The 56,862-nt window shown below is 64.6% G+C and carries 47 protein-coding genes, 4 tRNA genes, 1 pseudogene and 1 riboswitch (2 of these 53 only partly in view); of the genes and pseudogenes, 28 read left to right on the top strand and 24 right to left on the bottom strand.

Annotated elements, in window-relative coordinates; genetic code table 11:
- The 5 genes from QFZ70_RS14650 to QFZ70_RS14630 all read left to right on the top strand — a co-directional run.
- On the top strand, positions 1–1,187 hold the final stretch of the coding sequence (locus tag QFZ70_RS14650) for a DUF6531 domain-containing protein (RefSeq protein ID WP_307096644.1). It extends 4,435 nt beyond the left edge of the window; only the last 1,187 of its 5,622 coding nucleotides appear in the window; its start codon lies off the left edge, out of view; the stop codon is at positions 1,185–1,187.
- A gap of 24 nt (positions 1,188–1,211) precedes the next feature.
- Positions 1,212–1,961 carry a hypothetical protein gene (locus tag QFZ70_RS14645; RefSeq protein ID WP_307096642.1) on the top strand — a complete coding sequence of 250 codons (750 nt, stop codon included), beginning with the start codon at positions 1,212–1,214 and terminating at the stop codon, positions 1,959–1,961.
- Positions 1,962–2,577: 616 nt separating this feature from the next.
- On the top strand, positions 2,578–3,036 hold the full coding sequence (locus QFZ70_RS14640) for a hypothetical protein (protein WP_307096641.1): 459 nt from the start codon (positions 2,578–2,580) through the stop codon (positions 3,034–3,036).
- A 428-nt stretch (positions 3,037–3,464) separates the two neighbouring features.
- On the top strand, positions 3,465–4,256 hold the full coding sequence (locus tag QFZ70_RS14635) for a hypothetical protein (RefSeq protein WP_307096640.1): 792 nt from the start codon (positions 3,465–3,467) through the stop codon (positions 4,254–4,256).
- A 753-nt stretch (positions 4,257–5,009) separates the two neighbouring features.
- Positions 5,010–5,570, top strand: coding sequence for a DUF805 domain-containing protein (locus QFZ70_RS14630; RefSeq protein WP_307096638.1), 561 nt, complete (start codon positions 5,010–5,012; stop codon positions 5,568–5,570).
- A 1,877-nt stretch (positions 5,571–7,447) separates the two neighbouring features.
- Here the strand turns inward: QFZ70_RS14630 and QFZ70_RS14625 are convergent.
- Positions 7,448–7,537 (bottom strand) — tRNA-Ser (locus QFZ70_RS14625).
- A 208-nt stretch (positions 7,538–7,745) separates the two neighbouring features.
- On the opposite strand from QFZ70_RS14625, the gene QFZ70_RS14620 reads away from it, so the two are divergent.
- Genes QFZ70_RS14620 through QFZ70_RS14610 form a run of 3 tightly spaced genes read left to right on the top strand, consistent with a single transcriptional unit; the run spans position 7,746 to position 10,245 of the window.
- On the top strand, positions 7,746–8,777 hold the full coding sequence (locus tag QFZ70_RS14620) for a zinc-binding alcohol dehydrogenase (protein WP_307096637.1): 1,032 nt from the start codon (positions 7,746–7,748) through the stop codon (positions 8,775–8,777).
- A gap of 2 nt (positions 8,778–8,779) precedes the next feature.
- Positions 8,780–9,175, top strand: a complete 396-nt coding sequence (locus QFZ70_RS14615) for a 6-carboxytetrahydropterin synthase (protein WP_307096635.1) — start codon at positions 8,780–8,782, stop codon at positions 9,173–9,175.
- A gap of 5 nt (positions 9,176–9,180) precedes the next feature.
- Complete coding sequence (locus QFZ70_RS14610; protein WP_307096632.1) at positions 9,181–10,245, top strand: glycosyltransferase family 4 protein; 1,065 nt, start codon at positions 9,181–9,183, stop codon at positions 10,243–10,245.
- Between the two features lie 33 nt (positions 10,246–10,278).
- Here the strand turns inward: QFZ70_RS14610 and QFZ70_RS14605 are convergent, their stop codons facing one another.
- Positions 10,279–10,785 carry a nucleoside deaminase gene (locus QFZ70_RS14605; RefSeq protein WP_307096630.1) on the bottom strand — a complete coding sequence of 169 codons (507 nt, stop codon included), beginning with the start codon at positions 10,783–10,785 and terminating at the stop codon, positions 10,279–10,281.
- 60 nt (positions 10,786–10,845) lie between these two features.
- Between QFZ70_RS14605 and QFZ70_RS14600 the strand changes: the two genes are divergently transcribed.
- Genes QFZ70_RS14600 through QFZ70_RS14590 form a run of 3 tightly spaced genes read left to right on the top strand, consistent with a single transcriptional unit; the run spans position 10,846 to position 12,793 of the window.
- Positions 10,846–11,697 (top strand): phosphatase PAP2 family protein, encoded by an 852-nt coding sequence (locus QFZ70_RS14600; protein ID WP_307096627.1) that lies wholly within the window; start codon positions 10,846–10,848, stop codon positions 11,695–11,697.
- 40 nt (positions 11,698–11,737) lie between these two features.
- Positions 11,738–12,373 (top strand): uracil phosphoribosyltransferase, encoded by a 636-nt coding sequence (gene upp / locus QFZ70_RS14595; RefSeq protein ID WP_104043130.1) that lies wholly within the window; start codon positions 11,738–11,740, stop codon positions 12,371–12,373.
- A gap of 45 nt (positions 12,374–12,418) precedes the next feature.
- Positions 12,419–12,793 (top strand): glyoxalase superfamily protein, encoded by a 375-nt coding sequence (locus tag QFZ70_RS14590; RefSeq protein WP_307096626.1) that lies wholly within the window; start codon positions 12,419–12,421, stop codon positions 12,791–12,793.
- Between the two features lie 125 nt (positions 12,794–12,918).
- On the opposite strand, the gene QFZ70_RS14585 is transcribed toward QFZ70_RS14590, so the two are convergent.
- Entirely contained in the window at positions 12,919–13,647 is a 729-nt protein-coding gene (locus tag QFZ70_RS14585) for a hypothetical protein (RefSeq protein ID WP_307096623.1), read from the bottom strand.
- A gap of 5 nt (positions 13,648–13,652) precedes the next feature.
- Positions 13,653–13,813: riboswitch (cyclic di-AMP (ydaO/yuaA leader) on the bottom strand.
- A 186-nt stretch (positions 13,814–13,999) separates the two neighbouring features.
- Positions 14,000–14,386: pseudogene (locus QFZ70_RS14580) on the bottom strand (response regulator); the annotation flags it as partial.
- 622 nt (positions 14,387–15,008) lie between these two features.
- Between QFZ70_RS14580 and QFZ70_RS14575 the strand changes: the two are divergent.
- Positions 15,009–15,875, top strand: a complete 867-nt coding sequence (locus tag QFZ70_RS14575) for a winged helix-turn-helix domain-containing protein (RefSeq protein ID WP_307096622.1) — start codon at positions 15,009–15,011, stop codon at positions 15,873–15,875.
- A 100-nt stretch (positions 15,876–15,975) separates the two neighbouring features.
- Positions 15,976–16,503, top strand: a complete 528-nt coding sequence (locus QFZ70_RS14570; protein WP_307096621.1) for a histidine phosphatase family protein — start codon at positions 15,976–15,978, stop codon at positions 16,501–16,503.
- Between the two features lie 6 nt (positions 16,504–16,509).
- Here the strand turns inward: QFZ70_RS14570 and QFZ70_RS14565 are convergent, their stop codons facing one another.
- The 6 genes from QFZ70_RS14565 to QFZ70_RS14540 all read right to left on the bottom strand — a co-directional run bounded on the left by QFZ70_RS14565 (position 16,510) and on the right by QFZ70_RS14540 (position 22,255).
- Positions 16,510–17,031, bottom strand: coding sequence for a hypothetical protein (locus QFZ70_RS14565; RefSeq protein ID WP_307096620.1), 522 nt, complete (start codon positions 17,029–17,031; stop codon positions 16,510–16,512).
- A gap of 17 nt (positions 17,032–17,048) precedes the next feature.
- Entirely contained in the window at positions 17,049–17,744 is a 696-nt protein-coding gene (locus tag QFZ70_RS14560) for a TetR/AcrR family transcriptional regulator (RefSeq protein WP_307096618.1), read from the bottom strand.
- A complete protein-coding gene (locus QFZ70_RS14555) occupies positions 17,741–19,777 on the bottom strand; it encodes a YhgE/Pip domain-containing protein (RefSeq protein ID WP_307096616.1) in 2,037 nt (678 codons plus the stop codon). Before QFZ70_RS14555 ends, QFZ70_RS14560 begins: the two co-directional genes overlap by 4 nt.
- A complete protein-coding gene (locus QFZ70_RS14550; RefSeq protein ID WP_307096614.1) occupies positions 19,774–20,484 on the bottom strand; it encodes an ABC transporter ATP-binding protein in 711 nt (236 codons plus the stop codon). The genes QFZ70_RS14555 and QFZ70_RS14550 overlap by 4 nt, the downstream gene beginning before the upstream one ends.
- A gap of 68 nt (positions 20,485–20,552) precedes the next feature.
- Positions 20,553–22,007: an NAD(P)/FAD-dependent oxidoreductase gene (locus tag QFZ70_RS14545; protein ID WP_307096613.1), complete on the bottom strand. Its 1,455-nt coding sequence runs from the start codon at positions 22,005–22,007 to the stop codon at positions 20,553–20,555.
- A gap of 174 nt (positions 22,008–22,181) precedes the next feature.
- Positions 22,182–22,255: transfer RNA gene (locus QFZ70_RS14540), tRNA-Arg, on the bottom strand.
- Between the two features lie 277 nt (positions 22,256–22,532).
- Between QFZ70_RS14540 and QFZ70_RS14535 the strand changes: the two genes are divergently transcribed.
- Positions 22,533–24,359 carry a phosphoenolpyruvate carboxykinase (GTP) gene (locus QFZ70_RS14535; protein ID WP_307096611.1) on the top strand — a complete coding sequence of 609 codons (1,827 nt, stop codon included), beginning with the start codon at positions 22,533–22,535 and terminating at the stop codon, positions 24,357–24,359.
- Between the two features lie 127 nt (positions 24,360–24,486).
- Here the strand turns inward: QFZ70_RS14535 and QFZ70_RS14530 are convergent, their stop codons facing one another.
- Genes QFZ70_RS14530 through QFZ70_RS14520 form a run of 3 tightly spaced genes read right to left on the bottom strand, consistent with a single transcriptional unit; the run spans position 24,487 to position 26,878 of the window.
- Entirely contained in the window at positions 24,487–24,936 is a 450-nt protein-coding gene (locus QFZ70_RS14530; protein WP_307096610.1) for an Rrf2 family transcriptional regulator, read from the bottom strand.
- A 15-nt stretch (positions 24,937–24,951) separates the two neighbouring features.
- Complete coding sequence (locus QFZ70_RS14525) at positions 24,952–25,452, bottom strand: hypothetical protein (RefSeq protein ID WP_307096609.1); 501 nt, start codon at positions 25,450–25,452, stop codon at positions 24,952–24,954.
- A gap of 7 nt (positions 25,453–25,459) precedes the next feature.
- Entirely contained in the window at positions 25,460–26,878 is a 1,419-nt protein-coding gene (locus QFZ70_RS14520) for a phosphomannomutase/phosphoglucomutase (RefSeq protein ID WP_307096606.1), read from the bottom strand.
- 156 nt (positions 26,879–27,034) lie between these two features.
- Here QFZ70_RS14520 and QFZ70_RS14515 point away from each other — a divergent pair, with 156 nt between their 5' ends.
- The gene (locus tag QFZ70_RS14515; RefSeq protein ID WP_307096604.1) at positions 27,035–29,266 is read left to right on the top strand and encodes an ATP-dependent DNA helicase RecQ; all 2,232 of its coding nucleotides are present in this window, start codon (positions 27,035–27,037) and stop codon (positions 29,264–29,266) included.
- Between the two features lie 11 nt (positions 29,267–29,277).
- On the opposite strand, the gene QFZ70_RS14510 is transcribed toward QFZ70_RS14515, so the two are convergent.
- The 4 genes from QFZ70_RS14510 to QFZ70_RS14495 all read right to left on the bottom strand — a co-directional run bounded on the left by QFZ70_RS14510 (position 29,278) and on the right by QFZ70_RS14495 (position 33,756).
- Positions 29,278–30,708, bottom strand: a complete 1,431-nt coding sequence (locus tag QFZ70_RS14510; protein ID WP_307096602.1) for an MFS transporter — start codon at positions 30,706–30,708, stop codon at positions 29,278–29,280.
- 91 nt (positions 30,709–30,799) lie between these two features.
- Positions 30,800–30,887, bottom strand: a tRNA-Ser gene (locus QFZ70_RS14505).
- A 95-nt stretch (positions 30,888–30,982) separates the two neighbouring features.
- Positions 30,983–31,513 carry a GNAT family N-acetyltransferase gene (locus tag QFZ70_RS14500; RefSeq protein WP_307096601.1) on the bottom strand — a complete coding sequence of 177 codons (531 nt, stop codon included), beginning with the start codon at positions 31,511–31,513 and terminating at the stop codon, positions 30,983–30,985.
- Positions 31,514–31,515: 2 nt separating this feature from the next.
- Positions 31,516–33,756: a prolyl oligopeptidase family protein gene (locus QFZ70_RS14495; protein WP_307096600.1), complete on the bottom strand. Its 2,241-nt coding sequence runs from the start codon at positions 33,754–33,756 to the stop codon at positions 31,516–31,518.
- An 85-nt stretch (positions 33,757–33,841) separates the two neighbouring features.
- Here QFZ70_RS14495 and QFZ70_RS14490 point away from each other — a divergent pair, with 85 nt between their 5' ends.
- Positions 33,842–35,782, top strand: coding sequence for an FAD/NAD(P)-binding domain-containing protein (locus QFZ70_RS14490; RefSeq protein ID WP_307096599.1), 1,941 nt, complete (start codon positions 33,842–33,844; stop codon positions 35,780–35,782).
- A gap of 204 nt (positions 35,783–35,986) precedes the next feature.
- On the opposite strand, the gene QFZ70_RS14485 is transcribed toward QFZ70_RS14490, so the two are convergent.
- The gene (locus tag QFZ70_RS14485; protein ID WP_307096597.1) at positions 35,987–40,537 is read right to left on the bottom strand and encodes an ExeM/NucH family extracellular endonuclease; all 4,551 of its coding nucleotides are present in this window, start codon (positions 40,535–40,537) and stop codon (positions 35,987–35,989) included.
- Between the two features lie 450 nt (positions 40,538–40,987).
- Positions 40,988–41,075, bottom strand: a tRNA-Ser gene (locus tag QFZ70_RS14480).
- A gap of 107 nt (positions 41,076–41,182) precedes the next feature.
- Between QFZ70_RS14480 and QFZ70_RS14475 the strand changes: the two genes are divergently transcribed.
- The 10 genes from QFZ70_RS14475 (at position 41,183) to QFZ70_RS14430 (ending at position 51,733) form a co-directional block, all read left to right on the top strand.
- Positions 41,183–42,166: an NAD(P)H-quinone oxidoreductase gene (locus tag QFZ70_RS14475; protein WP_307096594.1), complete on the top strand. Its 984-nt coding sequence runs from the start codon at positions 41,183–41,185 to the stop codon at positions 42,164–42,166.
- A 130-nt stretch (positions 42,167–42,296) separates the two neighbouring features.
- Positions 42,297–42,896 (top strand): PadR family transcriptional regulator, encoded by a 600-nt coding sequence (locus tag QFZ70_RS14470; protein WP_307097891.1) that lies wholly within the window; start codon positions 42,297–42,299, stop codon positions 42,894–42,896.
- Complete coding sequence (locus QFZ70_RS14465) at positions 42,893–43,630, top strand: ABC transporter ATP-binding protein (RefSeq protein ID WP_307096593.1); 738 nt, start codon at positions 42,893–42,895, stop codon at positions 43,628–43,630. The genes QFZ70_RS14470 and QFZ70_RS14465 overlap by 4 nt, the downstream gene beginning before the upstream one ends.
- Positions 43,630–46,500, top strand: a complete 2,871-nt coding sequence (locus tag QFZ70_RS14460; protein ID WP_307096591.1) for an FtsX-like permease family protein — start codon at positions 43,630–43,632, stop codon at positions 46,498–46,500. The genes QFZ70_RS14465 and QFZ70_RS14460 overlap by 1 nt, the downstream gene beginning before the upstream one ends.
- Before the next feature lie 101 nt (positions 46,501–46,601).
- Positions 46,602–46,886 (top strand): DUF1540 domain-containing protein, encoded by a 285-nt coding sequence (locus QFZ70_RS14455; RefSeq protein ID WP_307096590.1) that lies wholly within the window; start codon positions 46,602–46,604, stop codon positions 46,884–46,886.
- A gap of 245 nt (positions 46,887–47,131) precedes the next feature.
- Positions 47,132–49,432 carry a carbon starvation CstA family protein gene (locus QFZ70_RS14450; protein ID WP_307096589.1) on the top strand — a complete coding sequence of 767 codons (2,301 nt, stop codon included), beginning with the start codon at positions 47,132–47,134 and terminating at the stop codon, positions 49,430–49,432.
- Positions 49,432–49,635 (top strand): YbdD/YjiX family protein, encoded by a 204-nt coding sequence (locus QFZ70_RS14445; RefSeq protein ID WP_307096588.1) that lies wholly within the window; start codon positions 49,432–49,434, stop codon positions 49,633–49,635. The genes QFZ70_RS14450 and QFZ70_RS14445 overlap by 1 nt, the downstream gene beginning before the upstream one ends.
- A 78-nt stretch (positions 49,636–49,713) precedes the next feature.
- A complete protein-coding gene (locus tag QFZ70_RS14440; protein ID WP_307096587.1) occupies positions 49,714–50,343 on the top strand; it encodes a bacterial proteasome activator family protein in 630 nt (209 codons plus the stop codon).
- Positions 50,344–50,348: 5 nt separating this feature from the next.
- Complete coding sequence (locus QFZ70_RS14435) at positions 50,349–50,825, top strand: hypothetical protein (protein WP_307096585.1); 477 nt, start codon at positions 50,349–50,351, stop codon at positions 50,823–50,825.
- 62 nt (positions 50,826–50,887) lie between these two features.
- On the top strand, positions 50,888–51,733 hold the full coding sequence (locus QFZ70_RS14430; protein ID WP_307096583.1) for an aldo/keto reductase: 846 nt from the start codon (positions 50,888–50,890) through the stop codon (positions 51,731–51,733).
- A 167-nt stretch (positions 51,734–51,900) separates the two neighbouring features.
- On the opposite strand, the gene QFZ70_RS14425 is transcribed toward QFZ70_RS14430, so the two are convergent.
- The 5 genes from QFZ70_RS14425 to QFZ70_RS14405 all read right to left on the bottom strand — a co-directional run bounded on the left by QFZ70_RS14425 (position 51,901) and on the right by QFZ70_RS14405 (position 55,331).
- Positions 51,901–52,086, bottom strand: a complete 186-nt coding sequence (locus QFZ70_RS14425; RefSeq protein ID WP_307096581.1) for a hypothetical protein — start codon at positions 52,084–52,086, stop codon at positions 51,901–51,903.
- Positions 52,087–52,124: 38 nt separating this feature from the next.
- Positions 52,125–53,096 (bottom strand): hypothetical protein, encoded by a 972-nt coding sequence (locus QFZ70_RS14420; RefSeq protein ID WP_307096579.1) that lies wholly within the window; start codon positions 53,094–53,096, stop codon positions 52,125–52,127.
- A 61-nt stretch (positions 53,097–53,157) separates the two neighbouring features.
- Positions 53,158–53,844, bottom strand: coding sequence for a DNA alkylation repair protein (locus QFZ70_RS14415; protein WP_307096577.1), 687 nt, complete (start codon positions 53,842–53,844; stop codon positions 53,158–53,160).
- A 92-nt stretch (positions 53,845–53,936) separates the two neighbouring features.
- On the bottom strand, positions 53,937–54,212 hold the full coding sequence (locus QFZ70_RS14410; RefSeq protein ID WP_307096576.1) for a hypothetical protein: 276 nt from the start codon (positions 54,210–54,212) through the stop codon (positions 53,937–53,939).
- Between the two features lie 219 nt (positions 54,213–54,431).
- On the bottom strand, positions 54,432–55,331 hold the full coding sequence (locus tag QFZ70_RS14405; protein WP_307096574.1) for a DNA/RNA non-specific endonuclease: 900 nt from the start codon (positions 55,329–55,331) through the stop codon (positions 54,432–54,434).
- Positions 55,332–55,481: 150 nt separating this feature from the next.
- Between QFZ70_RS14405 and QFZ70_RS14400 the strand changes: the two genes are divergently transcribed.
- Positions 55,482–55,982, top strand: coding sequence for a hypothetical protein (locus QFZ70_RS14400; protein ID WP_307096572.1), 501 nt, complete (start codon positions 55,482–55,484; stop codon positions 55,980–55,982).
- 151 nt (positions 55,983–56,133) lie between these two features.
- A protein-coding gene (locus tag QFZ70_RS14395; RefSeq protein WP_307096571.1) for a beta-galactosidase trimerization domain-containing protein crosses the window boundary here: on the top strand, positions 56,134–56,862 show its 5' end (the start). 1,374 nt of this gene lie beyond the right edge of the window; 729 of the gene's 2,103 nt are visible here — the first part of the coding sequence; it begins with the start codon at positions 56,134–56,136; its stop codon lies beyond the right edge, outside the window.

The raw sequence follows: 56,862 nt of genomic DNA, 5'->3' as shown, positions 1-56,862 counted from the left end.
TTGGCACCACGACAATTCCCGCTCCCGCGTTTGGGAGCGCTGCTGGTGCGGGTGCTGTGGCTGGTCTGGCGGGTGTGCTGCCTGCCGGGATTACGCTGACAGGTAACGGCGGCGTGGATATCGCGGGGCTGGAGTGGCTCGGGGCCCGGGCGTACGACCCTGCCAGCCGTGGTTTCCTATCAACGGATCCTTTGGCTCCTGTCCTCGGCGCTGGCTGGGATGGGAACCCGTACGCCTACGCCGGCAACAACCCCCTGAACACGACCGATCCTACGGGACTTCGGCCCTTGACCGACGACGAACTGAAGGCCTACGACAAATCGGCCGAGAGCCATTGGGAGTACGTTGTTGCGGGAATTGCCGTCGCGGGCGGCATTGCCGCGTTGTTCGTTCCAGGGCTCAACATTATTGCTGCGGGAGCCATTGCGGGAGCGCTGGCGTCTGGAGGGATATCGGCGTTTTCCCAGAAAGCGCAAAATGGGACTGTCGACTGGTGGTCGGTCCTCGGTAACACGGCCGTAGGAGCAGTTACCGGTGCTGCAGGTGGCGGCGCGGCCATGTGGGCCAAAGGTTTGGTAGCTACAGCCCCGGCAGGTCAAGCGGCGGCAGCGATGGGAGTAAGCGCCGGCGCTAACGGTGCCGTCGGCGCCGGAACCGGTGGGCTCGGCTACCTTTCCCAAAATGGTTGGCAAATTCGAGATGGTTGGGGTTTTGCAGGGAAAGTTGCAGGTGGCGGCTTTTCAGGAGCCGTCGGCGGTCTTGCTGGGCCTGCGGGCGGGAGCCTGGCATTGCGTCTGTCCCAACCTGCGAACGGTTTGGGTGCCAACGTCGGAACCGCGGTCATCAGTGGGGTTGGTTCGGCCACTGGCTCTATGTTGGAAAACATCGTTGCCGGCGACAAAGTAGATCTTCAGAAAGCCGGAGTTACGGGTGCATTCGGCGCGGGCGCTTCGGGGCTTACAAGCTTTACTAGTGCCGGTGTTTCCGCCCTACCCGTGGGCCGGGTACCAATAGTCAGCCAGCATGGGGTGGATACACTCCGGCAGATGCCGTACTTCGCTCCTCGAACTTGGAGCGGCATGTTCAACCCCAATCAAACCAATACAGTGGGACTGTGGAACGGCGGCCTGTTGGGCGGCACCGTTGGATTTGGCGGGGACGCGCTCCAGAACCGCCTAGGGTTGTGACGGAGCGGCACATGGAAGATGGGAATGATGGGGAATAATCGCCGGCGTCCGTGGATAGGTGCGCTGATCTTCAGCGGCCTGGTATTGATGGGCACAATATCAATCATGGTGTTCGTGCCAACCGAGCAGGTACTGCTCGAGGCCGGAGTCATGATTGCAGGCTTGCTCGCAGGAGCCGTGCTGGTGCGTTTCGGCGTACCGCGGCGGTGGATAGGGTCCGTCGTACTCGTGTTGTTCATTGCAGCATGGTTCGCACTGGGAACGGCCGGCTATGCCTGGTTTGGAGGATTCCTAGCAGGTACATCTGTAGGCGTGGCATGGGGCCGCTTTGTCGCGAACCGCACAGTAGAGACGGAAGCCCCGTGGGCGGTAGATGAACAGGGGTTCCGGAATGCGGCTGAGGCCCGGCTGGCGGCTGATGCTGCGCTGCGTTCCTTAGACGGTAAAAAGCACGGGCGCCTCACCGTAAGACGTGGTTCGGCACGTTTTGAAGTGGCCGGAGACCCAGGGCTGGGAATGCTCTGTCACCGAAATGCTGATGCGAGAAATGAGGGGTCCTGGGCAGTGCTGGCGCGATCTGCGGGTGCAGGGGATGCATCGGTGGAAGTCCCCATGGGAGAAGTGAAAGCCCTTATGCCTCCGCGGTTAGTGCATGACATGGCTGCGGTCGAGTCGGCGCTGGCCGAATTTTTCCGCAACCCTGAGGCACTGTCCCTCGGACCCGAGTGGGAGACTGGAAGCGACGCTGGGGCTACACGTCTGACTATGGATTAGGGCCCGATTTTCCGGCTGCTGCGCTATCGCAACGCCGATAGAGAATCACGGCCAGCCTGCCGCGTACCGGTGGTCTTATCGGTTTCCCCGGGCCGGGTGCTGGTCCCCAAACCTTCGGTACACGGCGTCACTCAGGGGTAATGCTTGGATGGAGACGGATGACCTATACCGATAGTGACGTAAATGGCGGGGCCGAGAATCGAAAAGCCCCTAGATCACGAACGAAATGGTATTGGAAACTGGCTGGATTAGTCTTCTTCGACTACACCATTTTCTATATGTTCAAGCCCGCTCTGCCACAAAAGTTAGTTTCAAGTTAAGGCATCGCACGAGATCGTACTACGGCGAGGCCTGGCTATAAGCTATCTCGTCGTAGGGGGTATATTTCTCCGTCGTAGCAGTGCGAACGGAGAAACATATCAATTAGGTGAAATGATATTTGACGGCGTCGGGGGCGGGATCGCTACACACTTCCCCGAGCATCCAACCCCGATTCAAATCCAGGATGGATGACGCACTCCTTCGCGGCGTACGGTGGGGCCCATGTCAGAGCTATCGTACAGAGCGGTAAATTTGTAGGAGAGCAAGTCTTTGAAAGAGTCACGGGGACGCAACCATGGTAGACGAAAATAGGCATCCTGATTCCAAAGCAGAAGGTCCCGGAGGTCTGACTGAGGAAGACCTGCGCCTGGGTAAGCGCGCGGTGAGGCTGAAGACGCATCTGTGTGTTTTTGCATTTTTGGTTTGTGTGGGAATAGCAGTCTTCGTCTTCATGAGCGTTCCGATTGATACTCGAATGGCTTACGATGGGAAGTTTAATCGGAGTGGGACCGGCATTCCCATGCCGGTTGCGATGCTTCCCGCGCTGATTATGCTATTTCTGCTGTGGCGTTCAGGAGCCAATCCGGATTCGCATCACATGGGAAAAGGGTCACGAATCGCGTATTATATTCTCGCTCCGGTGATGATCTTAGGTGCGTGGTTGGACAATGGACGTTTGCCAGATCCATTCTGGAGGCTGGCGGTTTTTTTGCTGGCTGATTATGCGCGGTTGTTTTTCCACCAAAGGGACTGAGCTACAGTTGGGCACGATTAAGCGGAAGCCACAGTTGATTATGAAAGGCCGTGAGTGGAAGAACCCTTCAACCGGGGAGCCTTGGGTAGTCCCGCCCGCCCGACTGCGTCGGCTGTTCCCGATCCGGCGCCTGGAAGCGTTGCGATTGCGGGTGCCGTGGCTGGTCTTGCGGGTGTGTTGACTGCAGGGATTACGCTGACCGATATCGGCGACGTGGTTATCGCGTGCTTTGAGTGGCTCGGTTCCCGGACAGACGACCCGGCCAGCCGTTTTTTCCTCTCGGCTTGATCCTTCGGCTCCCGTCCTCGGCGCGGGGTGGGAACCCGTCAGTCTATGTCGGCAACAACCTGAACAGCAGGGACCCCACAGGGCTCAGCCCTCTCGCCAATGGCGAACTGAAGGCCTGCGAATGAGATTATTAGTTACGGGTGATTGAGGTTTTGACAGATATGCTGGATTCTTCGTCGGTTTTTCGTTTCTTCCGAGCCGCTTGGTCCATTTGGGCAATCGCACTAGCTTTTGCGGTAGGTATATATTTATCCACTTTCTCATTAACCGGGGGCTCCAATGGTGTGGAGATCGGGATGCTACTTGCTGCCGGCATTCTTGGTGGAGGTCTAATTCGGGGTTTCCTCCGCGAAAGTTGGGTGACGATCGTTCTGGTGCTCGTTGTCGTAGCGGAAGGCTTCCTTCTTTCTCAATCACCCGTGCCGTGGTCTAAGCTCTGGCCGGTGTTGGTTCCCGCGAGCGCAATTGGTGTGATGGTCGGTAATGTCATTCGCTTAGGAATACGTGATAGCAAGCGGAAAGTTGTCCCTGACGTTTGGGTTGTCAATGGCGTTGTGGTTCCGCCTACGGAGCGGGCGAGGGCCACTTCTATCGCGGCGCTTTCGTCTTGGGACAGCGCCACGTCGGGTCGGTTTTTTGTAGAGCGTAACGGTGGGCTTTTCGAGGCCGTGGGAAGTCCGGTGACGGGTTTCATCGTGCATTGCACCGCTAATTTTCAGGAGGAAAGCGAGTGGCGGGTATTGGGTTTATTGGGAGGAGAAAAAGAGTCTGAGATTCACATTCCTTCGGGTCCTGCATTTGCCCCCAGCGGTGTTGTGGTCGACCTTGAAGTCGCGAGGATTGCCTTACTGGGGTTTTTCCACTATCGGGGGCCGGACCCAGGACTTCAGTGGGCCGTTGGGGATGCGGTCCTGGATCTGAAGTTCGGGTAGGACCACACATCTTCCCGATAACCGAGAAGAGATTGCTGCTTCTTTTGAGGCCGGACGTGAATATGAATTTGATACTGGTTGGTTTTCACGACTGGTATGGAGGACGTCTTGAGGCAGGGCTATTTAGTGCGAGACTATCGGTTGGTGAAGTGATGGTCGGATGTGCTTCGTGATCGAAGTTTCTTGATCGTGGCGACAAACTACCACTGAGTCTCTGAGCCGCGGTAGTGCGAGTGGGGCAGTTGAGGCACCACCCGCACGTACACGGCCACGGGTTTGGTGGACTCGGTGGCGGACCAGCTGAGGCGGGTGAGCACTGCGACGTGAGTTCCCTTTCTGTGGCTGCATTGGTAGCCTGCGTCGGGCTCGCTGTTTTCGTTTTCTTAAGTGTTCCGTGGGCTATGACGGGGATGTTTAACCGGAGCGGGAATGGGCTTCCGATGCAGATCGCGATGCTTCCTTGTCTGGTAGTTCTTCTGGCATCTGGGGACAGGGAGGAAAGCTGATGCGTATCACATGTGGAAAGGGTCGCGTGTAGGGACGTATGTCCTCCGAACTACCATTGTGGTAGACAGCGCCGCGGCCCAGTGGGTAATCGCGCAATCAATTCTGGTTGGACGGGCTTTTTCCCGGCTGGCGAGTTTCAGGATAGTGATATCAATCTCTCGATTGGCTTGTTGTGACGGAGACGAATGTTGTCTGGGAAATTTTTGTTTGTCAATTAAATGGTTTCGTGGAAGGAGATGAAGATAGATGGATTTGAGGACTGTTGATGGTGTAGGTGGAGGCGTTGCGGAGGTTTCAAATTCAGGTGGGCTGGGTGCGCCTCTTTATGGTGCGTCGTTTGGTCCGTCGGTGAAGCGGTTCTTTGCAAAGTATGCGAAGTTCGCGGGTCGCGCCTCGCGGAGTGAGTTCTGGTGGAGTCAGCTTTTTGTTTTCCTGGTGATGGTGGTGCCGTACATCGCCATGACGGTGGGGATCGTGGCCAGCACTGTCTGGGCTCAGCAGAACCCTATTGTGCAGTCAATGGGTTTCGATCCGGCCACGGGGCAGGAAGTGTTCTATGAGGGCGCTCCTGGGGTTGTGAACGCGCCTACTGGCGGTCTGATGGTGGTTGGTCTCATTCTTGTCGTTGTTCTGGGTTTGGCGCTCTTGGTGCCTCAGCTGTCGCTGCTCTGGCGGCGTCTGCATGATGCAAACCTGGCAGGTCCCTTTGCGTTCCTTGGGCTTGTTCCCTTTGTTGGCGGTCTGGTTGTTTTCATTTTGGCGTTGATGCCGTCCAAGGCCGAAGGACAGCGCTTCGATCCTCGATGACACGCGGCAGCTGAGGTTGTCACCGCCGCCCAGCTGGAGCATGCGGTGGGCCCAGGCCTTGTCGATGGGCCCGGCCGCGGCGGCCCTTGACCTGCTGGGAGCATCCGCAACGCCTTCCTGAACGCCGCGGAGGGGTCGATCGCGATCACCTGCACGGCCAGGTGCCGTTCCAGCGGTCGGGCGAACAGCCAGTCCCCGACGCCCTTGTGGTACTTCCGGGCGCCAGGGGAAGCGTTTAGGGCGGTGAAGGCTTGACCGTAGAGCGCATCGACAAGACGGCGGTTGCGGTTACCGCAGCAGTGTGCCTGCCTGCGCGAGCCGGAGGGGCATCGTGGATCTACGCGACATCCTGATTGACCAGCATGTGGACCCTGCGTCTCATGTTGCGGCGCACTCCGGTCTCAGTGATCATCGGCTGATTAAGCGATAGCCCTGTACTGATGGAAGCTCTTGCCTGATGTCTTTGGTCACCACTCGTGAGAACCTATCAATGTCGAACTCGTATTCAGTCCCGGCTTTGAAGGACGCAGCAACCTGGTCTTGATTATCGAAAGTCACTCCCGGAGAGACGTAGTTGCTGCCTCAGTTTGACGTCTCAACCAGAACCCCCACAGTCGATGCCGAACCCCGTGAACCGCCAGAACTCGTATTCGGTTTCGCCGCCGTTATCTCGCAACGAATGCTCTCAACACCAATCGAGTCCCACACCGGAAGCAACAGAACGAAAGCGCCATAACCCAGAAGTCCGAATCCGAGCAAGCTCCAATACCACTTCAGCGTCGGTCTCTTGGCAGTCTTGCCCGAGCCGACATTCGAAATCGTCATTGAATCCCCTATTCAGATCACCAGACAGTCGCCCTGAGGCCGCTGGAGGGGCCCAGTTGAGCCATTGTCCAAGCCCCCGACCCCAAACCTAGCGGACTGCTGAGCGCGCAGTGCTGAAGCGCTGCACGGGCTGGAAGTAATCAGACAGGAATCCTGCCAGCAGACCAACCAGGACAGGTCCTGCGGCCGGCTGGAGCGTGACTGGTCCAACGAAGTCCCGGATGTCCACTCTTATGTTGCGTCAGCCTCTCAAAACTTTGTCGGGGACCAGGAACGCCCTCGCTCCAGAGTGTCGGCCAGCTTGTCTACAACGCGGGCCGAATCGGCGCTTCCAACGTCCGCAAAAGGACCCCGCCCCGCCGTACAAGGTGAGAGCCTCTGCGGCCGCCTCTCGAAGACTGTTCGCATCTATGACGTCGGCGAACAGCCCGCCCAACCAGTCGGCAGTATGGGTCCGCCGCTCGTCGTGCTCTGTCCGGGCGACAGCGCGGAGATCTGCAACCACGGCGATGATGTCCTCTCGGATAGATTCAAAGCTCTGTCGCTCATTATTCATGGCGCCAATCCTACGGACGCCATCTAGCTGCACATGCGGCAGTCTGGTGCACTGCCATCTCCTGTGAGTGGGCGGTGATAATTCCATGGGGAAACTATCGCGCAAGCCTCAATCGACTCTGTTCCGCTGCTGACCGTTTCTGAGCCCGGTGCACTCAACGTGTAGCCGTTGGCAGCTGCGTCAACCAGATGCGCGCCTGATCTCATTGGGACTGCCCCGGCTTTTGTTGACTCGGGGTCTTAGGCCGCTGTGAGCGCGGTCCGGTTTATTGTTTCATATTCGATGGGCGTGAGTTTTCCCAGCCATCGATTGCCGTCGCTGGCGGTGAATCTCAAGACCGCTTCGAGCAAGTCGATTGCAAACTACGATTTGCTCCTCGCTGATGCCGGCGGAGAGCACCGGCAATCTGTGGCCGCTGCGTTACCGCTCGTGCCCTCAAGGTAAAGCGAAAGGCCCTGCTTCCCTTTGTTACAAAGGAAAGCAGGGCCTTTCTCACTGGCGGTGACGGTGGGATTTGAACCCACGTTGGCTTTTACACCAAACAACATTTCGAGTGTTGCACCTTCGGCCGCTCGGACACGTCACCAACCTGACTAGGGTACCGGAGTATGGCGTCCATTCCCAAAACGGGCCAGCTCTCAGGCCCCCGGCGATGTCGGTTTTGTGGGAACGAATGTGGCCGCGGTGCAGGCGGAGGAAGCGGTTGAGACTGCTGTCGCTGGGTCACGCAACCCGGGCATAAGCGCCGTCGAAACTTTCCCCAGCGCACGCAGCCCGCTAGATTCATCAGCAAGATGACTACTTCACGTCCGCCGATCCACGCGACCGCCTATTGGACTACAGCCAAGGAGCACGGTGAGCTCCGGCCGGAGGAGCTGCCCGCGCCAGGCCCCGGCCAAGCGCTTGTCCGCGCCCTTTACTCCGGCATCAGCAAGGGCACCGAGATGGTGGTCCACCATGGCTCGGTCCCGCCCCGCGTGGCCAAGGAAATGGCCGCTCCGCATCAGGAAGGCCAGTTTCCGGGGCCCGTGAAGTTCGGCTACCTGTCCGTCGGGGTTGTCGAAGCTGGGCCGGCCGGGTGGATAGGCCAGCGGGTGTTCTGCCTGAACCCGCACCAGGACCGGTACGTTGTTCCCCTTGATGCCCTCACCAAAATCCCCGACGGCGTTCCCTCCCGCCGTGCGGTGCTGACCGGAACTGTGGAAACAGCTATCAATGCCCTGTGGGAGGCCGGGCCGAGGCTGGGGGACCGGGTGGCGGTGGTGGGTGCCGGCCTGGTGGGCGGCATGGTCGCCACCCTGTTGAGGACCTTTCCCCTGCAGCGGCTCCAGCTCGTAGACCTGGATCCCGGCCGGCGACAGTTGGCAGCCACGCTGGGAGTCGAATTTGCCCACCCGGATGACGCCCTTGAGGACTGCGACGTTGTGTTTCACTGCTCCGCGTCCCAGGAGGGGCTTGAGCGCAGCCTCCAGTTGGCGGGCGATGAGGGCGACGTCATTGAGATGTCCTGGTATGCCAACAGGGAGGTTACGCTCCCACTGGGAGAGGACTTCCACGCGCGCCGGCTGTCCATCAGGGCAAGCCAGGTAGGGGTAGTAGCACGGGCCCGGCGCCACCGCAGGACCAACGCCGACCGCCTGGACCTGGCAGTCTCACTCCTGACGGATCCGGTGTTCGATGCCTTCATCACCGGAGCGTCACCGTTCTCGGAGCTGCCCGAAACGGTCCAGGGACTGGCTAACGGCTCCCTGGATGCGTTATGCCACGTCATCGAATACCCCCAAGACCGAAATCTCCAGGACCCAACCCGCGAAGACCAGAGGTAGCCATGTTCAGCCTGACCGTCCGCCGCCACTTTATGATCGCCCACAGCCTCCCGCGGGAGGCCTTCGGCCCCGCCCAGGCCCTGCACGGGGCAACGTTTGTCGCTGAGGTGACCTTTCGCCGTCGGACGCTCAACAATGACGCCATAGTGCTGGACATCGGCGCCGCGGGAACCATCATCGAGGAGGTGCTGGCTGGCCTCAATTACCGCAACCTGGACGAGCACCCGGATTTCGAAGGCAAGCTCACCACCACCGAGGCGCTGGCGGAGTACATTGCCCGGTCAGTGTGGGAAAAGCTGAAGAAGGACGACGACGGCGGCCAGCTTGCCGGGATCGACGTCACCTTGCGCGAGAACCCCGACGCCTGGGCCACCTACTCGCTGGACCTCACCGCCTGATCCCAATGCGCCCCCTCCGGCTCCTCGTACCAGCCAACATCCGCCACAACTCCGGGGGCAATGTTTACAATGCCCGCCTGGTCCAAGGTCTGAAAACCTTGGGTGTCGAGGTGGAGGTGCTGGCGGTCGAGGGTTCCTGGCCGGACTCCACTGCGAAAGAACGACGGCGGCTGGGCAGCTTGCTGGGCGCTTGGGCACCTGAAGCCCCGATCAAGTCCGTCGTGACGGTAGTCGACGGACTTATCGCCATGGGAGCCCCCGACGAATTGGAGTTCGCCGCCAAAGCCCGGCGGGAGACCTGGGTGCTGGTGCACATGCCGGCGCCCGCGCATCACGGGTGGGAGGCACGGGCCTTACGATCGGCATCGGGAATAGTCTGCACCAGCAGTTGGGCGGCCGGTGTCCTGGAAAGACGCCACGGTTTACGGGGATTGCGCGTCGCACTTCCCGGGACCGACCCCGCGCCCGTTGCTGACGGCTCCGTCCCGCCGCACATCCTCACCGTGGCCGCGCTCCTGCCCAACAAGGACCAGTTGCTGACCGTTGAAGCCCTGGCGAAGATCAAGGACCTCGAGTGGACGGCAGCGCTGGTTGGATCGGACACCGCCGACCCTGGGTATGCGCGCCTGGTGCAGGCCGCGGTTGCGGCGAACGGGCTGGAAAACCGGGTAGGGCTGGCCGGAGAGCTGAAAGGCCAGGCGCTCGAAAGCGAGTGGAACCGTGCAAACCTGAGCGTCCTGGTTTCCCGCGCGGAGGCTTTCGGCATGGTGGTCACGGAATCGCTGGCGCACGGCCTCCCGGCAGTTGTCCGCGCAGGAACAGGTGCTGTGGAAGCCCTCACCTTTGCTGCCCCGGGAGAGGGCGGAAGTATCCGCTTCCCCGGCGCGGCCGTGCAATTTCCGGGAACTGATGATCCGGGAAACCCCGCCGTGCTGGCCCAAGTCCTACGGCGCTGGCTGCTGGACAGTGAAACCAGGGAGACTTGGCGCGCCACGGCGCTGGACACGAAGGACCGGTTGCCCGGCTGGGACAAGACGGCCGCGAACGTGTTGGATATTCTCGGCGGCTAAACGCCAGGCCGGGGCACAAGCAGGCGAAAGCGGCTACAACCGCGTGCGGTGCCCCACAAAGAAGTCACGCAATAACCCGCCGCATTCGTCTTCGCGAACCCCTGCGTAAACCTCAACCCAATGATTAAGCCGCCGCTCCCGCAACACGTCGAACACCGATCCCGCAGCTCCGGCCTTTTCGTCCCAGGCCCCAAAAACAACCCGGGGAATCCGCGCCAGGACAATCGCCCCAGCACACATGGCGCAGGGCTCCAGCGTCACCACCAGCGTGCAGTCGGCCAGCCGCCACCCGTCCCCGCTGCCGCCGCCGGCCATCGACAGCCCGCGCAGCCGGGCCGCAGCCTCGCGGATGGCAACCACCTCAGCATGGGCGGTGGGGTCCCCCAGCTCCTCGCGCTGGTTTCGTCCCGAACCCAGCACACCGCCGTCGGGCCCTATCACCACAGCGCCTATCGGTACGTCCTCCGTAGCAAGGGCACGGCGGGCCTCCGCCAGGGCAAGGCCCATCCAGGCGTCATGTTTATTTTCAGCGGAGACCATGGCTCAATGATAGTTTCGAAGGATACCCAGGGCCCGTGACGTACACCGCCGGGAGGCACAATGAGCACAGTCCGAGACCGCGTGGACAAGTGGATCAAGCCCTATGCCGTCCTGTGGCTGACCATGATCATCGGCGGTGCGCTGGTGCTCGCCATGGCCCTGCTCGGAGCCGAGGTCTACTCGGACGTCGTGGACGAGGAGGGACTGGCGAGCCTTGATATTCCTGCGCTTGAATATTCCCAATCACTGCGGAACCCCGAGGCCAGCGCGTTCGCCACCGGCTTCACCAACGTGGGCGGCGGCATCGGCATGCCCATCGTCGCGGGCGTCCTGACGGCATGGCTGACGCTCCTGAGCCGAACCTGGCGGCCCATCGTCCTGGTGGGCGGCGCGTCACTCGTTTCCACCACGGCCACTACCCTGGGCAAGGGCCTGGTGGGCCGGACCCGGCCGGACCACTCCGAAGCAGTCCCCCCCTTCGAGACCTCACCGTCTTTTCCCAGCGGCCACACCCTGAATACAACAGTGGTGATCGGCGTCCTGGTGTACCTCATGTGCCTCCAGTTCCAGATGCTCTGGGCCAGGATCACTGCCATCACCGCCGGCGTCATATTCATCATCGCCATGGGCCTGAGCCGGGTTTTCCTGGGGCATCACTGGATGACGGACGTCATGGCCGGGTGGTTCCTGGGCCTGGCCTGGGTGTGCATGGTGATCCTTGCCCACAGGCTCTTCCATCTGATGCGGAAGCGGGAGCATGCCGGCCCCGCCCCCACCTTCGAGCATCCCGTCCTTCGGGAGGACCACAGCCCGGAGCAGCTCCGGGGCAGCGCGGGGACCTCCCAGAGCAACGACGCCGGCAGTCCGGAAGGGCGCGACGGGGGTTCCTCGCGGACTGGTGCGGGAGGCTGACAGCGGAAGGGCACGGGCAGCCGGGTGATAGTTTTGACCCATGCGCACTCTCGTTGTGGACCACCCGCTGGTCGCTCATAAGCTCACGGTCCTGCGGGACAAGAACACCCCGTCTCCGGTCTTCCGGCAGCTGACGGAGGAGCTGGTGACACTCCTTGCCTACGAGGCCACCCGCGAGGTGCGCACCGAGCCTGTCACCATCGAAACGCCGGTCAGCACCACCGTGGGCACCGCATTCACCAAGCCCACGCCGCTGGTGGTCCCTATCCTGCGCGCCGGCTTGGGCATGCTCGAGGGCATGACCAAACTCGTTCCCACCGCAGAGGTCGGCTTCCTGGGCATGGCCCGGGACGAGGAGACCCTGGACATCATCACCTACGCCGAGCGCCTCCCCGAGAACCTCACGGACCGTCAGATCTTTGTCCTGGACCCCATGCTCGCCACCGGCGGAACCTTGCGCGAAGCCATCAAGTTCCTCTTCAAGCGCGGCGCTTCGGACGTAACCTGCATCTGCCTCCTCGCCGCCCCGGAAGGCCTGGCGAAGCTTGAGGAGGAACTCGCGGACGCCAACGTAACCATCGTCCTGGCTTCAATCGACGAAAAGCTCAACGAGAAGTCATACATCGTCCCCGGACTTGGGGACGCGGGCGACCGCCTTTACGGCATCGCGGGGTAGTCCTCAAGCCTTTTGCATTCCGCGCCGCGTCGCTAGCCTGTGCGGATGGACTGGAAACTGGAACTTGTGTATGTCCCTGTGTCAGACGTGGACCGCGCCAAGGATTTCTACGTCAACAAGGTAGGGTTCAATGCCGACTTTGATGAGCGGCCCACGGATTCGATCCGCTTTGTCCAGCTGACGCCGCCGGGCTCGGCCTGCTCGATCTGCATCGGGGAGGGGCTTACGGACGCACCTCCGGGCACCGGCTCCAACCTCCAGCTCGTGGTAAACGACATCTCTGCCGCGCACCAGCATCTGAAAAACAACGGGGTAGACGTCAGTGACGTCGACATACAGGACTGGGGCCACTTTGTGTACTTCGCAGATCCCGACGGCAACAGGTGGGCCGTCCAGTACATCCCCGGCCGCGGCGCCTGACTTACTGCGACGGGCGGGTCATTTTTCCGGCTTTGAGGTCGGTCATGGTTCACATACGCCGGGCGGCCCGCCCCTCGAGAAGGTGCGGGCCGCGCCGGCTGATGTGTCCTGTGGAACCGGTGTGCTTAGTACCAGTTGTTCGACAGGTGAAAGTTCAGCGCACCACACGGGGACTGGTAGCGCTCCTGGATGTAGTCCAGGCCCCAGTTGATCTGGGTGCGGTAGTTGGTGCGGTAGTCCGCGCCGGCGCTGGCCATCTTCTCGGCCGGCAGGGACTGGACGATGCCGTAGGCGCCGCTGCTCGGGTTGGTGGCCGTGGTGGTCCAGTCCGATTCCTTGGTCCACAGTGTCTTCAGGCACTGCATCTGGTCAGGAGCCCAACCGTAGCTTCCCAGCTTGCTGGCCGCATAAGCCTGGGCGCCGGCGGGATCATTGACCGCGACGACGGGGGCAGGCTTGGGCGCCGGTGCACGCTTCGGTGCAGGTTTTGGTGCCGGTGCAGGCTTGGGAGCGGGTGCCGGTGCGGCTTTCGGAGCCGGTGCGGGCTCGGCCGCCTGCGGAACCACGTTGATTTCCGGCAGGGCTGGAGCAGCAGACTCCGGCGCGGGATTCGCCGTGATCTCGCTCTTCTCGATGCTGAGGCTGGCTTGCGCCTCGGCGGCCTGCGTCTCGGTGGCTGCTACGCGGATGCTGGTTTCCGTAGCCTGCCCTGCAGCGCCCACCCCGATGAGGAGTGCGCATGACGCGGCCACCACGGCGGCGCGCTTGCCGAAGGAAGGGATTTTGCCGGTTTCCGGTGCGGCCTGCGGTGCAGACTCGTTTTTCGGGCGTGGCTGTGCCAGGAACTTGAACATGATGAATCGCCTCTCACACCTGCGGAGTTAGCTGTCGGGTTCGGATGAGGGCATCCGGCCAGACGGAAAGATCACGTGCTGGCTTAACCCCAAGGGCAATCAGTGCCCGGGACGGTGGGTCCCCCGCCTCTGCCTTGGTTCAAGAGGAATCCGGGAAGTGGCAGAGCTTGGCGTCATCCGGATATACGGCCCGAACGGGAACCGTACCTAATCGACGGTACAGGAATTCAAAGCACAAGTCACATTTTGGTAACAGAGATCACGACGGCGGCGCGTCGCCTTGCCGAAAGGCTCGCAGGAACGGCACTGCCAAGGCAAGCCCGTGCGCCGCGGCTGTGACGTCACCGTTACCCTCGCCGTTGACCACAACGGGCTCGTCCGGACGCTGCAGCTGCCAGTTGTACCCGGGCGCCATCACCTTTTCGTCTCTGACGCTTTCGATCACCAGCTACGAGAGGTCCACCTCGCTGAGCTTGAGAGGCTGGCCCTCATCGAGCCGGGCCAGCAGGAGCAGATCTTCTACCGAAGCGGTCATCCGCTCCGACTGGCTCTGCATACGGGCCAGCGACTTTGCGCCGTCGAACCCCGGGAGCATCACGTCAAGAACCAGGACGTTCGGGCGGAAGTCCTTGGCCAGCTTTACGGCCTCAGGGCCCTCCGCAGCCACCGCCACTGATGAGCCGGCCATTCGCAGGCCCATGCTCATCAGCTCGGAAAGGGTTGACTCGTCGTCGACCACCGGGGCGCGGATGGGGCATCCGCCCGGGCGGGAGGGCTGGGGGCGATCGATCGGTGAGCCGCGGCTATGGGTTCCCGCGCCTCGCGAGCTCGTTGTTCCTGAGGCGGAGGACGAGGCATTTTCACTGTCCAAAGCCCGTGCCGCTGGACAGGAGGCCCCGCACGGCTGGGCGATTCCGGCATTCCCGGTGCATCTGAAGAAAAAGCTCGTTGACAAGGGCAGGCCCGAATTTTGTTCACCGTCGGCAGCCCGCTGGACAGAAAACCGGGGAAATGATCAGTAATCTGACCATTCGTCAGAATCGTGATCTGCAGCACATTAAGCGCTTTTGTCTCAATATGCGGACCAAGGCGTCCATTGTTACTTGCAAGTTAGCATTGTTACGCTGCACACTTCCATTGTGAACAAGAACTCAACAGCACCTGCAGCCGCAGACTATTGGCCCAGCACATCAGCTGCTGCCGACATGCGCTGTTGTCGAATGTACGCCTGATCTTCCCACCCCTTGAAGTTCGTAGGCATACGCCCCCCAGCCCAGCGTCGGGCGTCCCTCCCCAATCCATTGCGGGGAACCCAGCATTCGAGCCGCGATGACGGCCATTCACATTGAGGTAAGCATTCCATGTCAGTTGCATCCGGATACGTCCACATTTCTGTCCGTAACGCCGCCAAGGGTGGCCAGCCGTCCGGCCTCCGCCCCGGCTTCGGACCGCGCACGTCGCTCGCTCCCGCAACTTCGGGAAGCAGCTTCCCTGGCCCGGGATACGGCCCCCAGGCCTACAACCCCAACTCCTACGGCCAGCTCCGCGCCGTCCCGCCGTCGGAGTCCGCGCCGGTCACCGCTCCAACCCCTGTAGTGGCCGGGCCGAACCCGGTCCGCCCCGTGGCCAACGACAACGTTGCGCGTGGATTCGTTCTGTACATGGGAATCGATGAGGAAACCGCGGCAGCCGCAGGTACTTCCATCGCCAAGCTCGCCCAGGAAATCCGCGCCTACGCCCAGTCCCTGGTAACCGGAGCCGAGAGCTACGCCGCTGTCGCCGTCGCCCCGGCCGGCACCCCCGGCTCGGCCCTCGACGTCGTCCGCTCGACTTTCGGTGACCCTACGGTCAACACCCGTCAGCGCACAGAAACCCCCCGGCCGCAGCAGCCCCAGGAACCGCGTCCCTCGGGTGTCCTGATCGACCTCGCCCGTCGCGAAGTGCACCTTGATGGTGAATCCCTGAACCTGACGTTCAAGGAGTTCGAGCTCCTGAACTACCTGGTGGAAAACGGCACCCGCACCGTGGGCCGGGACGAACTGCTCGAAGGCCTGTGGCGGAACGCCGAAGAAGTACCCAACGAGCGCACCATCGATGTCCACATCCGCCGCCTCCGCTCCAAGCTCGGCCGCCTCGCCAACACCGTGCGCACCGTCCGCGGCCAGGGCTACCGGTTCTACGAGCACCCGGAGGTTGTTGTCTGGGCCGCTCCGGAATACTCGATCTAACCTTTACTGTTTGACGCCTTAGGGGCGGCACCCGTCTACTTGGCCCTCTCCAGGCATTAGCCCCTGCGGCTGGGGTTGAGGCTGGCATTAGGCTTGGGCCATGAGCCAGCACCATCTTCGACGCCTTGTGATCATGCGGCATGCCAAGGCCGACTGGCCTGGTGGTGTGGCGGATCATGAACGGCCGCTGGAGGAGCGGGGCCATCGGGAGGCGCCGCTTGCCGGTCGCTGGCTGCTTAAGCACAACGTTGTTCCGGACTTCATCCTGTGCTCAAGTGCCCTGCGGACCCGCCAGACCTGCACTTGGGTGTGTTCTGAACTGGGGGACAAGGCGCCTACGCCCAAACTCGAGGACGGACTCTATGCGGCGTCGGCCCTTAGCATGCTCACGGTGGTCAACCACGTGCCGGATACGGTGACAACGCTGATGCTGATCGCGCACTTGCCGGGCGTGCAGGACCTTGCCATGCACCTTGCCTCCCGTGATTCTGACCATGACGCCTACATGGATGCCGCCACGAGGTACCCCACCAACGCGCTCACCGTCCTCGAAACGGAGAAGTCCTGGGCGGAGCTGGACGGGCAGGATGCGCGGATCACGAGGTTCAAGGTGCCGCGGTCCCACTAAGGCGGGCTATTTCCTCGGTGCGGGACGGCGCACCGGCTGCTTCACCGCACCTTGCCGGGCGGCGTTCTGTTGCGCACCCTGCCTCGCGGCAGTGCCGCCGCGGGGAGTGGTCCTGACGCCAGCAGCCCGGGCTTGTTGAGCGCTGCGCCGGCGCCCTGGCCACAGGGCGCCCGTGAACAGTGTCCCCAGCGCCGTCAGCAGGGAGAGCGCCGCAAGGAAGAAGTAGTTGTCCGGATCCGAGGTGGGCAGCGGGGTGCCGAACAGCGAGGTCTGATCGGCGAAGGCCAGTTCCCAGGTGCTCAGGAAAGCGATCGCTCCCGCCAGAGCCAGGCTCGTGGATAAGCCAGCGACGGCGAGCATCAAGAAGCGACGGCGGCGGAGTATCTCCATAAGGCAGGCGAGGCAGGCGAGACCGAGGACGCCGAGGAAGGCGATGAACACTGGCTCCGCCAGCGTCATGCCCGTCAGGACCAGCAGCCCCGCAGCCACAATGCCGGCGATCACCGCAAACTTTCCGCTGTTCCCCATGTGACGCATGTTCACCATCATCCCCGAGGAGGGGATTGCTTCAGCACGTAGCCGCGCATGATGGCCATGATTGCTGCAACACTTTGGTCACGCGTGCGCTCCGGGTTGTAGGTTTGCCGGTCAAGCCCCACCACGAAGCACGCGCCAAAAATTGCTGTTTCCAGGCTGCCCCGCGAAACGGACCGATCCACCGGGTAGGCCTGGGCGACGTTTTCCACCGCGTCGCCGATGACTGCCAGGAGCTCGGCGCGCAGGAGCGTAAACGTCCCCTGCCACTCGCTCGGGGTACGCCAGTTCTCGCTGACCCAGAGCCGGGCGAAGGAGGGGTATTCAGCCATGAAGTCCATGGCCTGGCCGATCATTGCCTCCATTGCCAGCAAGGGGTCTTGGCGGGTGCCTGCGTCTGCTGGCCCGCCCTCGGGCAAAGCTCGGTCTGGCGCCGCAAGGAGGCGCGCCTTGAGGATATCCACGCCATGGCGCAGCAGTTGGGCGATGAGGTCCGATTTGCTGCCAAAGTTGTAGTAGACGGTTCCCTTGGAGACGCCCGCCGCAGCTGCGATCTCGTCAACGGTTACTCCGGCCGCGCCGCGCTCACCGATCAGCTCCATGGAAGCGTCAAAGAGCTTCTGCCGGGTAGCAGTAGTCCGGGCAGGACGCAGTTTTTTGGCCGGCTCCAGGTCCTCCTTCCCTGGCTCGGAATTCCGGGAGCTCATAGTGCTATCTCCGGTTTCAGCGTCTTGAGCGTCCAGTACTTGCCCTTGCGCACGGCGAGGGTGGACATCACCAGCCCCAGTGCTGTGTACCCCGCAAGTCCCAGCACGGTTGGAACATTCATCGATAGGTCAGCTCCGTAAATAAGGTGCCGCATTCCAGTGACCACGTACCCCATGGGCAGGATTTCGTGCACCACATGGAGGGGCTGTGGTGTGGTCTGCCAGGGGAAAGTACCGCCGGAGGACACCAGTTGCAGGACCAAAAGGATCAGCACCACAAGTTTGCCCGGGGAGCCCAGCAGCGCCACGGCGCCCTGGATGATGGCGCTGAAGGCCGTGGCCGCAGCCAGCATAAAGAGCCACATCAGGACCGGATGGGCGGGGTCGAGGTTCAGTGCGAGGTTGACCACCAGGGTGAGGAGGGTGGCCTGCACCGCCGAGACGGCCAGGAAGGGCAGCCAGCCGCCAAGGGCGATTTTCCAGGAACGGGCGTTGGAGGCCAGTGCGCGCTGGGTGAGGGGCCGCATTGCCTGGATCAGCATAAAGATGCCGATCCACAGGGCGAGGGTTAGGAAAAACGGTGCAAGCCCGGCCCCATAGGATCCCGCCTTCGCCTGGGAGATGTTGCTGACGGCCACGGGGTCGGCGATAACGCGGGACAGGTTGCTCTTTTGGGCGTCGTCCCGGTTGGGCACCTGTCCTGCACCCTTGCCGATCTCGTCGGCGAGGGTCCTGGAACCTTCTGCGGCCGAGCCCGCGCCTTCCTCGAGCTGTGCTGCACCGGCGTCGAGCCTGCGCGCTCCCTCCGCCACTGCGCCGGCGCCGTCCACTGCCGACTGCTCCCCGGTGGCCAGCGTCGCGGCGCCGGTGTGGAGCTGGTCAGCACCACCGGAGGCCTCGGCGATGGCATCTCTCAGCGCGGGGGTGCCGGCGGCCAGTTCTGCCGCACCTACGCTGACGGCCTCGGCGCCGTCTGCCAGCTGCTGGATCTGTGCAACGTCTGTCTGGATTTTCGTTTTGGCTGCCGCCACCGGGCTGGAGGCGGCCACCGAGTCGAAGTCGGCCAGGATGCTGTCCGCCTGCGCCTGGGTAAGGACCCCGGAAGCAATCAGCCTGTTGTTTGACTCCACCACGCGGGCGCGAAGTCCCTGGTCCGCCGCCTCCAGCTGGGCGGCCACGTCCTGGACCCTGGTGTTCAGCTGCGCGTTTCCGGCGGCCACCTGCGCGGCACCCGCTGCCAGTGTCCGGGAGTCGCCGGGCAACGTTGCCGTCTTGTCTTTCAAAACGGAGAGTCCGGTGCTCAATTGGCCGGCGCCATCGGTCAGCTGGTTGGCCCCATCGCGCAGTTTGAGCTGGCCCGCGTACAGCTCACCGGCTCCGCTGCTCAGGCCGGCGGTTCCCTCGTGAAGGGTGGCAGAGCCGTCGCGGAGGGCCGCCGCTCCATCGGCGAGTTGGCCGGCGCCGTCTGCCGCCTTGACCATCTGCGTGTGGATGCTGCCGAAGCCCGTGAGCAGCCGGTTGGCTGTTTCTTCTCCAACGTGGGCTGCAACGGTGCTGTGCACGGAGGTGGTCAACTTGTCCACGATGGTGCTCAGCAGGTAGTTGTTGGCGTCATTGGTGGTGACGTTGAGCATGGCCTGGCTGGCGGAATCAAAGCTGCCGGGGGATATGAGGTGGGCGGAAAAGTCCTGCGGTATCTTCAGTGCGAAGGCGTACTTTCCGCTGGCGACGCCCTCGTCCGCCTCTTTCCCGCCCGCTACGGGAATCCAGTGGAAGACATTGCCGTCCACTAGGCTGTCGGCCACTTCCCTGCCCGCCTGGAGTTCCGATCCGTCGCTGGCGTCGGCACCGGCGTCCTCCATCACCAGGGCGGCGTCGATCTGGTCCAGGTTGCCGTACGGGTCCCAGTTGGCATAGAGGTATACCGCGCCATACAGCAGGGGGACCAACGTCAGCGCGAGGATGGTCAGCTTCGGCAGCAGCCCACCGGTCATCCGCTTGAGTTCGGAGCGGGCCAGCCGCAGTATCGTCACTTGGCATCCTCACGTTCGAGGGCGGCTTCACTCGTACCCCCGTGGTTTTCCGTCCCGGCTTCCGACTCGGGTGGGAGCCCGCGGGGCACCGCATTGCCAATCGCAACGACGGGCCCGGACCACGACGACGGCAGGGCAGCTACCGTAGCGACGACCGCGAGCGGACGCCCGGCGTCGGACGCCAGCTCCTGAAGGCGCGGCAGCCAGCTGCCTGAACCGGCGCTGTGCCGGTCGGGGGAGTCGACCACCAGCAAGTCCGTATGCGGGTTGGCCAGCGCCAGCGCCGTCAGGAGCTCCAGCCGGCGGGAAGGAGCGAGCTGCTCGGTCCACAGGTCCGCGATGTCCTCAAAGCTGTTCACCTTCAGCCATGGACTGCTGAGCAGGGCGCCCCGGTAGCGGCGGGGGATCAGGGCCAGGTCCTCCGTCACCAGGTCGCGCACACTCAGGTGCCGCTCGGGCTCATTAACGCCCGGGGCATCCACCAGTGCGCTCGCCATGCGGAGCTGTCTAATCCCGCGGCGGCCGTCCCAGCTGACGCAGCCCTTACAGGCTTTCATCCTGCCGCTGATCACCAGGGCCAATGCCGTGCGATGGTCCTGCCGTTCCCCGGAAACGAGGGTCAGCTCCCCGCGGCTGGCCTGGAGGGACGTCGCCGGGAGCAGGGGGTCCCGGCGGCCGTGGACGTGGAGCTGCTGAGCTAGGAGCAAGGGGGGCGCCTTTCGCCGACGTGTTCAGCACCCATCCTAATCAAACTGACCGGTCAGTTCAAATAATCCTACAGCCCGTACTTTTCGAGGAGCCGCAACCAGACCTCGCTAACAGTGGGGTAGGAGGGGACCGCGTGCCACAGCCGGTCCAGCGGCACTTCGCCCACCACCGCGATGGTGGCTGCGTGCAGGAGTTCCGCCACATCCGGCCCGGCGAAGGTCGCACCCAGGAGAACTTTGTGGTCCTCGTCTATGACCAGTTGCGCCCACCCCTCGTAATTCTCGGAATGCAGCGAGGACCCCGCCACCTGGATAGGCAGTTCCACGGAAGAAGCGTTGTAGCCGTCCTTTTGTGCAGTTTCCAGGGTGCGTCCGACCGCGGCGAGTTCCGGGTCGGTGAAGACAACACTGGGTACGGCGTGCTCGTTGGCAGTCTGCGCGAAGCGGCTCCAGTCGTGGGCTGCGCCTTCCAGTTCCCCCTTGGCCCGGGCGGCGATGGCGTCTCCCGTGGCGCGGGCTTCGTACTTTCCCTGGTGGGTAAACAGGTTCTTTCCGGCGGCGTCGCCTACTGCGTAGAGCCAGGACCCGCCGCCTGGAACTCCTTCCACCAGCCCCGAATTGTCAACCCTCAGGGCGAGGTGCCCTGCCTCATTCGGGTCGAGTCCCAGGCTCTCCAGCCCCAGGCCTTGCAAGGCCGGATGTCGCCCTGTGGCCACCAGGACCTTTTCGGCGGTAACGCTGGAACCGTCACCGAGTTGCAGGCTCAGCGTCCCGTCGTCGTTCTCGCGGATGCTTTCCGTAGACGTGTTGAGCCGGATCTCCACGCCGTCGGCACGCAGCCCGGCCGCGACCAGGCCTGCTGCTTCCGCCGGGAATTTCCCGAGCAGCCCGCTCCGTGCCACCAGCGTTACTGTTGAACCCAGCCGTGCGTAGGCTTGGGCCAGTTCTGTCCCGGCTACGCCGCCACCCAGCACTGCCAGCCGCGGCGGCACTTCCTTGGCCGAGGTTGCCTCCCGTGTGCCCCACACCTGCACGCCCTGAAGCCCCTTGACGGGGGGAGTGTTGGGCGCTGAACCAGTGGCCAGCACCACCGCATGACGGGCCTGAAGCTGGTAGGAGTTGCCGTCGAGGCCTGCGACTTCAACCGACTTCGGCGCAGTCAGCCATGCATGGCCGCGGATCAGTTCGATGCCGGTGTCCTCCACCCACTTGACCTGACCGTCATCCTGCCAGTTGGATGCGAGAACGTCCCTGCGCCTCAGCACGGCTGCAGCGTCAAGGGTCCGCGTCACTGCTTCCTTGGCTCCCGGGGCGGTCTGCGCTCCGTGGAGGGCGGCGCCGGGGCGGAGCAGGGCTTTTGACGGCATGCATGCCCAGTAGGAGCACTCGCCGCCCACGAGTTCCGCTTCCACCAACACGGCGGTAAGGCCGCCCTGCACCACCCGGTCCGCTACATTTTCCCCTACGGCGCCTGCGCCGATCACTACAACATCAAATTCACGCGAAATTGCCTCGGGCATCATGGGGAAAGCCTACGCCGGGGATCTGACGCGGGGGCCGCATCGGGAAAGGCACGCGGCCGCCAGTTGCGTAACTTTTGGCGGCGCCGGGTTGCTGATCCTGGGGCGCGGGTGCGAAGCAGCAGCCGGCACAATGCAAAAAGGTCCGCACCGGCGAACCGGTGCGGACCTTGTCTGTGCGCCCAAAGGGATTCGAACCCCTGACCTTCTGTTCCGTAGACAGACGCTCTATCCAGCTGAGCTATGGGCGCATATTGTGTCCCGGGAGAAGAACCGCTCTCCCTGAACCTCGAATTACTTTACGCGAGGGTTGGCCGCGATGCCAAATCGAGAGGCCTGTAATCTCGGCAACTAGACCGGTATAGGTGACCTTCATCACTTTATTGTACGATTTGAGCCTGGAATTCCTTGAATTCGCGCGGAAACGCGTTTTGACGGCCCTTAATGCTCAGCATACGTCCAAAAAACCCGCGTGGTCCGGACCATAGCATTTAGCACACACCGATGAACCCGAGGAAGGGAACCGAAATGGGCGATCTGGCGCAGAAGCCGCTGCTTGACAACGCACCCACCACACATGCCGGTCTGCTGGCATGGGTCGAAGAGGTTGCTGAGCTTACGCAGCCGGACCGCATCTACTGGGTTGACGGCTCGGAAGAGGAGAACACCCGCCTGACGGACGAGCTGGTGGCGGCAGGAACACTGACCCGGCTGAACCAGGAACTGTTCCCCAACTCGTTCGCGGCATTCTCCGATCCGGCCGACGTGGCCCGCGTGGAGGAGCAGACCTTCATTTGCTCCGAGAAGGAGCATGACGCGGGCTTCACCAACAACTGGATGGCGCCGGCAGAAATGAAGGACAAGCTTCGCGGCCTGTTCGCCGGATCCATGCGCGGCCGGACCATGTACGTCATTCCGTTCGTTATGGGCCACCTCGACGCCGAGGACCCCAAGTTCGGCGTCGAAATCACGGACAGCGCGTACGTTGTCGCCTCGATGCGCATCATGGCGCGCATCGGCACCGACGTCCTGAACCGCATCACCGAAACGAATGCGTTCTACGTCCCCGCCCTGCACTCCCTGGGCGCGCCGCTGGAGCCCGGCCAGGCTGATGTCCCCTGGCCCTGCAACCCGGACAAGTGGATTGTCCACTTCCCCGAGGAGCGGTCCATCTGGTCCTTCGGCTCGGGCTACGGCGGAAACGCGCTGCTGGGCAAGAAGTGCTACGCCCTGCGCATCGCCTCTGTCATGGCACGCGATGAGGGCTGGCTGGCCGAGCACATGCTGATCCTCAAGCTCACCTCGCCCGAACAGAAGACGTACTACGTCTCCGCTGCCTTCCCGTCCGCCTGCGGCAAGACCAACCTCGCCCTCCTTGACCCCACCATCCAGGGCTGGAAGGTTGAAACCCTCGGCGACGACATCACCTGGATGCGGTTCGGCAAGGAAGGCGAACTGCGCGCCGTCAACCCCGAAGCAGGCCTTTTCGGCGTAGCCCCGGGCACGGGCTGGGGCACCAACCCCAACGCCATGCGCGCCATCGCCAAGGGCAACAGCATCTTCACCAACGTGGCGCTGACCGACGACGGCGGTGTCTGGTGGGAGGGCATGACGGACGAGGTGCCTGCGCACCTTACCGACTGGCAGGGCAACTCCTGGACCCCGGACTCGGACAAGCCCGCCGCACACCCCAACTCCCGTTTCTGCACGCCCATCGACCAGATCGACATGCTCGCCGAGGAGTACCACAGCCCCAACGGCGTGGAGCTTTCCGCCATCCTGTTCGGCGGCCGGCGCAAGACCACCATTCCGCTGGTCACCGAAGCCCGCAGCTGGTCAAACGGCATCTTTATGGGCGCAACGCTGTCCTCGGAAACCACTGCAGCCGCAGCAGGTGCCGTCGGAGTGGTGCGCCGCGACCCCATGGCCATGCTGCCCTTCATCGGCTACGACGCAGGCGACTACCTGAACCACTGGGTTAACCTCTCGGCCAAGGCCAACCCCGAGCGGCTGCCCAAGATCTTCCTGGTCAACTGGTTCCGCCGCAACTCCGAGGGCGGCTTCGCCTGGCCCGGTTTTGGCGACAACGCCCGCGTCCTCAAATGGGCCATCGAGCGCCTCGAGGGCAAAGCGGAAGCCGTGGAGACTCCCATCGGTTTCGTGCCCACCGGCGACGCGATCGACCTCGAAGGCCTGGACATGACCCCCGCCCAGGTGGAGGAAGCAGTCAAGGTGGACCCGGCGGAATGGTCCAAGGAGCTCGCTTCCATCGAAGAATGGTTCGCCAACTTCGGCGGCTCCCTGCCGGATGCGCTGCAGTCGGAGCTCACCAGCCTGAAGTCCCGTCTGGGCTGAGTCCCCACCGCCCGGGACAACGGCGTCCTGAAGTACGACGACGGCCCCGCACCTTTCCAGCGAAAGGTGCGGGGCCGTCGTCGTCCTCTTTTAGGAAGCGGGCCAGATGTCCGGGCACTGCAGGTGCCTAGAGCCCCGGCCGCAACCCGATCATCTCGAACACCGGGGCCATCTGCCGGGACGCGGGAAGATCGGCGATGACCACGCCATCGAGTTCGCGGTAAAACGCCTCACGCGCCCGCGAGAGGGCGGACCTGAGCTTGCACTCGTTGATCAGCGGGCAGTTGCCGCTCGGGGCAACGCACTCTGCAGCGTCGGCGCGGGTATCGAGTTGGCGGAGGATCTGCCCCACGGTGGCAATCCGGCCGGCGTGGCTCAGCCTGGAGCCACCGGTCCGGCCGCGCTCCACCTCAATCAGCCCCAGGTTCCGCAGTTTCGCCATTGCCTTGCTGACATGGTTGTAGGGGGTTCCCACGGTGTCCGCAATGTTCTGTGTAGTCAGCAGGGTGCCGCCAGGAACGGCTGCGAGCACCATCAGGGCCCGCAGGCTCACATCAGCAAAAGCGTTGATCTTCATGGCCCCGGCGCCGGTCTAGTCCACCCAGATAACGGGTTCGCTTGTGTCCGCGGCAAGCTCGCCGAACTCCCAGGTCCTGGTGGCAGCATCGGCCGAGTAGGGCAGGACGGCGGCGAACACCGGGCCCTCACGGTGCTCAGTTGCCACGTGGATGGCGTCCGAGTCCTCCTCCACGAGCAGGATGTCGCAGACCACGGCCGCTGCCCGGAAGTCTTCCCGGTTCTGCCGCAGCAGGGCCGTGAGGTCGCTGATCATGGCATCGGCGTCGAAGTCCCCATCGGAGCCTTCCTCCGCATCCGCCGGGGAAACGGCAACCAGGCGTACCTCGCCGTCGTTCTGAACTGTCAGGGCGAAGGGCAGGAACCCGCCGTTGCGCTGGAGCTGTTCCTGCGCGGCGCTGATGCCCGTCCCCAGAAGGTTCTCAAGGTCCGTGGCCGTGCTCTCGGGAACGGAGTCCCGCCAGGACGCCTGCCCGCCGGCACCTCTTCCGGAGTCCAATCCCGTGTCCTCAGCCATGCGTGGACTAGGCCCGGACGATCGAAAGGACGCGGTCCCGGACACGTTCCATGGTGGGGCGGTCCGTGGCCTCTGCGTTAAGCCGGAGGAACGGCTCGGTGTTGGACGGGCGCAGGTTGAACCAGTAGCTGCCGTCGTTGGCCGTGAATGTGCTGCCGTCCATCCCGTCGATGGTGAGGTCTTGATCCGCGAAAGCGAGGCGTACCCGTTCAACTGCGGCGGCCTTGTCCTCAACTTCGGAGTTGATTTCGCCCGACGATACGTAGGGCTCGTACTCGCGGCCCAGCTCGGAAAGCGGTCCGTCCTGCTCGCCCAGGGCGGCAAGGACGTGCATTGCCGCGAGCATGCCCGTGTCCGCGTTCCAGAAGTCACGGAAGTAGAAGTGCGCCGAGTGCTCTCCGCCGAACACTGCTCCTTCCTCTGCCATGACGGCTTTGATGAAGGAGTGGCCGACACGCGTGCGTACTGCCCGGCCGCCGTCGTTCGCCACCAGCTCGGGCACGGCACGCGAGGTGAGGAGATTGTGGATGATCGTGGGAGTAGCTTCGCCCTGCGCCTTGGCACGGGCGATCTCGCGGCGGGCCACCATCCCCGTGATGGCCGACGGCGAGACCGGCTCGCCCTTCTCGTCGATGACGAAGCAGCGGTCAGCGTCGCCGTCGAAAGCCAGACCAATGTCAGCGCCGTGCTGGAGCACTGCCGCCTGCAGGTCGCGGAGGTTTTCCGGCTCAAGCGGGTTGGCAGGGTGGTTGGGGAAGGAGCCGTCCAGCTCGAAGTACAGGGGAACGATCTCCAGCGGAAGCTTGGGGAGCAGGGCGTCGCCCAGGACTGCCGGGGTGGTGAGGCCTGCCATGCCGTTGCCCGCGTCCACTACCACCTTCAAGGGACGGGAGCAGGAGAGGTCCACGAGCTTGCGGAGGTATTCGGAGTAGTCCTTCAGCACATCGCGGACGCTGATCCGGCCCCGCTTTTCGGCAGCCGGGATAGAGCCGGTGTTGAGGTATCGCTCGGCCAGGGCCTGGATGTCCTTGAGGCCGGTTTCGGAGGAAATCGGCACGGCCCCGGCCTTGGACATCTTGATGCCGTTGTAGCCGGCGGGGTTGTGGCTGGCGGTGAAAGTGGCGCCGGCACGGTTAAGGTGACCGCAGGCAAAGTACAGCTCGTCAGTGGAAATCAGGTCCAGGAGTTCGACGTCGGCTCCGCGGGCCGTTGCGCCGCTGGCGAAGGCCTTGCTGAACTCAGGGGAGGAGGGGCGCATGTCGCCGCCCACCAGGATCGTCTGGCCCTGGAGTTGCAGGATATCCACGAACGCGGCCCCCACGGCTTCGACGATTTCGGCCGTAATCGATTCGCCCACAATGCCGCGCACGTCGTACGCCTTGAAGGATGCCGAAAGGTCAAAAGTCGTTGTCTGTTCGCTAGTCACGGGCTTTATCTTACGTGGACGGCGGAAGTGGCTGCGGTGGACAGGTTGGGAAGCGCTGTATGTGACGGCGGGTCCCGGCGACCGCGGTGTTCCCGCTCTGTCCACATAAGGGTTGCGTGCGTGCCTGGTGTCAGGGCCGGCTGGGATACTGAACCAATGGTCGATAACCAGCACGCCACAGCAATTTCTGACCCTGCCCCGCATTTTGACGGTCTTCCGCCCGGCTCTGCAGCCCCATCCGCCGGTCCTGCTTCCGCTTCCACAACCCACCAGCAGGCATTGGAAGTACTCCGCGAGCTCGTGGGACACCCCGGGGCTGCATTCCACGAGGGGCAGTTTGAAGCCATTGAAGCGCTGGTCGACGGCGGGAGGCGGGCTTTGGTGGTCCAGCGCACCGGCTGGGGCAAGTCGGCCGTCTATTTTGTTGCCTCCCTGCTGCTGCGGCGCCGCGGTGCCGGGCCCACGCTCATCGTCTCGCCCCTGCTTGCCCTGATGCGGGACCAGGTGGCGGCCGCTGCCCGGGCCGGGGTGCGTGCCGTTGCCATCAACTCCGCCAACCAGCTGGAATGGGACACCGTCCGGGAGCAGCTGGCCACGGACCAGGTGGACGTGCTGCTGGTCTCCCCGGAGCGGCTCACCAACCCGGCCTTCCGGGAAAACCAGCTGCCGGAGCTTATCCGGCGGACCGGCCTGCTGGTTATTGACGAGGCCCACTGCATCTCCGACTGGGGCCACGACTTCCGTCCCGACTACCGGCGGATCGCGGACCTGATCACCCAGCTGCCGGAGACAGTTCCGGTGCTGGCCACCACCGCCACGGCGAACTCGCGGGTGGTGCACGACATCGAGGAGCAGCTTGGGGACGGCGTCCTCACCATCCGTGGTTCGCTGGGCCGTGATTCCCTGCGGATGGGCGTCCTGTCCTTGCCGGACTCCAAGCAGCGCCTCGGCTGGCTCCTGACACATCTGGCCGATCTGCCTGGAAGCGGCATCATCTACACCTTGACGGTGTCGGCGGCAGAGGATACGGCCCGGCTCCTCGCCGAAGCCGGGCACGACGTGCTGGCTTATACGGGCCGCACCGATCCAGCGGACAGGGAACGGGCCGAGCAGCTGCTGAAGGACAACCAGGTCAAGGCACTGGTGGCCACCTCAGCCCTGGGGATGGGCTTCGACAAACCTGACCTGGGCTTTGTGGTCCACCTTGGGGCGCCGTCCTCCCCGGTGGCCTATTACCAGCAGGTGGGCCGTGCCGGGCGTGGTGCCGCCAACGCCGATGTCCTGTTGCTTCCCGGCTCGGAGGACCGCGACATCTGGCAGTACTTCGCCACCGCGTCCATGCCCTCAGAAGAAAAGGCGGCGGCCGTCCTTACCGCCCTGGCGGAAGCCGGTACTGCGCTCTCCACGGTGGCGCTGGAGGCGCGGGTTGACCTCCGCCGCACCCCGCTGGAACTGCTGCTGAAGGTCCTGTCCGTTGACGGCGCGGTCGAACGGGTGGGAGGCGGATGGCGGTCCACCGGCCAGCCCTGGATCTACGACGCCGAGCGGTACCGGCGGATAGCAGAGGCGCGTGTGGACGAACAGGACTCCATGGTGGTTTACCAGGACACCGCCGGCTGCCGAATGGAATACATCACCTCCGTCCTCGACGACGAAACCGCGCGCGCCTGCGGCCGGTGCGACAACTGCGCCGGGCGCTGGTTCCGGGCAGACATCGCCGAAACAGCTACGGAAGCCGCCAGCCAGACGCTGAGCAGGGCAGGCGGGGTTTTGGAGGCCAGGCTGCAGTGGCCCAGCGGCATGGACCGGCTGGGAGTCCCGGTCAAGGGGAAGCTCAAGCCCGGGGAAGGCCTTGCCGAGGGACGCGTGCTGGCCAGGCTTACTGATCTTGGCTGGGGTGGCGCTTTGCGCGGGCTGTTTGCGGCCGGAGCTGAAGCCCGGCCCGTGGACCCCGCCATGCTCCAGGCCTGCGTGCAGGTTCTGCGGGAATGGGGGACCGGCGATGGCCGCAATCCTGGCTGGAGCGGAGTCGGCCGGCCTGCGGCGATCGTGAGCATCCCCTCGCGGAGCAAGCCGGAGCTGGTGGGCTCTTTGGCCCGGGGAATCTCGGAGATCGGGCAAATTCCCTACCTGGGTGCGCTGCAGCTGGCCCACGGTGGTCCTACCGGAGGCCGTGGCGGTAACAGCGCGTACCGTCTCGCAGGGGTCTGGGACCGGCTTGTCGTGGGTCCCGAGCTCGAAGCCGCGCTGGGCGCAGTGCAGGGGCAGCCGGTGATGTTGATCGATGACCTGACCGACAGCCGGTGGACGGTGACGGTTGCCGGGCGGGCCCTTCGTCAGGCCGGGGCCGGGGCTGTCCTGCCGCTGGTCCTTGCCCAGGCTGGTTGAGCCCTGGTGGCCTAGATCCGCTCGGCCTTGCGCTGGCTGACTTCCGCGCCGGCGTGCCGCGGCAGGAACAGGCTGTCGGCCGTGCTCGCCAGCATCAGCACCGCCATGGTGACGAATGCACCACGGAATGGCCCGGCGGGGTCTTCCGGGAAGGTGCTGAGCCCGTCGAACAGCCGGATCAGCAAGGCTCCGACGGCGATGCCGGCAGCAGCCGCGAGCTGGACCAGGGTGGCAGAAACGGTGTTGGCCGAGGTGAGCTGTGCCGGGACGATGTCCGCGTATTGAACCGACGCGTAGGCCGAGAAACCGATGGAGCGGAAGGCGCCGCTGCAGACCAGCAGGGCGAAGGTCAGCGGCTCAGGGGTCTCTGCCGTGAGCAGGGCGCAGAGGGCAAAGGTGGCCGCAGAAGCAACGGAAGCAAAGACGAGCACCGGCTTGAAGCCGAACCGCCGGATCAGGGGTGTAGTGGCCGGTTTGATGCCGATGTTTCCGATAAAGACGGCAGCCACCATGGCGCCGGCGTGCAGCGGTGACCAGCCGAACCCGGCCTGGAACATCAGCGGCAGCAGGAAGGGGACGGAGCTGATGGTCAGCCGGTATACGAAACCTCCGGTGGCCGTGGCCCTGAACGTTCGGGTGCCGAAAACCCCGAGGTCAAAGAGGGGGTTGCGGGTGCGGCGCATCCAGAGCACGGCGAAGGTAACAGCAACCGCACCCGATCCTGCACTCAGGGCTGCCCAGGGAGCGTCCGGATGGGTGCTGGCCAGTTCGAGTCCGGCCACCAGGGCGCCCACGCCGAGCGTAGTGAGGAACAGCCCCGGCCAATCCAGCCGCCGCAGGTGATCTCCGGCCGCCGCCGGGACCAGCCGCAGGGCGGCAAGCAACGCCGCAACACCAAGCGGGAGGTTGATCAGGAAGATCCAGTGCCAGGACAGGTACGTGGTCAGGGCCCCGCCCACTAATGGTGCCAGGACCGGTGCCAGCAGGCCCGGCCACACCAGGAACGCCGTGGCGCGGAGCAGGTCTGCCTTGGGCGTTCCACGCAGGACCAGAAGGGTTCCGACCGGAACCATCATGGCGCCGCCACAACCCTGAACGATCCTGCTGAGGGTGAGCGCGGGAAGGTCCTGGCTCAGCGAACAAGCCAGCGATGCAACGGTGAAAATCACAATGGCCAGGCAAAAGATGCGGCGGGCGCCAAACCGTTCAGCCAGCCAGCCACTGAGGGGGATGCCCATGGCAACGGTCAGCAGGTACGCCGTCATCGTGATGTTCACGTCTGCGGCGGGAACCCGGAAATCGGCAGCGATGTTGGGGATGGCAGTGGTGAGGATGGTGCCGTCGAGGAACTCCATAAAGAAGGTGGCGGCCACCAGGAGGGCCAGGCGGGGGCTCCATGCCTTCGTGCTGCCGGCCTCATCCACCGCGTTCCTTGCTGCCATCCGTTCATCATTCCACCGGCGCGGCATCCGGGGAGCCACTTGTCCGTCCGCCGATACGCAAAAGGCCCCGGTCCAGGACCGGGGCCAAACGCGGAGACGGGGGGATTTGAACCCCCGGTGGAGTTGTGCCCCACACTTCATTAGCAGTGAAGCCCATTCGGCCGCTCTGGCACGTCTCCAATTGCTATTCCTAGCCCACCAAGGATACGCAGAACGTGGCACGCAGTGCAAAACGGGCGGCCCGGCCCCTCCAGGCGCGCCGGGATCGCCCCCCTCACAGCAGCGGCGGAGCGTGCCTGGGCCGCACCATCCTGATTTCGCGCAGGTTTTCCCAGTCTGGAATCACATCCGCGGCGCCGTCGGGAGCGAACCCGAAGTGGCGGTAGAAGCCGATAGCGCGCCCGTTCTCCGCCGCCACCCACAGGCTTGCCGGGCTGTCGCCCAACGCTGCCTCCAGGAGACGGCGTCCCAGGCCCAGCCCCTGGTGCGATGCCAACAGGTACAGTCCCCACAGCTCCAGGTCCCCTGACGATGGTGCCCCAAAGGGGTGCGACGATCCGCCGTCGGGCGCGCGGCGGATGCCCGCGAACCCCACGACGGTGCCGTCGTAGCAGGCCACCCACGCTTCGGCAGGCTCCGCTGCTTCGAGGAGGTGGCGCCAGAGCGGCAGCCGGGTTTCGGGACCCTGCGCGGCCAGGAACCCATCGGACAACATGCCTTGGTACGCCTCCTGCCAGCAGCGGACGTGCACCTCCGCCAGCCGCTCCACGTCAGCCGGCAGCGCCCGCCTAACCACCAGGGACACCACTACTCCGTCCCGCCGGCCAGCGCCTTCCAGAGGAAATGCTGGCTGCGGGCCTGCAGCGCCGCGGCCTGCCGGTTGTCCGAGGCTCCCGCGTGTCCGCCTTCGAGGGCCTCGTGAAACCAGACATTGGGGATGCCCATGGCCAGCATCCGGGCAGCCATTTTGCGGGCCTGCACCGGACCCACCCGGTCATCGGAGGTCGCTGTCCAGATGAACGTCTCCGGGTACTCCACCCCGTCCTTGAGCAGGTGGTACGGCGAAAAAGTCCTGATGTACTCCCACTGCTCCGGGACGTCAGGGTCGCCGTACTCGGCGATCCACGAATGGCCCGCGGACAGCCTGGTGTAGCGGCGCATATCCAGCAGCGGCACGCCGCACGATACGGCCCCAAACAGCTCGGGGTACTGCGTCAGCATGTTGCCCACCAGGAGTCCGCCGTTGGAGCCGCCCACGCAGCCCAGCCGCTCCGGCGAGGTGACGCCGCGGGAGATGAGATGGCGCGCCACGGCCGCGAAGTCCTGGTATGCCTTGTGCCGGTTCTCCTGCAGTGCGGCCCGGTGCCATCCTGGCCCGTACTCGCCGCCGCCGCGGATGTTCGCCACCACGTACACGCCGCCGCGGGAGTGCGGCGCTTCGCCGTTGGTGGCGTTGGAGGACGCGGACGTGCGGCGTTCGAGCCACGCCCTGCCCACCGTGCCGCTGTACGCGGGAGTGCGGGACACCTCGAAGCCGCCATAACCGGAGAGCTGGGTGGGGTTCTGCCCGTCCAGCGCGAGGTCGCGGGAGGCGACCTGGAAGTAGGGAACCCGGGTTCCGTCATCGGAGACGGCGAAGTGCTGCTGCACCTCATAGTTTTCGTCGGCAAAGAACGACGGCGACGTCTTGACTGTTGCGTGCCGGCTCACCACGCCGGACGTCCCCGACGCCGCGCGTTCCAAAGTGCCCCGCATCAGCGTGCTGGGCGTAGTGAAGCCCGTGGCGATCAGCCAGAAGTCGTCCCCGGCGCCGTCGGTTTCGTCTTCGTCGTCCACAGCGTAGGCGTTGACGTCGTGCAGTGGCGGGCAGGCATCAAGGAGAGTGGACTTCCAGGCACCGTCCGCGGCACCGCTTGGCCGGGAGGGGTCGAGGACGCGAATCTCGGAGGACACGTCCTTCAGGAGGTTGAGCAGCAGGAAGTTCCGGGTCCAGCTCCAGGACTGCAGTGACGTGGTGGCATCCGGGGTGAACAGCACCGAGACGTCACGGGAGCCGGCCAGGTAGTCCTCAAATGGTGCGGCGAGGAGCGAGCCCGCGGGATACGTCGACCCGTTGTGCACCCAGTCCTGCTGCGGGCGGAACAGCAGCCATTCGCGGTGCGCGCTGACGTTGACGTCGGTGGGCACGTCGATCACCACCCAGGAGCCGTCGCGCAGGACGGCGTTGCTCCGGTTGTGGAAATCGATGTAGTCAACGGCAAAGGTACGTTCGAATCCGGGCGTGGAGTCGTGGGCCACTACCGCCATCATGTGGTCCTCGGGCACCTCGAACAGGCGGGGCGCTTCGGGCAGGGAGCCGCCACGATTGAGGGTGACGGCAGTACGGGCGTAGGAGGAGGCCGTCTTTGGAAGCCCCTCGCCGGTGGAGGCGACCAGCAGCGTGTCCGCGTCCAGCCACGAGACGTTGCCCTTCGCCGTCGGCAGGTCAAAGCCGCCCTGCGCAGGGTCCACAAACGTCCGCGTTTCCACGTCGTATTCCCGGTAGCGGTTGGCGTCCCCGCCATCGGGGGACAGGGCCAGCAGCGCCAGCCGGTGGGGCTCGCCCGGGGCCGGGCGGAGGAAGGTTGCACCGTGGAACACCCACTCTTCGCCCTCGGCGGCGGACAGGGCATCGATGTCCAGCAGGACGTCCCAGTCCGGCGTCTCGGTGCAGTAGCTGTCCCAGGTGGTGCGCCGCCACAGGCCCTTGGGATTCTGCTGGTCCTTCCAGAAGTTGTAGTACCAGTCACCGCGCTTGCCCACCATGGCGATCCGGTCCGTGGAGTCCAGCACCTCAAGGATGCCGCCCTCGAGTTCCACGTACTCGGCGTCCTCCAGCAGGTCTTCGGTGCGTGAATTCTGTTCCTTCACCCACGCCAGCTGCTGCTCGCCGTAAATCTCCTCAAGCCAGACATTCTCGTCAATGGGCTCGGGCGCGATGCCGGAGGGGGCGCCGGACGTGTTGCCGGAACCGGGGGCGGGCGCTGGATCAGCTGCAGTGGTGGTCATGCGCCCCATCCAAGCAACATCGCCGCTCCGGTAGCAAGTCAAGCGTTCAGCGCATCCTTTGCTTTCAGCCCGTACTCTGGATGCCGTGGAAATAACGCAGAGCATACGGACCGCCATTATTGGGGCAGGTCCGCGGGGCACCAGCGTCCTGGAACGCCTGCTCGCCCGCAGTGCCGCGCGGATTGCTTCCGGCGCCGGCCAGGTTCTGCTCCATATCGACGTCATCGACCCCTACCCGGCAGGTCCGGGGCATGTGTGGCAGCCGGGGCAGTCCAGGCTGTTCCTGATGAACACGCAGTCCTTCTATCCCACAGTGATTCCGGAGGACCCTTCCTTGGCGCCGCCCGTGGCCGGCACCACTTTCGAGCAATGGCGGGCCGGGCAGCAAAAGCACCCGTCGCCGGACCTCAGTGCGGAAGAGCTCGCAGAACTTGCCGTCCTGGCCTCCAGCGATTTTCCCAGCCGCGCGCTCTACGGCCGCTACCTCCGCAGCACCTTGGAGGAGCTGGCGCGTAACGCGCCCGGCGGCGTCACCATCGACTTCCACGAAACCTCGGCACTGTCCGTGGGCCCGTCGGGTGACGGGACGTTCGACGTCGTGCTGGCCACGGGGGCGACGATCCGCACCGGGTCCGTGGTGCTGGCGCTGGGCCACATCCCGTCCCGGCTGAACCCCGAACAGCGGGACCTGCAGGCCTCGGCGGAGCAGTTGGGCCTGCGGTACCTGCCGCCGGCCGTGCCCGCCGACGTGGACTGGTCCCTGATCCCCGCCGGGGAACCGGTCCTGGTCCGTGGCATGGGCCTGAACTTCTTCGACACCGTGGGCCAGCTGACCGAGGGCCGCGGCGGAAAGTTCGTCAGCAACGGCGCGGTGCTCCAGTACGAGCCCTCGGGCCAGGAACCGCACATCATTGCTGCCTCCCGGCGGGGGACGCCCTACCGTGCAAAAGCTGCCCTGGCCGGCTACTACCCGGCATCCGTCACCCTGCGCTACTTCACCGAGGCGGCGCTGGAACGCTTCCGTAAGGCCGGGATCCGCCCGGCGTTCGACCATGACTTCTGGCCGCTCCTGCACCGCGATGCGTTGTGGGCCTACTACTCAACGCTCGTGCGCTCGCAGCCGAACGCTGTCCCTGATCCCGCCGCCTTCCTTGCCGCCCTTGACGAAGCCCTGCACCCGCATGCGCACAGTGCCGCCAACTGGGAGGACAGCGTGGAGAGCGTGCTGGCCGTCCACGTGGGGCCCCGGCACCGGCTGGACCTGCCGGGGCTCGCGGCGCCGCTGGCGGGACGCTCCTTCGCCTCGCGCGCCGAGCACGACGCCGCCGTCGTGGAATACCTGCTGGACGATGCCCGCCGGTCCGCGCTCGGCGAGGATGACCCGGTGAAGATGGCCATCGGTGCCCTCCATCACGGGCGCGCCGTGCTGAAGACTGCCGTGGCCGACGGCGGCATCACCGACGAGTCCTGGGTTGCCGGGCTGCGTGGCTGGTTTGAATCGTTTGTGGAAGGTCTGGCCAGCGGGCCTCCCGCGTTGCGCTCCGAACAGCTTGCGGCTTTGGCCCGGGCAGGGGTGGTCAGCTTCGTGGGGCCCGACCCCAAGTTCGGGGTGGACCGCCGGAACAATGTTTTTACTGCCTTCTCCCCGTGGGTGGACGACGCCCCGGTGGCCGCACGGACCATGGTGGAGGCCCTAGCACCGGGCAACAGAGTCTCAGCCAACGATTCGCCGGTTCTGGAGCAACTGCTGGCGGACGGCCTGGTCCGGCCGCGCCTCATGATGTCGGTGGAGGGCGCTCCCGTTCAGTCCACCGGCCTGGATATGGAGCCGCACCCATACCGCCCGGTGGCAGCGAACGGGGCTGTGACGGAAGGCCTTTACGTGTTGGGGCTTCAGCTCTCGTCCGCCCAGTGGGGCACCGCCATCGCCGCCGAGGCCGTCCAGTCCGGCGGGCCGAACTACCGCAGCGGCCAGCGGACCCTGCGCGACGCCGACGAGATCGCCGGCGCCATCCTGGTGCGGTAGCAAACCCGTACGCTCTCTCACCTTTCGCGCCTTAAACCCGTACGCTCTCTCACCTTTCGCGCCTTAAACCCGAACGCTCTCTCACCCAGTTGAACTGGTCCCCGATAGTTGGACTGAGAAATTCAGTTCACCTGGAGGAGAGAGCGTTCGGGCAATACGCGCATTAAGTGAAAGAGCGTCGACGGGACCGCCGAAATTAGCTCCTTAGTCGCGCAGGCACACCTGGTACTGCAGCCAGGCTGCAGCGTAGCGGATCCAGCCCAGCACGTCGTACCACTTGGTCGGCTTGGCCGGCGCGGTGCACACCGGTTCAACCACAACATTGGCCACCTTCACGTCAACAATGACGGCCGTGCCGGATTCCGCCGCGGTGAGGACCAGCGTCCCTGCTCCTGCAGCAGCTCCCGCGGGAACAGCCATGCTGACGTTGGCCGCACCGGCCTGAACCGGTACGGAACCAAGTTGGGTCGCGGTGCCGGCGGAGTCGGTGAACACCGCTGAAAGCGTCTTGTTAACTGGGCTGCCGAGCGACGTCAGGTCCAGCTTCGAGACGGCCACCGTCATGGGATCGCCCGGCTTGACCTCGCCGGGTGTGGTGTTGGTGACGGCCACGGAGCGGCGGGCAAAGTCCGGCGAAACGGGGCTGCTGTCCTGCAGGTACCCGATCCACGCGTCCCGGTCCACCAGGCCCGAGTCCTTCGTGTTGGCACCTTCCGTAAATATCCGGAAGTTGTCGCCACCTGTGGCCAGGAAGCTGAAGGTGCCGATCCGGTAGGACTTTGCGGGATCGAGCACGGCCCCGTTCACCCGCACCGAAGTGATGCGGTCCCCGGCTGGCCGGGCGGCGTCGTAGGTGTAGTTCACGTTCTTGGACAGGCCGAGCTGGATGTAGGCGCGGCTGGGAACCGTGCCGTCCGGGTTGGTCTGCCACTGCTGTTCGAGCATGGTTTTGAACTGGGCGCCAGTCAGGGACGTGGTCCAGAGATTGTTCACGAACGGCAGCACGGCGTTTGCCTCCGCGTACGTGATGGTTCCATCCGGGGCGTAGTAGAGCTCACTCCGAAGTCCGCCCGCATTGACCACACCGATTTCGGCGCCGCCCAGTTCGGCAGGCTGCAGTGAATTCAGCAGGGAATCGGCCACCAGGTTGCCCAGGGTGGACTCGTTCCCGCGGTCATCACGTTTGGCGACGCCGGCGGCGTCCGTGGTGAAGGCGGTCGTGATGTCCGCCGTGACTGCGCCAATGGGCTGGTTGCCCACGACTGCGGCCTCGGCGAGTGCCTTCTTGACGATGGCGTCGACGGCGGCCACGCGCGGGTAGGCCGCGATGAGGTCCGCGGCGGGGTCGGTGGTGCGCTTGACGTTGCTGGCCTTGTGCGCCGTCACCTGCTTGGTGGCTGTGTCCACGGTGAGCTGGATCTGCCCGACGTTCTCGCCGTAGTTGCCGGTCTGGACGATCGGGCGGGTCTTGCCCTCGGCTCCGGGAACGGGGGCGTCCCACGCGTATTCCTTGTGCGTGTGGCCGGTGAAGATGGCGTCGACGTCGGACGACGTTTCCGTGACGAGCTTCGCGAACGGACCGCCGGCTGCCACTTCCTCTTCCAAGGTGGCGCCTTCCACGGTTCCCGAGCCTGCGCCGTCGTGGTTTTCCACGATGATGACGTCGGCAAGCTTATCCGCGGTGATCCGTGCCGCTGCCCGGTTGATTGCCTCGACGGGATCGCCGAATTCAAGGTCAGCGATGCCGGCGGGAGTCACAAGGGAGGGAACCTCTTGCGTGACGGTGCCGATGACTGCCACCTTGATGCCGTTCATGTCCAGGACGGTGAACTCGGGCAGCACCGGTTCGGTGGTGCCCTTCAGGTAGACGTTGGCTGCCAGGTAGGGGAACTTGGCGTTGTTACCGCGTGCGATGACGCGGTCCCGCAGGTCCGCCCAGCCGCCGTCGAACTCGTGGTTGCCCACCGCTGACGCCCGGAGCTCCAGGGCGTTCAGCACATCGATGGTGGGCTGGTCCTTGGCGACGGAGGACGCGAACAGCGACGCCCCGATGTTGTCGCCGGCCGAGAGGAAAGCGGTGGCGCCGGGAGCGGCAGCTGCGCGGAGCTTTTCGATGGTGCCGGCGAACTGGACGGTATTGGTGTCGATCCTGCCGTGGAAATCGTTGATGCCCAGGAAGTTCAGGTCAACTGTGGCGGGAGCAGACTCCAGGTTCAGGCCCACAATCACGGGATCGTGGTCGCTGGCGCGGTACTGGTCCGGCGCGTAGTAGTCGGTGACGTTGTTGTTGTACCGGCTGTACTCCAGGGCTACGGATTCCACCGAGTTGATGTTCCAGATGTCCGCGCCCGTGACCGCAGCGTTCGCCGCGGGGGAGGCCAGGATGTGGTCAAGGGAACCCACCATTCCGCCGAACAGGTAGGAGTGCTTGGCGGTGCCGTCGGCGTTGCGTGCCTTTTCGTCCTGGTTGACGTAGCCCTCGGCGGTAAATACGTTGATGGGGTCTTCCTTGGCGTAGGCATTGAAGTCGCCGATGAGGAAGACCTTGTCCGTGCCTTTGGACTGCTGCAGGGACTTGATGAACTCCAAAAGGGACTTCGCCTGGGCTGTTCGAGCCAGGTTTGATGCGCCCTGGCCCTTGTCCGTGTCCTCCGGCGTGGCAGCAGAGCCCTTGGACTTGAAGTGGTTGGCGATGGCAATGAACTCAGTTCCGGCGCCGCCGCCCACTGGTTTGAAGACCTGGGCCAGCGGCTTGCGTGCGCTGGCAAATGCTGCTGTGTCATTGTGGATGATGGATTCACCCACCGGTTCTGCGACGGCCTTTTTGTAGATGAAGGCGGTGCGAATCATGTCCTCATCGCTGAGCGGCGGGGCGTTGGCAGGCGAGCGGACGTAATCCCAGATACCCGGGGTCTCGACGTTCAGGGCGTCCACAAGCCTGGCCAGGGCGTCATCCCTGTTCTTGCCGAACTGCGCGGAGTTTTCGATCTCCATCAGCGTGACAACATCGGCGCCTGCCTTGGTGATGGCCGCAACGATCTTGTCCTGCTGCCGTTCGAAGTTCTCGGCGTTGGCAGCCCCGCGGGCGTCGCAGCCTCCACGGACGGTGATGGGGTTACCGGCCCGGTCCTCGTAGAAGGTGCAGCCTGCCAGGGTGTCACCCGTCGTGGGGAAGTAGTTGAGGACGTTGAAGGAGGCGATCTTCAGGTTGCCTCCCACCGCGGCCGGAGCCTCAGTGCGGGTGGCGCCGAAGGTCGCCGGCTGGACGGCGGCCTTGTTGGCCTCCGTCAGGTGGGTCAGCGGCTGGAGCTTCCAGGCGTTGTTGCTGTAGCCGAGCACCACGTTGGTGGTGAACGTAACAGGCGAGCCCACACGGACCGGGTCGGTTGTGGTCAGGTAGGGCAGGACCTGGGCTTTGGTGGCGGCGTCCTTGAGGAAGTTGGTGCTGGAGCCGTCGTCGAGCTTGATGCCGCTGTCCGCGTTTTCAGCGGCGACGGCGGCATGCTCGGCGGAGCCGTAGGGAGCGACGGCGGTGGGCTGGACCAGCGGAGTTGTTCCGCCGGCGAGGCCCACCTCGCCGTACTGGTTGAGGGTGTAGTTGTCCGTGACCGTCATCGGGCCCTCGGGGGCCAGGAGCATCCCTTCCAGGGATTCGCGGAAGGTCTCGTTGGCGGGCAGCGTAAAGGTGGTGGCCTTCACTTCGGGTGCGGGCTCTGTCAGCTTGGTGAGCCCTGCCGCAGCGGTGACGTTGAGCTGGGTCATTCCAAAGTACTCGGTTACGGCGCCGGTCACCTGAACGTGGTCTCCAACCTGGACCGACGCCGCAGTGGCGGGGGAGTAGATGAAGATGCCGTCTGAGGCAGCGTGGTTGGTTGCCGTCAGATCCCCGCCGGTTCCCGCAGTCTGCAGGTAGTAGCCGTTGAGCCCGCCGGTGGGGAAGACAGCGGTGACCTTGCCCGTGGTGGTTACCGTGGACCCAACCAACGGGCTTGCGGTGCCCGTGCCCTGGATTTCGGCGATGGTCCTGGTGGTGGGCGTGGGCGTGGGATCAGGTGTGGGTTCAGGAGTGGGATCCGGATCCGGGCTGGTGGTGCCGCCCGCGGCCGTAGGAGTGATGGCAGCATTCAGGCTGAAGTCCGTGGCATTGCTGTTGTTGTCCGCGCCGACTGCCCGGTTAAGGCTCTTGACGTCGGTATTGCTTCCGGGGGCCTTGGCCGCCAGTGTTTCGAAAGTGTTGGAGTTTCCGTAACCGAGGAGATCGGCCACCCCCGCAGGCTCCACTTGGGAGCCGGTGGCCAACGTAACGGCAGTACGCTGCTTCGCCAGCACAATGGTGCCGCCGGCGCCACCGAAGTTCAGGCTGCCTGCCATCAGGTCCGGAGCGGGGAGATCCGCGCCGTTTGCACCATTGCTGGAACCCTGGACCAGGAAATACCCCTTGGCCGGGATGGAACCTGAAAGGGCGGCCACGCCGGTGGGAGCCGCCGTGCCGGTAGCGGAGCGGTACTGAACCGACCAGCCGTCCAGGGAGACCGGGGCGTCCGATGAGTTGTACAGCTCAACGAACTTGTGCTTGTAGGCGGCGCCTGCGCTGCCGCCGCTGAGGTAGGCCTCGTTGATGACAACCGGCGAGGTTCCCGCCGCGGGCGGGACCTCCGCGGCCGTGCCGTCCGCAAGCGCGGGAAAGGCTGCCAGCGGAGCTATGAGCCCGGCTGTCAACGCTGTACCCAGCGCTAATTTCCAAGGTGTTTGCATCTGCTCTTACTTTCAGAAGGGTCTCCCCGGTGGGGGAGCCGATGGAAGGTGTCCGGGTTGTACCGATGGACAAGGGGCCCGGATCCTGCTCCTGGTCAAGTGGTATCCGGCATATCAAAACAGCGATGAATGAACGCAAGGTTGATAGCGCGTGCATTCGGCAGGACGTTCCCCAGCGGAACAGACCGCCCCACCGGCCGGAGCCCCCGTGGCCCGGTCCGGTGATGCTGTCAGCAGTGGTTGATTTGGTGGCCGGAACCACATGTGCCGGCCATCACAAAAGGATACCGGCCGGTAGCTTTAGGGGAAGCTCCGGCCGCCGGTTCTTTTGGGGGATTTTTGCGAAGCCTGAAACCGGCTGCGGGCCGGTACGTTACATTCCCGGGCAGCTGCCCGGTTAAACGAAGGACCCCTGCCGGCCAGCATGCTGGCGGACAGGGGTCCCAATCGCGGAAGGTAAGAGATTCGAACTCTTGGTACGGGGTTACCGCACACTAGTTTTCAAGACTAGCTCCTTCGGCCGCTCGGACAACCTTCCTCGACTAGTAGTGTTTCATAGGCACTTGCCTGCAACAAAACAGAGACCGGAAGGTGTCCGGTGCACACTGGTTGCAGCCAGTATTCAGTCAGAAACGGGAGTGTTCCATGAAAGCCGTCTACATATCCGAACCGGGCGGCCCGGAAGTACTGGAGATCCGCCAGGCGGACTCCCCGGTACCCGGACCGGGGGAGGTGCTCATCGACGTCGTCGCCGCGGGCCTGAACCGTGCGGACGTCCAGCAGCGCAGGGGCTTTTACCCGCCGCCGCCAGGCGCTTCGGAGATCCCGGGCCTGGAAGTCTCCGGCCGGATAGCCGGCTTTGGCCCCGGTGTCAGCAAGCCGTTTTCAATCGGCGACAAGGTGGTGGCGCTGCTGGCAGGCGGCGGATACGCCCAGCAGGTGGCGGTGCGGGCGGAGCAGGTGCTGCGGGTGCCCGACGGCGTGGACCTGGTCACGGCTGCGTCCCTGCCGGAGGTTGCCGCCACGGTGTACTCCAACCTGGTGATGACCGCCCAGCTCCAGGCCGGCGAGACGGTCCTGATCCACGGCGCCACCGGCGGGATCGGCACCATGGCCATCCAGCTCGCCAAGGCGCTGGGAGCCAAGGTGGCCACCACGGCCGGAACGGACGAAAAGGTGGGAACCGCGAAAGCCTTCCTGGGCGCGGACATCGCCATCAACTACGCAGAAGAGGACTTCCCGTCGAGTCTCCGCGAGCAGAATGGCGGGCGGGGCGCTGACGTGATCCTTGACGTCGTTGGTGCCAAGTACCTGCCGCAGAACGTGGACGCGCTCGCGGACTACGGCCGGCTGGTGGTGATAGGCCTGCAGGGCGGCGCCAAAGGCGAGCTGGACCTGGGACAGTTGCTGAAGAAGCGCGCAGCGGTGGTGGCCACAGCCCTGCGGCCCCGGCCGGTGGAGGAAAAAGGAGCCATCATGAGCGCCGTCCGCGACGCAGTCTGGCCCCTGGTCAGTGACGGCAGGATCCGGCCCCTCGTGGCTAAGACCTTCCCGCTGGAACAAGTGAAGGCCGCGCACGAGTATTTCGATTCCGGCGACCACGTGGGCAAGATCCTCCTGTTGATGTAGGCACCTGCTGCCTCAGTACATACTGAGTATTGCCCGGCTCGTTCTTCTGTATTACGGTTAGTCCTATACGCGGTATGCACGGGCCTTGGGGGACCGTGCATACCGAGGCTTCCAAGTGCAAGGAGCAATGATGTCCATCCGCCACAGCCTCCTCGCCCTGCTGCAGGACCAGCCGCGCTACGGCTACCAGCTCCGGGTCGAGTTCGAGAACCGCACGGGAGCCACGTGGCCACTGAACATCGGGCAGGTGTACACCACGCTTGACCGGCTTGAACGTGACGGCCTGGTCACCAAGGACGGCGACGACGGTGACGGCCATGTGGTCTACAGCATTACCGGCGCAGGAAAGGCCGAGGTGGGAAACTGGTTTGCAGCCCCGGTGGAGCGGAACAATCCGCCACGCAACGAACTGGCCATCAAGCTGGCGCTCGCCGTCACCATCCCGGGCGTGGACGTGCAAGGCATCATCCAGGCGCAGCGGGTGGCCTCCATCCGTGCCCTGCAGGACTACACCAAGGCCCGCAGGGACGCCGCCACCAGCCAGCGGTCTGGAGATACTGCCTGGCTGCTGGTCCTTGATTCTCTGATCTTCCAGACCGAAGCGGAGGTCCGCTGGCTGGATCTTTGTGAAGCGAGGATGGTCCAGCAGGCACAATCGGGCCAGGCGCGTAAGACATCCAACGGGGTCACGGAAGATTCCGCCCCGCTCAACGCGGACAGCCGCCGGTGAGCGTGCAGGGACCACAGCAGGTCCTGGAACTTGCCGGCGTTAGCAAGACTTTCGGGGAGGGTGCGACGGCGGTGGCGGCCCTCCGCGACGTTGACCTCACCATCAGTGCAGGGGAGTTTGTTGCGGTCATGGGACCGTCCGGGTCCGGCAAGTCATCGTTGCTGGCGCTTGCCGGGGGACTGGACCGTCCGACGTCGGGCGGCGTCTTTGTGGAGTCCACCCCGTTGGCGGGACTGGGGCTGAACGACCTCGCGCGCCTGCGCCGCCGTGCCGTCGGCTACGTCTTCCAGGACTTCAACCTGATCCCCACCCTGACTGCGGCCGAGAACGTGGCGCTGCCGCTGGAGCTGGACGGAACGGCGTCGAAAAAAGCCCATCGGCAGGCGCTGGATGCGCTGCGGCAGGTGGGAATCCCTGAACTGGCTGACCGGTTTATAGACCAGATGTCCGGGGGCCAGCAGCAGCGCGTGGCCATAGCGCGTGCAGTGGTGGGACAGCGGCGTCTGATCCTTGCGGACGAGCCCACCGGAGCGCTTGATTCCACCACCGGCCATGGGGTTATGGAAGTGCTGCGGTCCCGCGCGGATGCAGGTGCCGCCGTGATGCTCGTCACCCACGAAGCCAGGCACGCAGCGTGGGCGGACCGCGTGGTGTTCCTTCGCGATGGCCGCATCGTGGACCAGGCGGCTGCACAGCATGATCCATCCGTGCTCCTGGCGCAGGCCGGGTTCTGATGCCGCTGGACCTCGCTCCGGCCCCGGGCGGGCGCCGGAGCAGCTTCCGAGTTGCCCTGCGCATGGCCCGCCGGGACATCAACCGGCACAAGGGCCGCTCCTTGCTCATCATCCTGCTGATCATGTTGCCGGTAGCCGGCATGACCGGCGCGGCCGCCCTGTACCAGAGCACGCAAAGAACGGCGGAGGAAGTTGTCAGCTACGAGCTCGGGCAGACGCAGGCCCGGTTCGCCGCCCTCCCGGTTCCCAACGCGGACTCCGTCCAGGACCCGTTGAACGACACCAGGGTGGCTTCGAGCTCCGGGAACCATGATCCCAGCTTTGTTCCGGCACATCCTGCGGAGCTGCTGCCGCCAGGCTACGAAGTCCTGCCGCAGCGGCTGGTGAACCTGACCACCCGGGTGGGCGCGGCTTTGGTGCCCCTTGAGGGCAGGGTGGTCGACGCCCTTCATCCCGCCTTTGCAGGAAAGTTCACTCTGCTTGACGGAAGAGCTCCCCGGTCTGCTGAGGAAGTTGTGGTGTCACCTGGCCTGCTGGAACGGTTCGGTCTGGGCTTCGGCGAGGAAATCACGACGTCGGCCGGTACTTTCGTTCCCGTGGGAACCGTGAGGGACGCCGGTGCCTCGGACCGGAACTCCTTTCTTTTCCTGGCGCCGGAGCAGGTACCGGACTCCGCTCTGCAGCAGGAAGCCGAATTACCGCAGTCGGTGTCCTATTACCTGGTTGGTCCGGAACCGGTGGCCTGGTCCCAGATACGTGAAGCCAACCGCCAGGGGGTCGGTGTGCTGTCGCGCAGTGTGGTGCTCGATCCGCCGGCCCCGGACCAGCGCGGCATCGAAGGCGTCACGCCCCGCCAGCCGCCATCGGAGGCCTTAGCTTTTTACGCGGCAGCCGGTCTGATCGCCGCATTGGCGCTGCTTGAGGTGGGTCTCCTGGCCGGGGCAGCCTTCGCAGTCGGGGCAAAGCACCAAATGCGGGAGTTGGCGCTGTTCGCGGCCGCCGGGGCGGATGCCCCAACCGTGCGAATGGTAGTGACGGCAGGAGGACTATGGCTTGGCGGCATCGCAGTGCTGTCCGGCGGTGCACTGGGCCTCCTCTCCGCAGCAGCTGTAGTCCATTGGGTCAGCCTTATGGGTTCCCCACGCTTTCCCGGCCTCCATCCTGACCTGCCGCTGACCCTGGTTTCCATGGCCTTGGGGCTGCTGTGCTGTGTCCTGGCGGCCTTGGCCCCGGCCAACCACGTTGCTCACCTGGGCGCCCTCGGAGCGCTCAAATCCGGAAGGGCGCCGGCCGGCAGCGGCAAGCGCTCCATCGTCGCTGGGGCAGCGCTGGTGCTGACCTCGGCGGGACTTCTGGCCGCCGGTTGGCTGATCGGGCAGTCAGCCGGCGACCCGGACCGCAAAGCCGAGCAACTTCCGGTAGTGGCGGGGTTGCTGATCGCCGGCGCTGTACTCGCCGTCGTCGGACTTGTGCTCCTGGTGGGATGGATCATTACTGCGCTGACCGCGCGGACGGGCTGGCTCCCGCTTGCCATGCGGCTGGCAGCGCGGGATTCGGCCAGGAACCGCAGCCGTACGGTGCCGGCCGTGGCAGCAGTCCTCGCGGCCACAACCCTGGCAAGCGCTGCCTTGGTCCTCGCGGCCAGCCAGCAGGCCGGGATGCGCGAGAACCATTCCTGGAGCGCGCTGGAGTACCAGACTTACCTGCCGCTGTCGCTGGAACAGCCCCTCCTTCCCGACGGCAGCACCCAGCCTGCAGTCAGGGTTGAGGCAGCGGACCTGTCTTCCGCGGTGGAGGGTGCCCTCACCAGCGTTGCCTGGACAAAGGAGATCAGCGCGCCCGCCTACGTCCAAAACTGTGCTTCCGGCCCCGGCGCTGACATCGCGCGGCCGGCGCGGACGGCAACCTCAAACTGCCTGCAATATTCGCTTGCCACACCAGCAGGAAATGAATGTCCGATGACGCCGCAGCGGAGAGTGATCGATCGTGAGGACTGGAGGTGCAAGGGCTCCCTCGCCCAGTGGCCCGGCAGCTACCGCTCGGTTCTGGTGGGCGGTGCGGACGTCATCGCCGCGGTAATGGGCCGGGAAGCCGGGCCTGAGGCGTTGGCGGTGCTGGATACGGGCGGCATGGTGGTAACCAACCCTGTCTTCGTGCGCGACGGGAAGGCCGTGCTTCTGGCGCAGGATGTACGCACGCAAGCGCAAGACCCGGTTGACCCGTCCCACATGCACATGCACAAAACGGTCAGCAGCACCGCCCTGGCCGCCGTGGTTGTTGAACCAGCCGAAGCTGTTCCCTACTACGGGGTGGTCTCGCAGGAGACGGCCCACCGGCTGGGCATGCACCCTGCCCCCGCTGAACTCCTGGTCCAGCTCACCCGTCCTCCCTCCGCTGCCGAGGTGGATGCGGCAGCAGGGGCCGCTGCCGCGGTGTACAAGCAGCCCGGCGCCGGGTTCTGGGTGGAACCCGGCATCCCGCAGGACAACGCGTGGTTGACGTGGTCGATTGTGGCCCTCAGCGCACTGATCACCTTCAGTGCAGCAGGCATTACCACCGGCCTGTCCCTTGCGGATGCCCGGGCGGATCATGCAACCCTCGCTGCAGTGGGCGCCTCACCTCGACTGCGGAAAGGACTGGCGGGTTCTCAGGCGCTGCTGACCTCAGGACTGGGGACCCTGCTCGGAGCTCTGGCCGGCACCGTGCCGGCCGTACTCATCGTCGCCGGCACGGAGATGGGCATCGCCCTTGATGTTCCCTGGCTGCACCTTCTGGCCCTCCTGATCGCTGTCCCGCTGACGGGTGCCGTGCTGGCCTGGCTTTTCACGCGGGCCCGGCTGCCGGCATCCCGGCGCGTGGTGGGGATGTGAGCAATTACGTCACTAAATTGGGTCTTTTTGATTGTTCCCGGCGGGCTTACATTGGGGTTCAGGAGCCGCCCGGTCAGGGCGCCGGATCAGGAGGACTTTCCATGACAACGCACGTCGCCGACTGCAGCGTAACGAACTGTTCCTTTAACGACCACACCAACTGCAACGCCGCCGCCATCACGGTAGGAGGCGCAGAAAACCACGCAGCCTGCGCCACGTTCATCGACACAGGCCTTCACGGTGGGCTGCCCAAAGTGCTGGCCGACGTCGGAGCATGCCAGCGTTCCGAATGCGTGCACAACGACCACCTGATGTGCAAGGCGCCGGAAGTGCACGTGGGCCCGGGAGCCGATAACGCCGACTGCCTCACCTACTCGCACGCCTGACAACCCGTTCCGCCGCGGGCGGGAAAGAGGGGCCTCCGTCCGGAACACCGGATGGGGGCCCTCTTTGCTTGGAACCGTGCAAGGACGGGCCGCGCCGCCGGCTGCAACGGAAGCGTGTCGTTTGGCGCCGGGTGCAGGCCGTTCGGCGCAGGGCCTTTCCTTAAGCGGCCAAATCCAGCCCGGGCCGCACCCGTCGTTGGTAGGGTGCGTGTCAGCAGAAGCGGAAAGAATCTCAAGGAGGAGACATGGCCGAAACGCCTGATAGTCGACGGAACGCAGCCCTGGGAGAAGGATCGGTGGCCACAGATACTGTCCTCCCTCCTTCGGCGCTGGATGAAAAGGTCCGCGAGGCGGAAGAGAAAAAATGGACGCCGGGTAAGATCGCGCTCTGGGCGGCGATCGCCCTGCTGGGTGGCGTGGCATGGTTTATGCTCGCGATCATCCGCGGCGAGACGGTCAACGCCATCTGGTTCGTGTTCGCCTCGGTGTGCACCTATCTCATCGGCTACCGCTTCTATTCCAAGGTCATCGAGCGCTACATCACCAGGCCGGATGACCGCCGGGCCACCCCGGCGGAGTACAAGGCGGACGGCAAGGACTATGTCCGCACCGACCGTAACGTCCTGTTCGGCCACCATTTCGCTGCGATCGCCGGCGCCGGGCCGCTGGTGGGCCCGGTCATTGCGGCCCAGATGGGCTACCTGCCCGGCACTATCTGGATCATCATCGGCGTCGTCCTCGCCGGCGCGGTGCAGGACTACCTGGTCATGTTCTTCTCCATGCGGCGCGGCGGACGCTCGCTGGGACAGATGGCCCGGGAGGAACTGGGTGTCATCGGCGGCACTGCAGCCCTGATCGCCACCCTGCTGATCATGGTTATCATCGTGGCAATCCTGGCCCTGGTTGTGGTCAACGCACTGGGCGAAAGCCCCTGGGGCGTCTTCTCCGTCGGCATGACCATCCCCATTGCGCTGTTTATGGGCGTTTACCTCCGGTACCTGCGGCCGGGCAAAATCATGGAAGTTTCCCTGATCGGTTTTGTCCTGCTGATGGCGGCGATTATCGGCGGCGGCATTGTTGCTGAAACCGCGTGGGGCGCCGAGCTCTTCACCCTGGACAAGGTCACTATCGCCTGGGGCCTCATTGTTTACGGCTTCATCGCTGCCATCCTGCCGGTGTGGCTGCTCCTGGCGCCGCGGGACTATCTGTCCACCTTTATGAAGATCGGCGTGATCGTGATGCTCGCGCTGGCCATCATTGTGGTCCGCCCCGAGATCACCGTCCCGGCCTTCAGCGAGTTCGCCAGCAGGGACAACGGCCCGGTGTTCCCGGGAGCCCTGTTCCCGTTCCTGTTCGTCACTATTGCCTGTGGCGCACTGTCCGGCTTCCACGCCCTGATCTCTTCCGGCACCACACCGAAACTGGTGGAAAAGGAACGGCAGACCCGCTTCATCGGCTACGGCGGAATGCTGATGGAATCGTTCGTGGCCATCATGGCCCTCGTTGCGGCCATCTCCATTGACCGCGGCCTCTATTTCGCTATGAATGCTCCGGCTGCCCTCACTGGGGGAACAGTGGAAACGGCCGCCACCTGGGTCAACAGCCTGGGCCTGGCCGGCGTCAACATCACCCCGGACTTCCTTGCCCAGACCGCCAGCAACGTGGGCGAGGAAAGCATCGTCTCGCGTACCGGCGGCGCCCCCACCCTCGCGGTTGGTCTGGCGCACATCATGCAGCAGTTCATCGGCGGCACCGCCATGATGGCGTTCTGGTACCACTTCGCCATCATGTTTGAGGCCCTCTTCATCCTCACGGCAGTGGATGCCGGCACCCGCGTGGCACGGTTCATGCTGCAGGACTCCATCGGCAACTTCGTTCCCAAGTTCAAGGAAGCCTCCTGGCGGCCCGGCGCCTGGCTCTGCACCGCCATCATGGTGGGTGCCTGGGGCGCGGTGCTGCTGATGGGCGTCACCGATCCGCTTGGTGGCATCAACACGCTGTTCCCGCTGTTCGGCATCGCCAACCAGCTGCTCGCCGCCATCGCCTTGTCCGTGTGCCTGGCCATTGTCGCCAAGCGCGGAACCTTCAAGTACCTGTGGATCGTGGCACTGCCTTTGGCGTTCGCAGCGGTGGTCACCATCACGGCGAGCTACCAGAAGATTTTCTCGCCCACTCCGGCTGTGGGGTACTTCGCCAACAATGCCGCCTTCAGCAAGGCCCTGGCGGACGGGAAGACGGAGTTCGGCACAGCGAAATCCGTGGCAGCCATGGAAGCCGTGGTGCGCAACACCGCCATCCAGGGCTGGTTGTCGGTGATCTTCGTGGTCCTCAGCATCATTGTGATCGCGACGGCGGTGCTTGCCACCCTCAAGGCGTTCCGCAGCCGTGGGGACGCGACAGCTTCCAAGGGCAATGAAGACCCGTCGAGGCCGTCCCGGGTCTTCGCGCCGGCCGGGCTCATCCCCACTCCTGCCGAGAAGGAGCTGATGGCCGAGTGGGACAAGGTCCCCGCCGAATTGAGGTTCGAGAGGGCAGGCCACCACTGATGAGCTCCGGACTCGCCGCGGTTGCGCAGGGCTTCCGGGGGTTCGCCCGTTACTTTGGCGGTGTGCTGGGGGCGGACGCCTACGCGAAGTATCTGGAGCACCACCGGGCGGCGGGCCACAGCACGCCGCCACTGAGCGAGCGAGAGTTCTGGCGGGACCGGACCGACCGCCAGGACTCCAATCCCCAGGGGCGGTGCTGCTGATTGAGCCTGCAGCGGACAAAGCGTCAGCGGGCTTCATGGAGTGAACCCGCGGCGGATCGCTCATGAGAGTATGAACGCATGAGCGATCCGAAAGACACTCAGGCACCTGAGGACCTCCCCGTAGAGGGCACCACCATCGACGGCAGCCAACCGGCACCTGCGCCGGCAGCCGCGGCCGACGGCGGGAAGCCCAAAGGCAGCAACCTGCAGGATTTGGTGGATGAACCAGCCAAGGTGATGCGGATCGGAACCATGATCAGGCAGCTGCTGGAGGAAGTGAAGTCCGCCCCGCTCGACGACGCGGCCCGGGAAAGGCTTGCCGAGATCCATGAGCGCTCCATTAAGGAACTGGAAGACGGGCTTGCGCCTGAGTTGGTGGAGGAACTGGACAGGATCAGCCTCCCCTTCCCGGACGAGGCCACACCTTCGGACGCTGAACTCCGCATAGCCCAAGCCCAGCTTGTGGGGTGGCTGGAGGGGCTGTTCCACGGCATCCAGACTGCCATTGCCGCCCAGCACGCCGCCCGCGAGCACGCCGCAGCGCAGCAGCAGCTCCGCCAGCTTCCTCCCGGCACTGTGATTGCGCCGGGTGTGGTGATCGGCGAAAACGGAGAGCCCCAGCGGGCGTCAGCCGGCCCCCGGGCGGGTGCTCCGGCAGGACCAGGCCAGCCCCTTGAACCGGACCACGGTCCGGGACAGTACCTCTAGGGTCGTTGGGCTTTTTCAGCGCCGCCAGGCAGGGGCGCAAGGACGACGCGGAACTGGGGAAGGGATTGTGGCGCCGGGCCCACGACCGCTTCCACCGGGGGCTGGACCGCTTCCACCAGGTCCTCGAAGGGGTTGAGGACGACCAGCTCTACGGGGAACTGGTGGACATCGCCAATGAGCTGGCCGCACTGCTGGACCGCGTCAGGGCAGTGTGTGTGCAAGCACAGCAGCGGTCACCCAGCGAGGGGCTGGACATCCCAGCGGCCCTCGCCGGTGTCCACCGCTCGCTGTCCAAGGCCGGCAATTCGCTCGCCACCACCGCAGAAGCAGCCGCCATGCTGCGGCTCGCCGTTGGGCCCGTCCCCGTGGGAGCTGCCTCCGTCCGGCGGCGCGCGGAGGCAGTCTTCCAGCAGGTGGCCGACGCCGAGAGGCAACTGCGGGAGGAAAGCCTCGGCTCCCGGCAGGAAGATATTCCCGGTTAAGCGTGTGGCATAGTCGCGCCTGATCTTCCCGCGCGGGGCGTCGCGTTTGGCAGGATAAGGGCATGACTCTTTCACCGACACTGACTTTCAACGACGGAAACCAGATCCCCCAGCTTGGCTATGGCGTATGGCAGGTTGAGGACGGCGTGGCGGAAAAGGTTGTCCGCCAGGCCTTCGAAGCGGGCTACCGCCACATCGACACCGCCAAGATCTACGGCAATGAGGCGGGCGTAGGCCGGGCCATCGCCAGCTCGGGCCTGTCGCCGGAGCAGCTTTTCATCACCACCAAGCTGTGGAACGCAGACCAGGGCTACGAATCCACCCTTGCCGCTTTCGAAGAGTCCATGGACCGGCTGGGCCTCGAGACCCTTGACCTTTACCTGATCCACTGGATGACCCCCAAGCGGGACAAGTACGTGGACACCTGGAAGGCTCTGATCGAGCTGCAGAAGCGCGGCCGGGTCAAGTCGATCGGTGTTTCGAACTTCACTGTCGAGGGTCTGGAACGGATCATCGACGAAACGGGCGTGGTCCCGGCCATCCACCAGATCGAGCTCCACCCGTACTTCAGCCAGCGCGAACTGCGCGAGTTCGGGGCCTCCAAGGGGATCCTGACTCAGGCCTGGTCACCGCTGGGCCAGGGCGGCGAGCTCCTTAAGGACGCAACGGTGGCGTCCATCGCTGACAAGCACGGTGCCACGCCTGCCCAGGTAGTTATCGCCTGGCACCTCGCCATCGGCAACGTGGTTATCCCCAAGTCCGTCACCGAGTCCCGCATCCGCGAGAACTTCGCGGCGCTGGAGGTCTCCCTGGACTCGGACGACATCGAGGCCATCAACGCGCTGGACCGCAGCGCAAAGGGTGAAGGCCGCATCGGAGCCGATCCTGCAATTGCCGATTTCGCCTAAACTGAACCGCGCTTCCGTCTAAGTACTCCGGTCCAAGCACACTGCTCTCAGCAGGCCGTTGACCCGCGTTGCCTGGGTAATTCCCGTGCAACGCGGGTTACCGCTTTAAGCGAAGCGGTCCAGGATCAGCACGATCTGTGGCAGCCCCGACTTTTGCCGGCCTCGATTCAGGCGGCGATACGGACCTGCGGGACCGGGACTGCGTCCACGACGGCCCAGCTGTCCTCGCCGGCGCAGTGCCGGCTGGCGAACCGCTCGGCCTCAGCAAGGGTGTCAAAGGTCTCGGCGCGGGCACGGCCGCAGTCGGCGTCGAAGTAGGTGACGTGAAATTCCTGTACGAATTGGTTTTCCATAAATCCAGTGTGCAACCGGGGTCTGACATTCCCCGGAATCAGCTCCGCGTGTTGCCCAGCCGGAGGACCCGTTCCTGTGCCAGCATCGCTGTCCGTTCGGCTTTGTCTGCGGCCCGCGCCGCCTGTTTTGCCTCCGCGGTGGTGCCCGCCAGCCCTTTGCGGGACTGTTCCAGCAGGTCCTCGGCCGCCTTGAGGCGGTTTCGCAGATCCGATGCTTCCTGGGTCAGCTCCGCGATTTTGCTCCGCAGTTCGTCTGCCTGGTCCTGCAGGTCCCGGGCAAGCCGGGCTGCCTCAGCTTCTGCCGCCTGCGCTTCGGCCAGCGCGGTTTTGGCTTTCTCCAGCGCCGGTGGTGACGCTGGCCGCGGTGTCTGCCGGACTGCCTCAAGCCGCGGCTTGTCCGGCTTGGTCCGGTCGGTGCCCGCCGCCGTCGTACTCTCCTTCTGATCTTTTCGCGCTGGTGCCCTCGCCGGAGCAGGAGTTGCCCGGGGTGCGGGCAGGGCGGCCGGGACTGCCACTGAGCCCTCAAGCTCCACGGCGTTCACGCCGTCCGCCGACAGTGTCTTCAGGAGCCGTCCGCTTTGGACAGCAGCAGCAGCGCCCGCATCGGCCGTCAGGGCCCGAAGCGTCTCCTCAACGTCGGTGGCCATGGCATCGCTGATGGACCGGCCATGCTGTTGGGCTATTGAGCGGGCGGTGTCGACGGCGGCGGCCAGCATGGTCCGCCGCTCGCGTCCCAGCCCGCGAAGGGCCGCGGCATCCAGCGACGCCTGCGCCTCGCGCATCCTGCCGCCGAGATCCGCCAGTTCGGTGAGGGCTTCCGGCTGGTGCACGGCCAGCATGTTGACGGCCCAGGCGGCAACAGACGGCTTTGGCAGCGTGCGCACCGCTGCTCCGAGTTCCTTGTCCGAACCAGCAGCTTCCTTCGCTGCGGCGGCACGGGCCGCCACAAAGTCTTCCATCGGCTTGGCGTAGAGCTCGTTGGCAATCTCCGCCAGGGACTCGTCTTCCATGAACGCCATCATAGGTGCCGGCGTCGGCGCAGAAGGATACTCCTACGGCCCGCGGTTCCCGCTACTTATCGTGTTGCCGGCGAACCATTTCGGTGATCCAGCTGGGCGCATAGGGCGAGGTACAGCCCGGGGGAGTTGGGTAGTCCTTGAGCACTTCCAGGCGTTCACCAATGCTGACGGCCCGGTCCCGGTGCTCCGCGTGCCCGATTCCGATTTGTGCCAGGCAAGTGTTCATCGCCCACTGCAGACGGTCCGGCGCGCCCTTCATCTCCGACTCAATGATGTCCAGCAGGCCGGCGAGGTCGAGGCCTTCGGGCTGCTTCACCACACGTTCGCTGGTCAGCGCCCAGCCTGCACTCGCTGCCACCGGATCGGGATCGGCGGACCAGGCCAGGCGCAGCTCTTCTGCGTGGGGATTCTTTTTCACCACGTAGTTCACGAGCCAGTCGTGCACTTTGGGGGTGCGGGCCTCGCGCAACATGGTGTCCAACTCGTCACGCTCAAACACCTTCGGACGGCAGACCAGGAGGGCCAACAGCCTCGCCGCGGTGTCGCCGGTCTCCCAGAGCTCGCGGGCGAGTTCCGGCTGTGTCTTCAGGCGCTTGGCAACGGCCCGCAGCTTGCCAAGGTTCACCCCGTGATCGTCGCCGTGTTTTTCGTTTACCTCACGTGCCCGCGGTTCCTCCAGCGCACCAAGCTCCGCCATCAGCCCGGCCACGCTCGTCCCGGTCAATGCACTCCCGGCCATCGCGGTCTCCTCTCCGTCGCACACGAAGTTCAGCCTACGACGAAGCGGGCACTCCGCACGCGCATGCTGCCACCGGCTCGGGGCGGGCGCAGCTAAAGGCGACGCACCAGCCAGCTGGCGACCCACCGCGTGTCGTGCCCGCCGCCGTCGTCCCACTCCACCAACACGTGCGTGACGGTGTAGGCAATGGCGAGCCCGATGATGGAACCCACCTTCACCCGGGCCGGCCGGAGCATCAGGACCGGCCTGCCGGGTGCTTGCTGCAGGGCGTCCCCGCGAACGGCTGCCTGGGCCACACGGCCGGGCAGCTGCTGGGGGAGCGTTTCCAGTAGCGGGCGCTTTTCGGCTGAATCGGGGGACAGCGGCATGGGAAGTCCTGGAATATTGGAACCTGTGCACCAGTACCGTCTTCTTAGGCTGGAAGCACGCCACAGGGAAAACCGAATGGCCGGCAGCAGCCGTAGCCGGCGTGCTGCCGTATCAACAAGACTAGAAGCCAATTCCTTGCCATGCATGCGTAGGAAGTACTCGACTCTTGGACGGGTCAACTACTTGCCGGTGGCCGGTTCCTGTAAAAAGTGCCCGTCCTAGTCCTTGATGAGGTCGAAGTCCAGGTCCAGGTCCTCCGGGGACAAGAGCTTCCTCCAGGTGGTCGCTACCCGGGCGGAGGGCAGCTGCGCCGCTATTGGCATTCGGTCTGCGGCGATCAGCTGACTAAGATCCAAGCTTGTCAGTGCGGCGATGTCCCTGATGGGTACCTGGAAAGTCCGGAACGGGCCCAGCGGCGGAGCCTCGTCCACAGCCTTTGGCAGGGTGACGTCCGGCAGTTCGCCCAACTGGGCGGTCTGGTCCACTACGTAGCCCGTGGCTGCCAGCTCCCCGTCCTGCAGGAAGGCAGCGACTTTGAAGAACAGCAGAGGGATATCCACGCCCCGGTACACCGGATCGTTCTCACCGAAGACGGGGCCGGTAAAGACGATGAGCCGGCGGCCGTAGTCGGCGGCATTGTCGAGCAGGTAGGACTCGAGGCCGAGCCACAGGTCCAGGCCTTGGTTGAATTTTGCTGCCTGTGGAGCAGCGTTTGTGTAATGGAAGGTGTCCTGATTGGCCTGGGCCGCCTCCGCTCGGGAATCGCCCCAGACAGCGGAGGCACGGCGGACAAGGTGACCGCGATCGATATCGTTGCGTGCGTAAAGCCGCTCCCCGGTCTGCTGGTCCTCAGCCAGTCTGGGGTCCAGACGCCACTGGATTCCGGACCTGTCCAGGTCCATCAACTTCTCGCCATTGATACCTAGAGCAGTTATGGCGGCCAGACGCTTGTCGAGCCGCATAAGCACTGAGAAGTGTGTGTAAGGCAGCAGTACTGTCTCAGGACCTGCGAGGGCCGGTATTGGAACTGGAAGCCCCAGGAACCCGTCGTCGAACCCGGACCGGCCGGACAGATCATGTGCCGCAGCAGAATTTGATGACAACCACACTTCATTCATGGCCCGGACACTAGCAGCAGGAAATGACAATCGCAGGAAAAGCGGTCTTTCGGCGGCTTGGACTGCGGGCTGAGGACCTGGTGTCATCTGGTTCCAAGATGTGACCGAAAGGCAACCTTCACCTCCGCCTGCCGGTGTCATGCTGGGCCAATGAAGAGATTGTCAGTCCCGTTACTCCTGATCCTTGCGATCTCTACAGCAGGTTGCGCTACGCCCGGCGTGTGTCCTGCCATCGGCTGGAGCAACTCTGCCACCGTTGTCCTCGACGGGCCAGTGGACGGTGTGGCCAAGGTCCAGTTCTGCCCGGACGGGATCTGCTCCGTTACGCCGCAACCTAGCACGGCGCCCAAAAGTACCGTCGCTCCCGGTGTCTCCGCCATCCCTGGCCAGGCCGATACCGCTGCCCCCGCAACGCCGGGACCGCCCGTCGGGGACCCGAACTACAGCCCGTATTCCGGCAAGAAAATCGATGACCGCACCTGGCAGTTCAGTACGCCCATGAGCGCCCCCAAAAAAGCCACCGTCAGGGCAATGGCGGCAAGTGGTGAAGTACTCGCCGAACGGGAGGTGGACCTGACCTGGACCCGGGTCGGAGGGAGCGAACAATGCGGCGGCCCCTCCACGGCAGGGCCCATCACGCTGGCGCTTTAGTCGGCCCACCCTGGTTGGCGGACGGGCCCTGGCATTTTCAGTAATCATGTTGAACGGTAGGTCCCCCGCACAAGGTTTTTCCAAACTGCGGCCTCGCCATTCGAAGGCACGTCCACAGGCTGTTCAAAGGTTCCGAGGTTAGGGTCATGGCATGGCCACCAGGAGTGCTAAGCCGGTAACAAGACGTAGGTTTATTGCAGTCACGCTCGGCGCTGGCGCCGTCGGACTCGGTGCTGTTGCCGTTAGCGCTGGATGCAGAAGCAATCCGCTCGGCGGCGCGCGCCCGCAGGTCGTGGAGCCGGCATCCCCGGAGTTGAGCTGGGTCTCCGACGCCCGCGTGGCGGGGTTCGAGAGCTTTGAGGATGATCCGGACGTCGACGCGAGGCTCGATGCGCTCGCGGCCTCGCACGTGAGCGTGGTGGTGGTCGATACGGACCTTTCCTTCTATATGAGCGAGGGGCTTTTCGAGGAGAGCGCGGTCTACATTGACGCGGTGGCGCGGAAATGCCACGAGCGCGGCATGAAGGCGGTGGTGTATTGCTCGATGCTGGAGGCGCTCAGCAGGAACGCGCCGAGCGGGCAAGGCACCATGGGGAAGGATCACCCGGACTGGGTGCAGCGCGGCATGGATGGCCAGGCGAACGTGTTTGTAGGCGGCGGCCGGGTGTTTTGGGTGCCGGAGGGGACCGAGAGTGCCTGGCTTTGCCCCACGTCCGGGTACCGCGATTACTTTATTAACCGGGTAAAGCGGCTGGCGCAGACGGCGCTGGATGGGTTGTGGGGTGATGTTCCGCTGCTCTCGGACATCGTGGGCGTGTGGCCGTGCACGAACGAGACCTGCGCGGCCAAGTTCCGTGCCGAGACCGGGTTGGCACAACCC

The sequence above is a fragment of the Arthrobacter sp. V1I9 genome (genome assembly GCF_030817075.1).
GTDB lineage: Bacteria > Actinomycetota > Actinomycetes > Actinomycetales > Micrococcaceae > Arthrobacter.
Note: the sequence above shows the minus strand (reverse complement) of the source record. Positions and strands in the feature narration are given on the sequence as shown.

Bases quoted from the DNA above. Each gene is read 5' to 3' on its own strand.
- QFZ70_RS14450 (WP_307096589.1), top strand. From the start codon at position 47,132: ATGGCCGAAACGCCTGATAGTCGACGGAACGCAGCCCTGGGAGAAGGA.
- QFZ70_RS14495 (WP_307096600.1), bottom strand. From the start codon at position 33,756: ATGACCACCACTGCAGCTGATCCAGCGCCCGCCCCCGGTTCCGGCAAC.
- QFZ70_RS14405 (WP_307096574.1), bottom strand. From the start codon at position 55,331: ATGAATGAAGTGTGGTTGTCATCAAATTCTGCTGCGGCACATGATCTG.
- QFZ70_RS14645 (WP_307096642.1), top strand. From the start codon at position 1,212: ATGATGGGGAATAATCGCCGGCGTCCGTGGATAGGTGCGCTGATCTTC.
- QFZ70_RS14445 (WP_307096588.1), top strand. From the start codon at position 49,432: ATGAGCTCCGGACTCGCCGCGGTTGCGCAGGGCTTCCGGGGGTTCGCC.
- QFZ70_RS14420 (WP_307096579.1), bottom strand. From the start codon at position 53,096: ATGGAAGACGAGTCCCTGGCGGAGATTGCCAACGAGCTCTACGCCAAG.
- QFZ70_RS14475 (WP_307096594.1), top strand. From the start codon at position 41,183: ATGAAAGCCGTCTACATATCCGAACCGGGCGGCCCGGAAGTACTGGAG.
- QFZ70_RS14510 (WP_307096602.1), bottom strand. From the start codon at position 30,708: ATGGCAGCAAGGAACGCGGTGGATGAGGCCGGCAGCACGAAGGCATGG.
- QFZ70_RS14585 (WP_307096623.1), bottom strand. From the start codon at position 13,647: ATGTTCAAGTTCCTGGCACAGCCACGCCCGAAAAACGAGTCTGCACCG.
- QFZ70_RS14545 (WP_307096613.1), bottom strand. From the start codon at position 22,007: ATGATGCCCGAGGCAATTTCGCGTGAATTTGATGTTGTAGTGATCGGC.
- QFZ70_RS14515 (WP_307096604.1), top strand. From the start codon at position 27,035: ATGGTCGATAACCAGCACGCCACAGCAATTTCTGACCCTGCCCCGCAT.
- QFZ70_RS14620 (WP_307096637.1), top strand. From the start codon at position 7,746: ATGACTACTTCACGTCCGCCGATCCACGCGACCGCCTATTGGACTACA.
- QFZ70_RS14565 (WP_307096620.1), bottom strand. From the start codon at position 17,031: ATGGGGAACAGCGGAAAGTTTGCGGTGATCGCCGGCATTGTGGCTGCG.
- QFZ70_RS14535 (WP_307096611.1), top strand. From the start codon at position 22,533: ATGGGCGATCTGGCGCAGAAGCCGCTGCTTGACAACGCACCCACCACA.
- QFZ70_RS14525 (WP_307096609.1), bottom strand. From the start codon at position 25,452: ATGGCTGAGGACACGGGATTGGACTCCGGAAGAGGTGCCGGCGGGCAG.
- QFZ70_RS14485 (WP_307096597.1), bottom strand. From the start codon at position 40,537: ATGCAAACACCTTGGAAATTAGCGCTGGGTACAGCGTTGACAGCCGGG.
- QFZ70_RS14440 (WP_307096587.1), top strand. From the start codon at position 49,714: ATGAGCGATCCGAAAGACACTCAGGCACCTGAGGACCTCCCCGTAGAG.
- QFZ70_RS14600 (WP_307096627.1), top strand. From the start codon at position 10,846: ATGAGCACAGTCCGAGACCGCGTGGACAAGTGGATCAAGCCCTATGCC.
- QFZ70_RS14470 (WP_307097891.1), top strand. From the start codon at position 42,297: ATGTCCATCCGCCACAGCCTCCTCGCCCTGCTGCAGGACCAGCCGCGC.
- QFZ70_RS14430 (WP_307096583.1), top strand. From the start codon at position 50,888: ATGACTCTTTCACCGACACTGACTTTCAACGACGGAAACCAGATCCCC.
- QFZ70_RS14410 (WP_307096576.1), bottom strand. From the start codon at position 54,212: ATGCCGCTGTCCCCCGATTCAGCCGAAAAGCGCCCGCTACTGGAAACG.
- QFZ70_RS14560 (WP_307096618.1), bottom strand. From the start codon at position 17,744: ATGAGCTCCCGGAATTCCGAGCCAGGGAAGGAGGACCTGGAGCCGGCC.
- QFZ70_RS14630 (WP_307096638.1), top strand. From the start codon at position 5,010: ATGGATTTGAGGACTGTTGATGGTGTAGGTGGAGGCGTTGCGGAGGTT.
- QFZ70_RS14610 (WP_307096632.1), top strand. From the start codon at position 9,181: ATGCGCCCCCTCCGGCTCCTCGTACCAGCCAACATCCGCCACAACTCC.
- QFZ70_RS14415 (WP_307096577.1), bottom strand. From the start codon at position 53,844: ATGGCCGGGAGTGCATTGACCGGGACGAGCGTGGCCGGGCTGATGGCG.
- QFZ70_RS14460 (WP_307096591.1), top strand. From the start codon at position 43,630: ATGCCGCTGGACCTCGCTCCGGCCCCGGGCGGGCGCCGGAGCAGCTTC.
- QFZ70_RS14570 (WP_307096621.1), top strand. From the start codon at position 15,976: ATGAGCCAGCACCATCTTCGACGCCTTGTGATCATGCGGCATGCCAAG.
- QFZ70_RS14605 (WP_307096630.1), bottom strand. From the start codon at position 10,785: ATGGTCTCCGCTGAAAATAAACATGACGCCTGGATGGGCCTTGCCCTG.
- QFZ70_RS14455 (WP_307096590.1), top strand. From the start codon at position 46,602: ATGACAACGCACGTCGCCGACTGCAGCGTAACGAACTGTTCCTTTAAC.
- QFZ70_RS14400 (WP_307096572.1), top strand. From the start codon at position 55,482: ATGAAGAGATTGTCAGTCCCGTTACTCCTGATCCTTGCGATCTCTACA.
- QFZ70_RS14530 (WP_307096610.1), bottom strand. From the start codon at position 24,936: ATGAAGATCAACGCTTTTGCTGATGTGAGCCTGCGGGCCCTGATGGTG.
- QFZ70_RS14575 (WP_307096622.1), top strand. From the start codon at position 15,009: ATGTCAGTTGCATCCGGATACGTCCACATTTCTGTCCGTAACGCCGCC.
- QFZ70_RS14425 (WP_307096581.1), bottom strand. From the start codon at position 52,086: ATGGAAAACCAATTCGTACAGGAATTTCACGTCACCTACTTCGACGCC.
- QFZ70_RS14640 (WP_307096641.1), top strand. From the start codon at position 2,578: ATGGTAGACGAAAATAGGCATCCTGATTCCAAAGCAGAAGGTCCCGGA.
- upp (WP_104043130.1), top strand. From the start codon at position 11,738: ATGCGCACTCTCGTTGTGGACCACCCGCTGGTCGCTCATAAGCTCACG.
- QFZ70_RS14590 (WP_307096626.1), top strand. From the start codon at position 12,419: ATGGACTGGAAACTGGAACTTGTGTATGTCCCTGTGTCAGACGTGGAC.
- QFZ70_RS14615 (WP_307096635.1), top strand. From the start codon at position 8,780: ATGTTCAGCCTGACCGTCCGCCGCCACTTTATGATCGCCCACAGCCTC.